Source organism: Roseicella frigidaeris (assembly GCF_003258945.1).
Lineage (GTDB): Bacteria > Pseudomonadota > Alphaproteobacteria > Acetobacterales > Acetobacteraceae > Paracraurococcus > Paracraurococcus frigidaeris.
Map to the genome: position 1 here is coordinate 1 of NZ_QLIX01000006.1, position 54,933 is coordinate 54,933.

Annotated in this window: 52 protein-coding genes and 2 tRNA genes (1 of these 54 only partly in view); 27 read left to right on the plus strand and 27 right to left on the minus strand. The window is 72.2% G+C overall.

What is annotated here, in order from left to right:
* Positions 1–98: 98 nt before the first annotated feature.
* From DOO78_RS10180 to DOO78_RS10215, 7 genes are all read right to left on the minus strand, one after another.
* A complete protein-coding gene (locus tag DOO78_RS10180) occupies positions 99–2,243 on the minus strand; it encodes a TonB-dependent siderophore receptor (protein WP_207802856.1) in 2,145 nt (714 codons plus the stop codon).
* 565 nt (positions 2,244–2,808) lie between these two features.
* Positions 2,809–2,884: transfer RNA gene (locus DOO78_RS10190), tRNA-Glu, on the minus strand.
* Positions 2,885–2,919: 35 nt separating this feature from the next.
* Positions 2,920–4,713 carry a single-stranded-DNA-specific exonuclease RecJ gene (gene recJ, locus DOO78_RS10195; protein WP_111469664.1) on the minus strand — a complete coding sequence of 598 codons (1,794 nt, stop codon included), beginning with the start codon at positions 4,711–4,713 and terminating at the stop codon, positions 2,920–2,922.
* Between the two features lie 25 nt (positions 4,714–4,738).
* Positions 4,739–5,731 carry a class II fructose-bisphosphatase gene (gene glpX / locus DOO78_RS10200; RefSeq protein ID WP_111469665.1) on the minus strand — a complete coding sequence of 331 codons (993 nt, stop codon included), beginning with the start codon at positions 5,729–5,731 and terminating at the stop codon, positions 4,739–4,741.
* A 73-nt stretch (positions 5,732–5,804) separates the two neighbouring features.
* On the minus strand, positions 5,805–7,097 hold the full coding sequence (locus DOO78_RS10205; protein ID WP_111469666.1) for a homoserine dehydrogenase: 1,293 nt from the start codon (positions 7,095–7,097) through the stop codon (positions 5,805–5,807).
* The gene (locus tag DOO78_RS10210; RefSeq protein WP_111469667.1) at positions 7,094–8,329 is read right to left on the minus strand and encodes an LL-diaminopimelate aminotransferase; all 1,236 of its coding nucleotides are present in this window, start codon (positions 8,327–8,329) and stop codon (positions 7,094–7,096) included. The genes DOO78_RS10205 and DOO78_RS10210 overlap by 4 nt, the downstream gene beginning before the upstream one ends.
* A 126-nt stretch (positions 8,330–8,455) precedes the next feature.
* On the minus strand, positions 8,456–8,998 hold the full coding sequence (locus DOO78_RS10215) for a hypothetical protein (protein ID WP_128080034.1): 543 nt from the start codon (positions 8,996–8,998) through the stop codon (positions 8,456–8,458).
* A 187-nt stretch (positions 8,999–9,185) separates the two neighbouring features.
* Between DOO78_RS10215 and DOO78_RS10220 the strand changes: the two genes are divergently transcribed.
* Complete coding sequence (locus tag DOO78_RS10220) at positions 9,186–10,988, plus strand: PHA/PHB synthase family protein (protein ID WP_111469669.1); 1,803 nt, start codon at positions 9,186–9,188, stop codon at positions 10,986–10,988.
* A 10-nt stretch (positions 10,989–10,998) separates the two neighbouring features.
* Here the strand turns inward: DOO78_RS10220 and DOO78_RS10225 are convergent, their stop codons facing one another.
* From DOO78_RS10225 to DOO78_RS10235, 3 genes are all read right to left on the minus strand, one after another.
* On the minus strand, positions 10,999–11,580 hold the full coding sequence (locus DOO78_RS10225) for a hypothetical protein (protein ID WP_128080035.1): 582 nt from the start codon (positions 11,578–11,580) through the stop codon (positions 10,999–11,001).
* A 226-nt stretch (positions 11,581–11,806) separates the two neighbouring features.
* Positions 11,807–12,784, minus strand: coding sequence for a 2-dehydropantoate 2-reductase (locus DOO78_RS10230; RefSeq protein ID WP_111469671.1), 978 nt, complete (start codon positions 12,782–12,784; stop codon positions 11,807–11,809).
* 70 nt (positions 12,785–12,854) lie between these two features.
* Positions 12,855–14,372 (minus strand): acyl--CoA ligase, encoded by a 1,518-nt coding sequence (locus tag DOO78_RS10235; RefSeq protein WP_111469672.1) that lies wholly within the window; start codon positions 14,370–14,372, stop codon positions 12,855–12,857.
* Between the two features lie 222 nt (positions 14,373–14,594).
* Between DOO78_RS10235 and DOO78_RS10240 the strand changes: the two genes are divergently transcribed.
* The 3 genes from DOO78_RS10240 to DOO78_RS10250 are packed head-to-tail and all read left to right on the plus strand — an operon-like array spanning position 14,595 to position 17,688.
* Entirely contained in the window at positions 14,595–15,596 is a 1,002-nt protein-coding gene (locus DOO78_RS10240; protein ID WP_111469673.1) for a Bug family tripartite tricarboxylate transporter substrate binding protein, read from the plus strand.
* A 12-nt stretch (positions 15,597–15,608) separates the two neighbouring features.
* Positions 15,609–16,139 carry a tripartite tricarboxylate transporter TctB family protein gene (locus DOO78_RS10245; protein ID WP_111469674.1) on the plus strand — a complete coding sequence of 177 codons (531 nt, stop codon included), beginning with the start codon at positions 15,609–15,611 and terminating at the stop codon, positions 16,137–16,139.
* A gap of 34 nt (positions 16,140–16,173) precedes the next feature.
* Positions 16,174–17,688, plus strand: coding sequence for a tripartite tricarboxylate transporter permease (locus tag DOO78_RS10250; RefSeq protein ID WP_111469675.1), 1,515 nt, complete (start codon positions 16,174–16,176; stop codon positions 17,686–17,688).
* A 51-nt stretch (positions 17,689–17,739) separates the two neighbouring features.
* Here DOO78_RS10250 and DOO78_RS10255 read toward each other — a convergent pair whose 3' ends face one another.
* The 4 genes from DOO78_RS10255 to rplM all read right to left on the minus strand — a co-directional run bounded on the left by DOO78_RS10255 (position 17,740) and on the right by rplM (position 20,393).
* Positions 17,740–18,303 carry a gamma carbonic anhydrase family protein gene (locus tag DOO78_RS10255; RefSeq protein ID WP_111469676.1) on the minus strand — a complete coding sequence of 188 codons (564 nt, stop codon included), beginning with the start codon at positions 18,301–18,303 and terminating at the stop codon, positions 17,740–17,742.
* Positions 18,304–18,308: 5 nt separating this feature from the next.
* The gene (gene argC / locus DOO78_RS10260) at positions 18,309–19,262 is read right to left on the minus strand and encodes an N-acetyl-gamma-glutamyl-phosphate reductase (RefSeq protein WP_111469677.1); all 954 of its coding nucleotides are present in this window, start codon (positions 19,260–19,262) and stop codon (positions 18,309–18,311) included.
* A 133-nt stretch (positions 19,263–19,395) separates the two neighbouring features.
* A complete protein-coding gene (gene rpsI, locus DOO78_RS10265; RefSeq protein ID WP_111469678.1) occupies positions 19,396–19,890 on the minus strand; it encodes a 30S ribosomal protein S9 in 495 nt (164 codons plus the stop codon).
* Positions 19,887–20,393: a 50S ribosomal protein L13 gene (rplM, locus tag DOO78_RS10270; protein WP_111469679.1), complete on the minus strand. Its 507-nt coding sequence runs from the start codon at positions 20,391–20,393 to the stop codon at positions 19,887–19,889. Before rplM ends, rpsI begins: the two co-directional genes overlap by 4 nt.
* Before the next feature lie 172 nt (positions 20,394–20,565).
* Between rplM and DOO78_RS10275 the strand changes: the two genes are divergently transcribed.
* From DOO78_RS10275 to DOO78_RS10285, 3 genes are all read left to right on the plus strand, one after another.
* The gene (locus tag DOO78_RS10275) at positions 20,566–20,856 is read left to right on the plus strand and encodes a VOC family protein (protein ID WP_243634495.1); all 291 of its coding nucleotides are present in this window, start codon (positions 20,566–20,568) and stop codon (positions 20,854–20,856) included.
* A 150-nt stretch (positions 20,857–21,006) separates the two neighbouring features.
* Positions 21,007–22,710 carry a dihydroxy-acid dehydratase gene (locus DOO78_RS10280; RefSeq protein WP_111469680.1) on the plus strand — a complete coding sequence of 568 codons (1,704 nt, stop codon included), beginning with the start codon at positions 21,007–21,009 and terminating at the stop codon, positions 22,708–22,710.
* An 89-nt stretch (positions 22,711–22,799) separates the two neighbouring features.
* A complete protein-coding gene (locus DOO78_RS10285) occupies positions 22,800–23,975 on the plus strand; it encodes a M20 aminoacylase family protein (protein ID WP_111469681.1) in 1,176 nt (391 codons plus the stop codon).
* Between the two features lie 178 nt (positions 23,976–24,153).
* Here the strand turns inward: DOO78_RS10285 and DOO78_RS10290 are convergent, their stop codons facing one another.
* The 3 genes from DOO78_RS10290 to DOO78_RS10300 all read right to left on the minus strand — a co-directional run bounded on the left by DOO78_RS10290 (position 24,154) and on the right by DOO78_RS10300 (position 27,680).
* Positions 24,154–25,464 carry an MFS transporter gene (locus DOO78_RS10290; RefSeq protein WP_111469682.1) on the minus strand — a complete coding sequence of 437 codons (1,311 nt, stop codon included), beginning with the start codon at positions 25,462–25,464 and terminating at the stop codon, positions 24,154–24,156.
* A gap of 256 nt (positions 25,465–25,720) precedes the next feature.
* Positions 25,721–26,830, minus strand: coding sequence for an MFS transporter (locus tag DOO78_RS10295; protein ID WP_111469683.1), 1,110 nt, complete (start codon positions 26,828–26,830; stop codon positions 25,721–25,723).
* A 37-nt stretch (positions 26,831–26,867) separates the two neighbouring features.
* On the minus strand, positions 26,868–27,680 hold the full coding sequence (locus DOO78_RS10300; RefSeq protein ID WP_111469684.1) for an aspartate dehydrogenase: 813 nt from the start codon (positions 27,678–27,680) through the stop codon (positions 26,868–26,870).
* Between the two features lie 172 nt (positions 27,681–27,852).
* Between DOO78_RS10300 and DOO78_RS10305 the strand changes: the two genes are divergently transcribed.
* Positions 27,853–28,206: a hypothetical protein gene (locus DOO78_RS10305; RefSeq protein ID WP_111469685.1), complete on the plus strand. Its 354-nt coding sequence runs from the start codon at positions 27,853–27,855 to the stop codon at positions 28,204–28,206.
* 51 nt (positions 28,207–28,257) lie between these two features.
* Here the strand turns inward: DOO78_RS10305 and DOO78_RS10310 are convergent, their stop codons facing one another.
* The 3 genes from DOO78_RS10310 to DOO78_RS10320 all read right to left on the minus strand — a co-directional run bounded on the left by DOO78_RS10310 (position 28,258) and on the right by DOO78_RS10320 (position 30,505).
* Positions 28,258–29,043, minus strand: coding sequence for an SDR family oxidoreductase (locus DOO78_RS10310; RefSeq protein WP_111469686.1), 786 nt, complete (start codon positions 29,041–29,043; stop codon positions 28,258–28,260).
* A 78-nt stretch (positions 29,044–29,121) separates the two neighbouring features.
* Positions 29,122–29,197 (minus strand) — tRNA-His (locus DOO78_RS10315).
* Positions 29,198–29,311: 114 nt separating this feature from the next.
* On the minus strand, positions 29,312–30,505 hold the full coding sequence (locus tag DOO78_RS10320; protein ID WP_111469687.1) for an aminotransferase: 1,194 nt from the start codon (positions 30,503–30,505) through the stop codon (positions 29,312–29,314).
* Positions 30,506–30,856: 351 nt separating this feature from the next.
* On the opposite strand from DOO78_RS10320, the gene DOO78_RS10325 reads away from it, so the two are divergent.
* The 5 genes from DOO78_RS10325 to DOO78_RS10345 all read left to right on the plus strand — a co-directional run bounded on the left by DOO78_RS10325 (position 30,857) and on the right by DOO78_RS10345 (position 33,929).
* Complete coding sequence (locus DOO78_RS10325) at positions 30,857–31,195, plus strand: P-II family nitrogen regulator (RefSeq protein ID WP_111469688.1); 339 nt, start codon at positions 30,857–30,859, stop codon at positions 31,193–31,195.
* A gap of 197 nt (positions 31,196–31,392) precedes the next feature.
* On the plus strand, positions 31,393–32,814 hold the full coding sequence (gene glnA, locus DOO78_RS10330) for a type I glutamate--ammonia ligase (RefSeq protein ID WP_111469689.1): 1,422 nt from the start codon (positions 31,393–31,395) through the stop codon (positions 32,812–32,814).
* 154 nt (positions 32,815–32,968) lie between these two features.
* Positions 32,969–33,250, plus strand: coding sequence for a YqaE/Pmp3 family membrane protein (locus DOO78_RS10335; RefSeq protein ID WP_111469690.1), 282 nt, complete (start codon positions 32,969–32,971; stop codon positions 33,248–33,250).
* Positions 33,251–33,364: 114 nt separating this feature from the next.
* Positions 33,365–33,565: a hypothetical protein gene (locus DOO78_RS10340; protein WP_111469691.1), complete on the plus strand. Its 201-nt coding sequence runs from the start codon at positions 33,365–33,367 to the stop codon at positions 33,563–33,565.
* Between the two features lie 85 nt (positions 33,566–33,650).
* Positions 33,651–33,929 carry a hypothetical protein gene (locus DOO78_RS10345; RefSeq protein ID WP_111469692.1) on the plus strand — a complete coding sequence of 93 codons (279 nt, stop codon included), beginning with the start codon at positions 33,651–33,653 and terminating at the stop codon, positions 33,927–33,929.
* 15 nt (positions 33,930–33,944) lie between these two features.
* Here the strand turns inward: DOO78_RS10345 and DOO78_RS10350 are convergent, their stop codons facing one another.
* Positions 33,945–34,763 (minus strand): metallophosphoesterase family protein, encoded by an 819-nt coding sequence (locus DOO78_RS10350; RefSeq protein WP_111469693.1) that lies wholly within the window; start codon positions 34,761–34,763, stop codon positions 33,945–33,947.
* 138 nt (positions 34,764–34,901) lie between these two features.
* Between DOO78_RS10350 and DOO78_RS10355 the strand changes: the two genes are divergently transcribed.
* The 5 genes from DOO78_RS10355 to DOO78_RS10375 all read left to right on the plus strand — a co-directional run bounded on the left by DOO78_RS10355 (position 34,902) and on the right by DOO78_RS10375 (position 41,423).
* Positions 34,902–35,813 carry a DMT family transporter gene (locus tag DOO78_RS10355; RefSeq protein ID WP_207802857.1) on the plus strand — a complete coding sequence of 304 codons (912 nt, stop codon included), beginning with the start codon at positions 34,902–34,904 and terminating at the stop codon, positions 35,811–35,813.
* Between the two features lie 65 nt (positions 35,814–35,878).
* Positions 35,879–36,652 (plus strand): SDR family NAD(P)-dependent oxidoreductase, encoded by a 774-nt coding sequence (locus tag DOO78_RS10360; RefSeq protein WP_111469694.1) that lies wholly within the window; start codon positions 35,879–35,881, stop codon positions 36,650–36,652.
* Positions 36,653–36,696: 44 nt separating this feature from the next.
* Positions 36,697–37,527 (plus strand): polysaccharide deacetylase family protein, encoded by an 831-nt coding sequence (locus tag DOO78_RS10365; protein WP_111469695.1) that lies wholly within the window; start codon positions 36,697–36,699, stop codon positions 37,525–37,527.
* 4 nt (positions 37,528–37,531) lie between these two features.
* Entirely contained in the window at positions 37,532–39,136 is a 1,605-nt protein-coding gene (locus DOO78_RS10370; protein WP_111469696.1) for an ABC transporter substrate-binding protein, read from the plus strand.
* A 91-nt stretch (positions 39,137–39,227) separates the two neighbouring features.
* On the plus strand, positions 39,228–41,423 hold the full coding sequence (locus DOO78_RS10375) for a T6SS phospholipase effector Tle1-like catalytic domain-containing protein (RefSeq protein ID WP_111469697.1): 2,196 nt from the start codon (positions 39,228–39,230) through the stop codon (positions 41,421–41,423).
* A gap of 61 nt (positions 41,424–41,484) precedes the next feature.
* Here DOO78_RS10375 and DOO78_RS10380 read toward each other — a convergent pair whose 3' ends face one another.
* Positions 41,485–42,375 carry a metal ABC transporter permease gene (locus DOO78_RS10380; RefSeq protein ID WP_243634496.1) on the minus strand — a complete coding sequence of 297 codons (891 nt, stop codon included), beginning with the start codon at positions 42,373–42,375 and terminating at the stop codon, positions 41,485–41,487.
* On the minus strand, positions 42,351–43,094 hold the full coding sequence (locus tag DOO78_RS10385) for a metal ABC transporter ATP-binding protein (protein WP_111469698.1): 744 nt from the start codon (positions 43,092–43,094) through the stop codon (positions 42,351–42,353). The genes DOO78_RS10380 and DOO78_RS10385 overlap by 25 nt, the downstream gene beginning before the upstream one ends.
* A 345-nt stretch (positions 43,095–43,439) precedes the next feature.
* Between DOO78_RS10385 and DOO78_RS10390 the strand changes: the two genes are divergently transcribed.
* Entirely contained in the window at positions 43,440–45,806 is a 2,367-nt protein-coding gene (locus DOO78_RS10390; protein WP_111469699.1) for an ATP-binding protein, read from the plus strand.
* A 16-nt stretch (positions 45,807–45,822) separates the two neighbouring features.
* On the opposite strand, the gene DOO78_RS10395 is transcribed toward DOO78_RS10390, so the two are convergent.
* Positions 45,823–46,734: a DMT family transporter gene (locus tag DOO78_RS10395; RefSeq protein ID WP_111469700.1), complete on the minus strand. Its 912-nt coding sequence runs from the start codon at positions 46,732–46,734 to the stop codon at positions 45,823–45,825.
* A gap of 108 nt (positions 46,735–46,842) precedes the next feature.
* On the opposite strand from DOO78_RS10395, the gene DOO78_RS10400 reads away from it, so the two are divergent.
* The 4 genes from DOO78_RS10400 to metC all read left to right on the plus strand — a co-directional run bounded on the left by DOO78_RS10400 (position 46,843) and on the right by metC (position 50,354).
* The gene (locus tag DOO78_RS10400; RefSeq protein WP_111469701.1) at positions 46,843–47,484 is read left to right on the plus strand and encodes an NUDIX domain-containing protein; all 642 of its coding nucleotides are present in this window, start codon (positions 46,843–46,845) and stop codon (positions 47,482–47,484) included.
* On the plus strand, positions 47,481–48,233 hold the full coding sequence (locus DOO78_RS10405) for an alanyl-tRNA editing protein (protein WP_111469702.1): 753 nt from the start codon (positions 47,481–47,483) through the stop codon (positions 48,231–48,233). Before DOO78_RS10400 ends, DOO78_RS10405 begins: the two co-directional genes overlap by 4 nt.
* 76 nt (positions 48,234–48,309) lie before the next feature.
* Positions 48,310–49,155 (plus strand): sulfurtransferase, encoded by an 846-nt coding sequence (locus DOO78_RS10410; protein ID WP_111469703.1) that lies wholly within the window; start codon positions 48,310–48,312, stop codon positions 49,153–49,155.
* Positions 49,155–50,354, plus strand: a complete 1,200-nt coding sequence (gene metC, locus DOO78_RS10415; protein ID WP_243634497.1) for a cystathionine beta-lyase — start codon at positions 49,155–49,157, stop codon at positions 50,352–50,354. Before DOO78_RS10410 ends, metC begins: the two co-directional genes overlap by 1 nt.
* Before the next feature lie 287 nt (positions 50,355–50,641).
* Here metC and DOO78_RS10420 read toward each other — a convergent pair whose 3' ends face one another.
* The 3 genes from DOO78_RS10420 to DOO78_RS10430 form a co-directional block, all read right to left on the minus strand.
* Positions 50,642–50,914, minus strand: a complete 273-nt coding sequence (locus DOO78_RS10420; protein WP_111469704.1) for a glycine zipper domain-containing protein — start codon at positions 50,912–50,914, stop codon at positions 50,642–50,644.
* Positions 50,915–50,924: 10 nt separating this feature from the next.
* Positions 50,925–51,338, minus strand: coding sequence for a Rap1a/Tai family immunity protein (locus tag DOO78_RS10425; RefSeq protein WP_111469705.1), 414 nt, complete (start codon positions 51,336–51,338; stop codon positions 50,925–50,927).
* Positions 51,339–51,454: 116 nt separating this feature from the next.
* Complete coding sequence (locus tag DOO78_RS10430; RefSeq protein ID WP_111469706.1) at positions 51,455–51,979, minus strand: Fur family transcriptional regulator; 525 nt, start codon at positions 51,977–51,979, stop codon at positions 51,455–51,457.
* Between the two features lie 34 nt (positions 51,980–52,013).
* On the opposite strand from DOO78_RS10430, the gene hisI reads away from it, so the two are divergent.
* The 4 genes in view from hisI to DOO78_RS10450 are tightly spaced (at most 47 nt apart) and all read left to right on the plus strand, a layout consistent with a single transcriptional unit that may run on beyond the window.
* Positions 52,014–52,442, plus strand: coding sequence for a phosphoribosyl-AMP cyclohydrolase (hisI, locus tag DOO78_RS10435; protein ID WP_111469707.1), 429 nt, complete (start codon positions 52,014–52,016; stop codon positions 52,440–52,442).
* Complete coding sequence (locus DOO78_RS10440; protein ID WP_111469708.1) at positions 52,439–53,572, plus strand: CobW family GTP-binding protein; 1,134 nt, start codon at positions 52,439–52,441, stop codon at positions 53,570–53,572. Before hisI ends, DOO78_RS10440 begins: the two co-directional genes overlap by 4 nt.
* A gap of 47 nt (positions 53,573–53,619) precedes the next feature.
* Entirely contained in the window at positions 53,620–54,219 is a 600-nt protein-coding gene (locus DOO78_RS10445) for a GNAT family N-acetyltransferase (RefSeq protein ID WP_111469709.1), read from the plus strand.
* On the plus strand, positions 54,216–54,933 hold the 5' portion of the coding sequence (locus DOO78_RS10450; RefSeq protein ID WP_111469710.1) for a carbon-nitrogen hydrolase family protein. The gene runs 164 nt beyond the window's last position; 718 of the gene's 882 nt are visible here — the first part of the coding sequence; it begins with the start codon at positions 54,216–54,218; its stop codon lies off the right edge, out of view. The genes DOO78_RS10445 and DOO78_RS10450 overlap by 4 nt, the downstream gene beginning before the upstream one ends.

The window sequence follows — 54,933 nt, forward strand, 5'->3', positions numbered from 1 at the left end:
ACGCCCATTCCTCCTCGCTCGTGTCGGTCGGATAGCAATATCGCCGCAGCTCAGTACACATCCCATATATTTGGGATCAACTCGGTCCGTAACACGCTCTAGAAGCGGAAGGCGAGGCTGCCGAGCACGGTTCTCGGCATGCCGGGCGACACCCAGACGCTGCTGTAGGAGCGGTCATAATAGTGCTTGTCGAACAGGTTGACGATGTTGAGGTTCAGCCGGACCCGCTGGTTCACTTGGTAATAGGCCAGGGCGTCCACCGTGGTGTAGCCCGGCAAGCGGAAGCCGGGATTGGCGTTGTCGCCGGCGCGCGAGCTGACATGCACGATGCCGCCGCCGAGGCCGAGCCCCTGCAACCTACCTTCCTGGAATTCGTAGACGTTCAGCAGGCTGAGGCTGTTACGCGGGATGTTCAGCAGCGGCGCGCCCGCCGCCAGGGTCGCGTCGCGCGTCACCTCCGCATCGACATAGGCATAGCCGCCGATGATGCGCCAGGAAGGCGTGATGGTGCCAGCCAGGGTCAGGTCGAAGCCCCGGCTGCGCGCGGCCCCGGCCGCGATGCTGAAGCCGGAATTGTTCGGATCGGCGGTCAGGACGTTCTTCTTGTCGATCTGGAACAGCGCCGCGGTCAGGCTGAGCTGGTCGCGCAGCAGGTCGAGCTTGAGGCCGACCTCCCAGGCCTCGCCCTCCTCCGGCGCGAAGGACCGGCCGGTCGCGTCCCCGCCGGAATTCGGCCGGAAGGAGCGCGCATAGCTGGCATAGGCCGCGACCGTCTCGGTGAGGTCGTAGATCAACCCGATCCGCGGCGAGGCGGCGGTCTGCGATTGCGGCGTGGCCAGGCTGGTGGCCCGCTGCACGAAATCCTGCTCGTATTGCTCGACGCGGACCCCTGCGACCGCCTTGAGGCGCGGGGTGAGTGCGATCTGGTCCTGCAGATAGGCCGCATAGACCTGGGTCTGCTCCAGCGTGTCGCTGCGCCGGGTGAGCGCCGGCGCGGCCTGGCCGTAGCCCGGCGCGAGGATGTCGATGGCATAGGGCGCCGCATTCGGAATGGAGCGCAGCAGCCGTTCGCGGTTCCGGTAATTCTCGTATTCGAGGCCGGCCAACAGCGTGTGCTGCACCGGACCGGTGGCGAAGCGCCCGGTCAGCGAGGCCTGCAGGTCGAAATCATCCCAGGCGTAGTCGCGGAAGCGCCGTTCGCGCAGCAGGGTGCGGCCGTCGGCGAGCAGGCGGCTGGCCTCGGTCGCGTAACCATTCATCGTGCCGCCGAGATACTGGCCGCCGAGGCTGAGGGTCCATTGCTGGTTCAGCCGATGCTCCATGCGGAGTTGCAGCGTCGCGTTCTCGTTGCGGATGCGGCCATCGCCCGGCTCGCCCAAAAAGCGGCTGCGGGGGATCACGCCGAGCCGGTTGCCGACGGCGACCACGCCGCGGTCGAAGGTCTGATCGTTGCGCAGGAACTCGCCGTTCAGCATCACCACCGTGTCGGGCGTCGGCTGCCAGGTGGTCGCCGGCGCCAGGAAGACGCGGTCGGTCTCGACGAAGTCGCGGAAGCTGGTCTGATGCTCGGCGCCGCCGTTGAGGCGGTAGCCGAAGCGCCCCTCCGCCCCGATGGGGCCCGACGCGTCGAAGGTGCCGCGGGCCTGGCCCGGGCTGCCGAACAGCCCGGTCAGGCCGAAGCCCGGCTCCGGCAGCGGCTGCTTGGTGACGATGTTGAAGGTGCCGCCCGGATCGCCGCGGCCGTAGAGCAGCGCCGCCGGACCACGCAGCACCTCCACCCGCTCGATCGTCGCGGCATCCGGCGTGCTCTGATAGCCGCGATTGACCGGAAAGCCGTTGCGGTAGAACTCGCCGGTCGCAAAGCCGCGGATGGCGTAGTTGAACAGCGTCTGGCCGCCGAAATTGTTCTGCCGCGTCACGCCGCCCGCATAGTCGAGCGCGCTCTCGACGCGCGTGGCGCCGAGATCCTGCAGGGCCTGTCGCGGGACGACGCTGACAGATTGCGGCACGTCGCGGATGGCCGTGTCGGTGCGCGTCGCCGAGCCGGTGCGGGTGGCGCGGTAGCCCTGGACCGGCCCATCCGCGCGCTCCCCCGCCGCCTCCACGGTCAGTTCCGGCAGTTCGGTGACGGGCAGGGGCGCAGCCGCGGCCGGCGCGGTGGCTTGCGACCAGGCGGACGCCACGGGGACGACGAGGCCGGCCACGCCCAGCAGGATATGGATGTGGCGCCAGACTGCCGGCACTGCTGTCCCCATCGGCGAGACCGCCTCGATGGCGGCCCTTGCATCACACCAAGATCCAGCTTTGTCATACCACGTCAAGGCTGGCGGCTTTCGATGCCGACATGTGGGCGAGGCTTGTACCGCCCGGGACAGCGCCTCCCGCGACTGCGCGACGCTGATGACCGACCTCTCGCCGCGGCTCGATGCGGCGGGGCCGGAGGCCGCGGGTGATTGGGCCGGGCAGGCGCTGGCGGGGGCCGACGAGGTGGGGAGGACGGAGCCGAGCAGCCGGCGGCGGCCAGCGAGCGTGACGATGCCGGGGAGCCGGGACGGCCGATGAGGCTAGAGCAGATCCCGATAAGGTGGACTCATCTGATCGGGTGAAGATGCTCTGAAAACAATAGCCCAGCGCGATTCCCATGAACCGGTGTTCAGGGAAAGCACCCTAGGTGGCTGACTGTCCCCCTCGCCGGCGCTACGGATCAGACCGTGTCTGGTCGTCCCGCGCCATGCCGGCAGTGATCGGTGGGCAGGATGGTGGGAAAACACCCGGACTTCGCAAAGCCCTGGACGCCATCGAGAACGCTGGCGTCCCCAACGGGATTCGAACCCGTGTTACCAACGTGAAAGGCTGGTGTCCTAGGCCTCTAGACGATGGGGACCGAGGGGTGCGGAGTAGTCGGCGCCGGCGTCGTGGTCAATAGCCGGGTGCCGCTGGCGCGGCATCGACGACATGCAGGCAGGCGCTGACCTCGTCGTTCCAACGCTCGGCGCGCAATTGGCCGCAGAGATGCAGCGGCGCGCCCGAGCGCGCCAGCAGCGCCTCGGCCAGAGGCCCGTCCTTGGCCCGGAAGCAGATTGCCTTCAGCCGCCCCCCCCCCTCGCCCTCGAGGAAGGCGCGGACCGTGTTGCCGTCCTTGCCGACGCGATCGGCCCGCACGACGCGGACCCTCGGCAGGGCGAAGATCGGCTCCTCGTTGCCGGCGCCGAACGGCGCGAGACGCTCCACCTGCTGCGCCAGCGCCGCCGTCGCGGCCGGCACGGCGACCGACGCCTCGACCATGAGATCGGCTGCGCCCGGCAGGCTGCCGGCGCGCGCCAGGCGCTCGTCGAGGAACGCATGGAGATCCGGCAACCGCTCCCGCCGCAAGGCGAAGCCGGCAGCCATGGCATGGCCGCCGCCCGAGTCGAGAAGGCCCGATTGACGTGCCGCGATCACGGCGGCCCCGAGATCGAGCCCCGGCACCGAGCGTCCGGACCCCTTGGCGATGCCGTCGCTCACCCCGGCGACGCAGGCCGGCCGGTTGAAGCGCTCCTTCACCCGCCCGGCAACGATGCCGACCACGCCGGGATGCCAGCCCTCGCCGCTGACCAGCAGCACCGGATGGCCGGCGGCATGCTGCGCCTCGGCCTCGGCGAAGGCGGCCCCGAGCACCTCGGCCTCCACCTCCTGCCGGCGCCGGTTCACCGCATCGAGCCGCTCCGCCATGGCCCGCGCCTCGACCGGATCGTCGCAGAGCAGCAAGCGCAGCCCCAGATCGGGCTCGTCGATCCGCCCCGCCGCGTTGATCCGCGGCCCCAGCACGAAGCCGAGGGAATGCGCGCTCGGCAGGTCGCGCACCTGGCCGATCTCGAGTAGCGCCGCCACGCCGGCATGGCGCCGCTTGGCCATCACCTTCAGGCCCTGCGCGACGAGCGCGCGGTTCACCCCGGTCAGCGGCATGACGTCGCAGACGGTCGCCAGGGCGACGAGATCGAGCAGATCGAGCAGCGGCGGCTCCGGCCGGCGCTGGAACAGGCCCTCCCGCCGCAGCGCGCGGTGCAGGGCGACGCAGGCGAGGAAGGCGACCGCCGCGGCGCAGAGATGCCGCAGGCCGGAAGCGCAATCGAGCCGGTTCGGATTCACCACCGCGGCGACCTGCGGCACCGGTCCCTCGGATTTGTGGTGATCGAGCACCACGACATCGGCCAGGCCGCGGGCCGCCTCCAGCGCCTCATGCGCGGCGATGCCGCAATCGACGCAGACGATGAGCGTCGCCCCGCGGTCGCAGAGCGCGCGGATCGCCGCGGCGTTCGGCCCGTAGCCCTCGTTCAGCCGGTGCGGCACGTAGTGGCTCACCGTGCAGCCGAGCTGCCGCAACGCGCGCCCCATCAGCGCCCCGGCGCAGGCGCCGTCCACGTCGTAATCGCCGAAGACGGCGACCGTCTCCGCCTCGCGCACCGCGCTCGCCATGCGGGCGGCGGCAGCGTCCATGTCGCGCAGGACGGAGGGATCGGGCAGCAGGACGCGCAGGGTCGGCTCGAGGAAATCCTGCACCGCCTCCAGCCCGATGCCGCGCGCCGCGAGCAGCCGGCCGACGAGCTCCGGCAGCTCGGCCCGCTGCGCGACCGCGAGGCCGAGCCGAGCATCGGCCTCCCGCCAGACCCAGCGGCGCCCGGTGACGCTGCGGGCGATGCCGAGCACGGCCTCCGGCTGGAGGAGCGCGTCCATCAGCCCCGCCCCGGGCGCAACCGCCTCAACTGACGAAGGCAGCGGGCTTGAGAGCGAAATTGTGGTGCGCCTCGACATAGCGCACCGTGCCGGACTTGCTGCGCATGACGATGGAATGCGTCGTCGCGCTGGTCGCGCTGCGGCGGACCCCGTGCAGCATCGGCCCGCCGGTCACGCCGGTCGCGGCGAACATGACGTTGCCGCGCGCCATCTCATAGATGCCGTAGATGCGTTTCGGGTCGGTCACGCCCATCTCGCGCGCCCGGCTGACCTGCTCATCATTCTCGAAGAGCAGCCGGCCCTGCATCTGGCCGCCGATGCAGCGCAGCGCCGCGGCCGCCAGCACGCCCTCCGGCGCGCCGCCCGAGCCCATGTAGATGTCGACGCCCGTGTCGGGCTGGGAGACGGCGATCACGCCGGCCACGTCGCCATCGCCGAGCAGCATGATGCGCGCCCCGGCCTTCCGGCAGGCCGCGATCATGTCCTTGTGCCGGTCGCGGTCGAGCGTGCAGACCATGAGGTCGCCGATCGAGCATTTCTTGGCCCGCGCCAGCTCGCGCAGGTTCTCCTCCGGCTTGGCGTCGAGATGCACCACGCCCTCCGGCAGGCCGGGCCCGACCGCGATCTTGTCCATGTAGATGTCGGGCGCGTGCAGGAAGCCGCCGCGCTCGGCCAGCGCCACCGTGGCGATGGCGTTCGGGCCGCCCTTGGCGGTGATGGAGGTGCCTTCGAGCGGATCGACGGCGATATCCACCTCGGGGCCGCCGAGGCCGATCTTCTCGCCGATGTAGAGCATCGGCGCCTCGTCCATCTCGCCCTCGCCGATCACCACCGTGCCGCTGATGGCGACGGTGTCGAAGGCCTTGCGCATGGCATCGACCGCTGCCCCGTCGGCGGCGTTCTTGTCGCCGCGGCCGATCCAGCGGGACGCGGCGAGCGCCGCCGCCTCCGTGACACGGACCAGTTCAAGCGCAAGGTTGCGGTCAACCAGCAGGGTCGCCGCATCGAACTCCGCCATGTGAGCCTCCGTCTGCTGGGGCCAGACTACACGCAGCCGGGGCCCGCCGGAAGCGGCAGGGCAACCCGGCCGTTCAGAGAGGCTCGATGCGGATCAGCGCCGGCTTCTCCAGCACCGCGTCGAGGGCGGCGATGCGGGCGAGCGCCCGGCGCATCTGCGCCTCCTCGCAATCATGCGTCGTCAGCACCACCGGCACCGCCTCGCCGGGGGCGCGGCCGCGCTGCAGCATGGCCTCGAGGCTGATCGCCTGGTCGCGCAGGATGCCGGTGACATCGGCGATCACGCCCGGCCGGTCGAGCACCATCAGCCGCAGGTAGTAGGCGCCGACATGCCGATCCATCGGCACCGAGGGCACCGAGGCCAGGGCGCCGGGCGCGGCACCCCAGACCGGCGTCACCCGGCCGCGCGCCAAGTCGATCAGGTCGGCCACGACGGCGCTCGCCGTCGGGCCGGCCCCGGCCCCGCGTCCCTCCAGCATCACCCGCCCGACATGGTCGCCCTCCGCCACCACGGCGTTGAACACCCCGTCGACGCGGGCGATCGGCGCCGCCACCGGCACCATGCAGGGATGCACCCGGGCGGAGATGCCGGATGCGGTCCGCGCCGCGAGGCCGAGCAGCTTGATGCGGTAGCCGAGCTCCTCGGCGAGGGCGATGTCGAGGGCGCTGACCTCGCGGATGCCCTCGACATGCACGGCGGCGAAGTCGACCGGGCGGCCGAAGGCGAGCGCGGCCAGGATCGCCAGCTTGTGCGCCGCGTCCACGCCGTCGATGTCGAAGGACGGGTCGGCCTCGGCATAGCCGAGCTTCTGCGCCTCGGCGAGCACTTCGCCGAATTCCCGCTTCTGCTCGCGCATCACGGTCAGGATGTAGTTGCAGGTGCCGTTCAGGATGCCGGCGACGCGGCGGATCCGGTTCGCCGCGAGCCCTTCCCGCAGGGCCTTGATGGCCGGGATGCCGCCGGCGACGGCCGCCTCGAAGGCGAGCGGCACGCCCTGCGCTTCCGCCCGCTCGGCGATCGCCGCGCCATGCACCGCCAGCAGCGCCTTGTTGGCGGTGACGACCGGCTTGCCGGCGGCCAGCGCCGCCTCGACCAGCGCCCGCGCCGGCCCCTCGCTGCCGCCGATCAGCTCCACCACCACATCCGTGGCGGGATCGGCGGCGAGTGCCACCGGGTCGTCGTACCAGCGGAGCGTCGAGACCGGCACGCCGCGGTCGCGCAGGCGGTCGCGCGCCGAGACCGCCTTGACCACGACGGGCCGCCCGGCCCGCGCGGCGACGATCTCGGCATTCTCCGAAAGCAGCCTGAGGACGCCGGCGCCGACCGTGCCCAGGCCGGCGACGGCGATGGAGAGCGGCCGGCTCATGCCTGGACCGGTTCCTTCAGCGCGGGCTCCTCGCCCAACAGTGGCGGCGCGAGGTTGTCGCCCTGGAGGAAGCCGCGGATGCCACGCAGGGCCTGGCGGATGCGGTGGCTGTTCTCGACCAGGGCGATGCGGACATGGCCGTCGCCATGCTCGCCGAAGCCGAGGCCAGGGGCAACCGCCACCTTGGCGCGGGCCAGCAGCAGCTTCGAGAACTCGACGCTGCCGAGATGGCGGAAGCGCTCGGGGATCGGCGCCCAGAGGAACATCGAGCCCTCCGGCGAGGGCACGTCCCATCCCGCGGCCTTGAGGCCCTTCACCAGAAGATCCCGCCGCTCGCGGTACAGCACCCGCATCTCGGCCACCGTGTCCTGCGGCCCGTTCAGCGCCGCCGCCGCGGCCACCTGGATCGGGGTGAAGGCGCCGTAGTCGAGATAGCTCTTCACCCGCGCCAGCGCCGCGATCAGCCGCGGGTTGCCGGCGGCGAAGCCCATGCGCCAGCCCGGCATGTTGTAGGTCTTCGACATCGAGGTGAACTCGACGGTGATGTCCTTCGCGCCCTCGACCTCGAGCACCGAGGGCGGCGGCACGCTGCCGAAGTAGAGCTCGGCATAGGCGAGGTCGGAGAGGATGAACAATTCGTGGCGGCGGCAGAGCGCCACCAACTCCCGATAGAACTCGATGGACGCCAGATTGGCGGTCGGATTGGAGGGGAAATTGACGATCACTGCCGTCGGCTTCGGCACGGAATGCCGGACCGCACGGTCGATCGCCGCCAGCATCTCGTCATCCGGGGTGCAGGGCAGGCTGCGGGCGGTGGCGCCGGCGATGATGAAGCCGAATTGGTGGATCGGGTAGCTCGGATTCGGCACCAGGATGGTGTCGCCCGGCGAGGAGATGGCCTGGGCGAGGTTGGCCAGCCCCTCCTTCGAGCCGAGGGTCGCCACCACCTCCGTCTCCGGGTCGAGCTTCACGCCGAACCGGCGGGCATAGTAGCCGGCCAGCGCCTTGCGTAGACCGGGGATGCCCTTCGACATGGAGTAGCGGTGGGTCCGCGGGTCCTGCACCGCCTCGACCAGCTTGGCGACGATATGCGGTGGCGTCGGGCTGTCGGGGTTGCCCATGCCGAGATCCACGATGTCCTCTGCCGCTGCGCGCGCCTTGGCCTTCGCCGCGTTGACCTCGGCGAAGACATAGGGGGGCAGGCGGCGGATGCGGTGGAATTCCTCGGTCATCGACTTGGATCCGTGTGCTTGACCCGCGCCTCGGCTCGGCGCGGCCCGCCGGTATAGAGCCGATTGCACGGGGATGTCAGCGTTTCGCCACGCCGGGGAGCAAAAACCCCGATGCGAAGCGGGGGATCAGCGCGGGCGCGGTGGCGGGCCGAGCAGATCCGGCGGCGGCGCGGCCGGCGCCTCGTCCGGCACCTCCGGCAGGCGCGGGGCGGCCGGGGCGGAGGGGCGCAGTGCGCCGGCCGGCGCGCGCGGCGTGGCCGGGCCCTCGGCCCAGGGGACCGGCGGCGCCGCGGCCAGCGAGGCGCGCGGCGGCGGGGCGGCCGGCACGGGGGGGCTGCCAGGCGAAGGACCGGCCGCGGGGGGCGCCGGTGTCCCCCGCAGCACCAGGGGATCGCGGGACTGCGTCCGGTCCCTTGCCAGGGAATCCGTCACCGCCTGGCGGAACTCCGGCGAAGGCCGCTCCGGCCGCGGCGGGATGCTGGCGAGGTTCGGCGTCGGCCCGTCCATGCCGGGCGGCGGCAGGCGCGCGGCATCATCGGCGCCGGAGACGCGGTTGTAGATCGCCACCGGGTTGACTTCCGGCGGCACGGCGCAGGCTGCCAGCAGCCCGACCGTCGCCAGCATGGCCAGCCTTGCCCCGCCGGCCCCGACACCGCCTTGCCGCGCCACCTGCCCGCCCTCCCGCTCAGCGATACCCTGCCGCCGGCAGGGTTAGAGGAAATTCGCCCGGCGCGATATCCATCCCAGCCCGGTGGGCATCGCCGCATCGCACAACGCCCCAGACTGGCCGCCGTGGCAAGAATTCGTCACGCGGCCAGGCGTTCACGGCCGTCGCGCTTCTGCACTAGACTGCGGCATGGACCAGGAAAAGCCGCAGGACCACCCGCAATTCCGGCTGCCGGACCCGGCGCTGGTGACGCGCACCATGTCGGAGGTGGCCGAGCGCGGGCAGCGGATCGTCACCGATTTCCTGCGCCGCCAGGCGGATGCCGAGGCGGTGCCGGACCCGCTGAACATCGGCGGCGCCTTCCTCGACATGACGGCGCGGCTGATGGCCAACCCGGCGCGGCTGATGCAGGCACAGCTCGGCTTCTGGCAGGACTACCTGACCCTCTGGCAGAACACGGCTCGGCGGATCATGGGCGAGACCCCGGCGCCGGTGATCGCCGAGGACCCCCGCGACCGCCGCTTCAAGGACGATGCCTGGCGGGAGAACGAGGTTTTCGACTTCATCAAGCAGAGCTATCTGCTCTCGGCGCGCTACTTCCAGACCGTCGTCGGCAGCGTCGAGGGACTCGAGCCCAAGGCGGCGCAGAAGGTGGATTTCTACACGCGGCAATTCGTCGATGCCATGAGCCCGTCGAATTTCCTGCTGACCAATCCCGAGGTGCTGCGCCGCACCGCCGAGACGGGCGGCGAGAACCTGCTGAAGGGGCTGTCGCACCTCCTCGCCGATCTCGAGCGCGGCAAGGGCCGGCTGCGCATCCGCATGACGGATGACAGCAAGTTCAAGGTCGGCCAGAACATCGCGGTGACGCCGGGCAAGGTCGTCTACCAGAACGACCTGATGCAGCTCATCCAGTACGCCCCGTCCACCGGGACCGTGCTGAAGCGACCGTTGCTGATCCTGCCGCCCTGGATCAACAAATTCTACATCCTCGACCTCAGGCCGCGGAACAGCTTCATCCGCTGGGCGGTCGAGCAGGGGCACACCGTCTTCGTCGTCTCCTGGGTCAACCCGGACGAGCACCTCGCCCGCAAGGGGTTCGACGACTACATGCAGGAGGGCATCTACGACGCGCTGACCGCGATCGAGCAGGCGACCGGCGAGACGGAGGTGAACGCCATCGGCTACTGCCTCGGCGGCACGCTGCTGGCAACCACGCTGGCGCATATGGCGGCGCGGGGCGATACCCGCATCGCCACCGCAACCTTCTTCGTCACCATGACGGATTTCGAGGAAGCGGGCGAGCTCGGCGTCTTCATCGACGAGGAGCAACTGCACTGCCTCGAGGAGCAGATGCAGAAGCGCGGCTATCTCGAGGGTCGCGAGATGGCGACGACCTTCAACATGCTGCGCGCCAACGACCTGATCTGGTCCTTCGTCGTCAACAACTACCTGCTGGGGCAGGAGCCCTTCCCTTTCGACCTGCTCTACTGGAACGACGACAGCACCCGCATGCCGGCGCGGATGCACAGCTTCTACCTCCGCCGCATGTACCAGCAGAACGACCTGGTGAAGCCCGGCGCCATCGAGCTGCTGGGGGAGAGGATCGACCTGCGGAAGATCCGCATCCCCTGCTACCTGATCTCGACGCGCGAGGATCACATCGCCCCCTGGAAGAGCACCTATCGCGCGACGCAGATCTATGGCGGCCCGGTGCGCTTCGTGCTCGCCGCCTCCGGCCATATCGCCGGCGTGGTGAACCCACCCGATTCAGGCAAGTACAGCCATTGGGTGAACGAGCAGCTGCCGCCCGATCCGGAGGCGTGGTTCCAGGGCGCGACGGAGCTCTCCGGCTCCTGGTGGCCCGACTGGCAACGCTGGGTGACGGCGCAGGGGCGCGACCAGGTGCCGGCCCGCATCCCCGGCGACGGCAAGCTGGTGCCGATCGAGGACGCGCCCGGCCGCTATGTCCAGGTGATGACGACGGATTGAGCGCCGAGGCTCAGTAGCCCACGCTGGTATCGGCGCCGAAGCCGAAGCTCGAGCCGAGGCTGGCATTGGTCTCGCTCGGCCGGCCGCCGGGCCAGCCGCCGGTCGCATCCAGCCGCGCCACCACCTGCGCCAGGTTGGCGCTGGCGATGGCGCATTGCGGCAGGGGACCGAGCTCGCCGAGCCGCTGCACGCTGCGCTCCCCGCCCGGCCGGAACATGGGGGCCGGCAACACCGCCGCCGCCCGCGCCGCATCGCCCCGGCGCAACGCCTGCGCCGCACTCACCAGGGCACGCACCACCGGCTCCGGCGCCGCGCCCTCCGCGACGCCGAGCGCATCGCGCAGCTCCGTGCGTGCGAGCAGGAAATCCCGCCGGACGCTCTCCGGCACGGCCGCGTAGCGCGGATCGCGCGGGATGGCCGCGGTGACGAATTCGAGTTGCGCGGCGGCCTGCGCCGCCTCCGCCGGGCGGCTGGCGAGGGCCCGGCCCTGGTCGGCGAAGGCGGGCGTCATGGCCTGCATGGCGCCGCGAATCGGATCGGCGGTATCGGGCGTGAGGGCCGCGATGGGCAGCCGGGGCGGTGCCGTGCGCATCTCCGCGCAGGCGGCGAGGCCAAGGGCGAGCAGCAGGGCGCGCCGGGGCGACGGAAGGCGCGCAACGGCAGAGAGCGATACGACCACGGCCCGCGATGGCTCCTTCCCCGAAGGGCCGGAAGCCTAGAGCAGATCCCGCTCCGGTGGAATCACCGGAGCGGGTGGAGATGCTCTGAAAACAAAAGGCTAGAGCATTGGCTGTGAACGCGGGTGAACGGACGATGCCCTAGTAGCAGCCCGCGAGGCGCGCCCGGGTTCGCAGCAGCGCCAGGATCATCCGGCTGGTCGGCGCCGGCACCCCGGTCATCTCCGCCAGCTCGACGACGCTGCCGAGCAGCGCATCCACCTCCATCGGCCGGCCCTTCTCCAGGTCCTGCAGCATGGAGGTCTTGTGCGCCCCGACCTCGGCGCCGCCGGCGATGCGCTTGTCGACATCGATGGCGAAGCGCACGCCGAGCGCCTCGGCCACCGCCTGCCCCTCGAGCATCATGGCCCGGACGATGCTGCGCAGCTCGGCATCGCCGGTGATGACGTCGAGGGTTGCTGTGGTCAGCGCCGAGAGCGGGTTGAAGGCCATGTTGCCCCAGAGCTTCACCCAGATCTCGTCGCGGATCTTCGGCCGCACCGGCGCCTTGAAGCCGGCGCCGACCAGCGCGGCGGCCAATGCACCGGCCCGCTCGCTGCGGCTGCCATCCGGCTCGCCGAGGCTGAAGCGGTCGCCATAGGTGTGCAGGATGACGCCGGGCTCCACCACCTCGGCCGCCGGGTAGATGATGCAGCCGAGCACCCGCTCGGGCGGCAGCAAGCGGCCGATCTCGCCATCGGGGTCGACGCTCGTCACCCGCCGCCCCTCATAGGGGCCGGCGAGCTTGTGGAAATACCACCAGGGGATGCCGTTCACCGCCGAGACGATGGTGGTGCCCGCGCCGATCAGCGGCTGCATCTGCACCGCCGCGCCCGCCAGGGCCGGGGCCTTCAGGGTGATGAGGACATAGTCCTGCGGCCCCGCCTCCACCGCGCTGGCGACGCAGCGCGGATGCACCACGCGCTCCTCGCCCCCGCTGATGAGCTTCAGCCCCCTGGCCTGCATGGCCGCGAGATGCGGCCCGCGGGCGATGACGGTGACGTCCACATCGCCCTTGGCGGCCAGCTTCGCGGCCATGAGCCCGCCGATCGCGCCGGCGCCGAAGATGCAGAGTTTCATGGCGGTCAATCCCGGTCAGGCGGCGCGCCCGGGACCGCCAGGCCCGCGGGCGCGCGATGGAGGCAGAGGGTCAGGCCGTGATGCCAAGCTTCTGCGCCAGCCCGATGCGCATCAACTTGCCGGTGGCGCCCTTCGGGATCTCCGGCAGGAAGACGACCTTCCGCGGTACCTTGAAATCCGCCAGGTGCTTCGCGGCGAAGTCGCGCAGCTCGCGCTCGGTGCAGTCCATGCCCTCGCGCAGCACGATCGCCGCGCCCACCTCCTCGCCGAGCATCGGGTGCGGGATGCCGAAGGTGAGCGCCTGCGCGACGGCCGGATGCTCGGAGAGGATGCCGTCCACCTCGAGCGGGCTCACCTGCTCGCCGCCGCGCTTGATCAGCTCCTTCAGCCGGCCGGTCAGCATCAGGTAGCCATCGGCATCGAACATGCCCTGGTCGCCGGTGCGGAACCAGCCATCGGTGAAGGCCTTGGCATTGGCCTCGGGATTGGCCTCATAGCCCTTGGTGACGTTGGGGCCGCGGATCACCACCTCGCCGATCTCGCCCTGCGGCAGGATGCGGCCGTCCTCGGCCATGATCGCCACCTCCGGCCCCGCCGGCAGGCCGACCAGGCCCGGCTTCTGCGGCCGCGGCGGCAGCGGGTTGCTGCACATCTGGTGGCTGGCCTCGGTCATGCCATAGGCCTCGATCACCGGGGCGTCGAAGGCGGCGCTGAGATCCTTCATCGCCTGCGCCGGCAGGCTGGCCGAGGAGCTGCGCAGGAAGCGCAGCGGCGCCCGGGCGATGATCTCGCGGTTGCGCTCGGCGCGTTGCAGGATCGCCTGGTGCATGGTCGGCACCGCCGTGTACCAGCTCGGCCGCTCGGCATCGAGCCAGCCGAAGAATTTCAGGGCGTTGAAGCCCGGTGTGCAGATCACCGCGCCGCCGGCCGCGAGCGAGGCGAGCGTCGCCGCGATCAGCCCGTGGATGTGGAACAGCGGCATGACGTTGAGGCAGGCATCCTCGGGCGTCAGTTCCAGGGTGCGGGCGATGCTGGCCGCCGAGGCGGTGACATTGGCTTGGGTCAGCGGCACGATCTTCGGCCGCGCCGTGGTGCCGGAGGTGTGCAGCACCAGGGCCACATCCTCCGCCTCCGCCATGCCCGGCCGCGCCGCCTGCCCCGGCTGGCCGCCCGCGAGGCTGAACGCGCCCGCCGCCTCGCCCGGGACCAGTTCGACCACCGGCACGCCGAGCCGGGCCGCGACGGCGCGCGCCGGGCTCTCCATGCCCTGCTGGATGACGAGGGCCTTGGCCTTCAGGTCGGTCAGGTAGAACTCGAACTCCTCCTCCTTGTAGGCGGGGTTCAAGGGGGCCGTGGTGGCGCCGCAGGCGATGGCGACGAAGGCCGCCGCCATCTCGGGCCCGTTCGGCAGCACGATGGCCACCCGGTCGCCACGGCCGATGCCGATGGAATTGAGCGCCGCCACCGTCCGCTCCGCCAGCGCCCGCAGCCCGTCATAGGTCAGGGAAGGCCGCTCCGGCGCCCGAATGGCGGGCCGCCCGGCCTCCCCGGCGGCGAGCAGTGCGGCAATGGTGCTGGCAGCGGTCATGACTCGTCATCCCCTCGCGGGCCTCGGCGAGGCCTGCTGTGCAACAGCCCTTCCGGGACGGCAAGTCGCTCCCTGCCGGAGGCGGAAGAAATTTGTGGCACGTTTTACACGCTTTTCGTTGCTTTACCTGACTTTCGGCCCGAAGCCCGAGGCAAGGCCGGGACATGACAGGTGTTTCGGCAGCAGCAGCTTGCGCCCCTGGCGCATCCGGGAAGAGAGGGTATGACGGTAGCGACATCTCGCCGCTCGGTTCTTCTGGGCCTCGCCGCCGCCGCCGTCGCGGGCGGCGCGCAGGCCCGCGGCTGGGAGCCCAGCCGCCCCGTGCAGTTCGTGGTGCCGGCCGGGACCGGCGGCGGCGCCGACCAGATGGCGCGGGTCATCCAGGGCATCGTTTCCAAGCACGCGCTCATGCGCCAGCCCATGGTGGTGGTGAACAAGGCGGGGGGCGCGGGCGCCGAGGGCTTCCTTGAGGCCAAGGGCGCGCGGGGCAACCCGCACATGCTGGTCATCACCCTCTCCAACCTGTTCACGACCCCGCTCGCAACGGGGGTGCCCTTCAGCTGGAAGGACCTCACCCCGGTCACCATGATGGCGCTGGACGAGTTCGTGTTCTGGGTGAATGCGAATTCATCCTGGCGGTCGGTGCAGGACCTCATCGCCGCGGCGAAGCAGCAGCGCCTCAAGATCGGTGGCACCGGCTCCAAGCAGGAGGACCAGATCATCGCCGCCGCCATCACCAAGGCGAGCGGCGCGCAGTTCACCTACGTGCCCTTCCGCGGCGGCGGCGAGGTCGCGGTGCAGCTCGTCGGCGGCCATATCGACGCCACGGTGAACAACCCGATCGAAGCGGTGACTCACTGGCGCTCCGGCGCGCTGCGGCCGCTCTGCGTCTTCGACACGAAGCGCCTGGCCGATACCGGGAAGATGACCGAGACGCAGGCCTGGTCCGACATCCCGACCTGCCGGGAGCAGGGCCTCGATGTCGACTACCTGATGCTGCGCGGCATCTTCATGCCGGCCGGCGTGAAGCCGGAGCAGGTCGCCTTCTACGAGGGGCTGATGGCGAAGGTGCGCGAGACGCCGGAGTGGAAGGATCTCATGCAGCAGGGCGCCTTCAACACCACCAGCCTGACCGGCGAGGCCTTCGGCGCTTGGCTGGCGCGGGAGGACGAGCGGCACCGGTCGCTGATGCAGGATGCCGGTTTCCTGGCAAATCCGGCCTGAGGGATACAGAGCATGAGCACGACCACTCTCGATCTGGCCCCTGCCGCGGGCCGCAGCAGCCAGGGCGTCCGGCGGAGCGCGATGGAGGTGGCCACCTCCCTTGCCCTCGCCCTGATCGGCGCGGCGGCGATCTGGGACAGCAGCCGGCTCGGCGCCGGCTGGGGCGCGGAAGGGCCGCAATCCGGCTACTTCCCCTTCTGGATCGGCCTCATCCTGGCCGGCACGAGCCTGGCCAACCTGGTCCCTGTCCTGCGCGCCAGGGGCGCGGCGGCCGAGGCGATGTTCGTCACCTGGCCGCAGCTCCGCCTGGTGATGTCGGTGCTGATCCCGACGGTCTTCTACGTCGCCGCCATCCCGCTGAGCGGCATCTACCTCGCCTCCGCGGCGCTGGTCGCCTACTTCATGATGCGCCTCGGCGAGTTCACCTGGCGCAGCGCGCTGCCGGCAGCCGTCGCGACGGCGCTGGTGGCCTTCGTCACCTTCGAGGTCTGGTTCCTGGTCGGCTTGCCCAAGGGCCCGATCGAAGAGCTGCTCGGCTTCTGACCGTCCGACGCCCCGCCCGGATACCCCCTCTCCCATGGAAGAAATCGGCCTCCTGATGCAGGGCTTCGCCGTGGCCCTGCAGCCCGGGAACATGCTGCTCATGCTGGTCGGCGTCGTGCTCGGCGTGCTGATCGGCGTGCTGCCCGGCCTCGGCGGCGCCAACGGCATCGCCATCCTGCTGCCGCTGACCTTCGCCATGCCGCCGGTCTCGGCGGTGATCATGCTCTCCTGCATCTACTGGGGCGCGTTGTTCGGCGGCGCCATCACCTCCATCCTGTTCAACATCCCGGGCGAGCCCTGGTCCGTCGCCACCACCTTCGACGGCTACCCGATGGCGCAGCAGGGCCGGGCCGGCGAGGCGCTGACGGCGGCCTTCACCTCCTCTTTCTTCGGCGCCTTCGTCGCGGTGGTGATGATCACCTTCGTCGCGCCGATCATCGCCGGCTTCGCCCTGCGCTTCGGGCCGCCGGAATTCTTCGCGGTGATGTTCCTCTCCTTCGCCTGCTTCGTGGGCATGGCGAAGGGCTCGCCGCTGAAGACCCTCGCCGCGATGATGCTGGGCTTCCTGCTGGCCGCGGTTGGCATGGACACCGTGACCGGCCAGCTCCGCATGACCTTCGGCTCGGAGGAGATGATCCGCGGCTTCGACTTCCTGGTCGCGGTCATCGGCCTCTTCGGCATCAGCGAGATCCTCTGCTCGATCGAGGAGGGGCTGCACTTCCGGGGGCAGAAGGCGAAGATCGACCTGAAGGTGGTGCTGCGCACCTGGGCGGAGCTGCCGCGGCATTGGTTCCTGGCGATCCGCTCGGCCCTCATCGGCTGCTGGATGGGCATCACGCCGGCGGGCGCCACCCCGGCCTCCTTCATGTCCTACGGCGTCGCCCGACGGATGTCGAAGGACCCGGCCGGCTTCGGGCAGGGCAGGATCGAGGGCGTGGTCGCGCCCGAGACCGCGGCGCATGCCGCCGGCACCTCGGCCCTGCTGCCGATGCTGACCCTCGGCGTGCCGGGCTCGCCCACCGCGGCGGTGCTGCTCGGCGGCCTGATCATGTGGGGGCTGCAGCCGGGGCCGATGCTCTTCGTCGAGCAGAAGGAGTTCGTCTGGGGCCTCGTCGCCTCCATGTATCTCGGCAACGTCGCCGGGCTGCTGGTGGTGTTGGTGGCGGTGCCCTGGTTCGCCGCGATCCTGCGGGTGCCCTTCCCGATCATCGCCGCGCTGATCCTGACGGTCTGCGCCATCGGCGCCTACACGGTCAGCAACGCCGAGTTCGACATCGTGCTAATGCTGATCTTCGGCATCGTCGGCTATGTGATGAAGAAGCTGGACTACCCGCTGGCGCCGCTGGTGCTGGCGCTGGTTCTCGGCGATCGGACGGAAGAAGCCTTCCGGCAGTCGCTGCTGGTCAGCAATGGAGATCTCGGCATCTTCTTCCACAACTGGCTGAGCGGCGGGATCATGGCGGCCGGTATCGCCCTGCTCCTCTGGCCGGCCCTCGCCTGGGCCCGCGCCGCGCTGGCCAGCGGCCTCGGACGCGCCCGGGCGGCATAGTGGGCACTGGCGGAGGGGGGAATGCCGTTCCCTTCCCCGCCAGCGCGTGCCTCAGCGCCGCAGCGAGGCGCGGTGCCGCCCGGAGAGCTCGACGTAATGCGGCGCAGTGCGGTCGAAGCCGGCGCGCTGCTCCGGCGTCAGCACCCGCAGCAGCTTCGCCGGGTTGCCCATCCAGAGCTCGAGGCGGCCGATGCGCTTGCCCGGCGGCAGCACGCTGCCGGCGGCGAGCACGCCCCCCTCCTCGATCACCGCGCCGTCCAGCACCGTCGCCCCCATGCCGACGAAGGCGCGGTCCTCGAGCTGGCAGGCATGGATGATGGCGGCATGGCCAACGGTGACATCGGCGCCGACGATGGTGGCGAAGTTGTCCGAGGTGGCGCGCCCGGAATTCACATGGACGATCGTGCCGTCCTGGATGTTCGAGCGCGGGCCGATGCGGATGATGTTGGTGTCGCCGCGCAGCACGCAGTGATACCAGATATTCGCCCCCTCGGCGATTTCGACATCGCCGATCACCGCCGCGGTCGGCGCCACCCAGGCGCCGGCATGCACCACCGGCACCTTGCCTTCGAAGGGATAGAGCGGCGGCAGCACCGTCGCGACCTGCTGGTCCATGCGCCCTACTCCGCCGCCGCCGCCAGCCGCGTCTCGACCGGCACGCCGAGCATGAGGCCGAGATTCTGCACCGCCGCGCCCGAGGCGCCCTTGCCGAGATTGTCGTAGCGCGCCGTCAGCACCGCCTGCTGCCGAGCCGCATTGCCGTGCACCCTTAGCTCCAGCAGGTTGGTGTTGTTCAGCGCCTCCGGCTCCAGCTTCGCCCCGGCCGGGACGACGCGGATATACTCGCTGCCGGCATAGCGCTTCGCCAGCACCGCCTCGATTGCCTCCGGCTTCGGCCGGCCGGGCAGCAGGTCGAGATGCAGCGGGATGCTGTCGATCATGCCCTGGCGGAAGTCGCCGACCGAGGGGACGAAGATCGGCCGCCGGGCGAGCCCTGAATAGAGCTGCAGCTCGGCGACGTGCTTGTGCTCCAGCCCGAGGCCGTAGAGCTCGAAATCCGGCGCCGTGCGGGCCTCATAGGCGGCGATCATGGCATTGCCGCCGCCGGAATAGCCGGAGACGGCGTTGACCGAGATCGGCATATCGGCCGGCAGCAGCCCTGCCTCGATCAACGGCCGCAGCAGCAGGATGGCGCCGGTGGGATAGCAACCTGGGTTGGAGACGCGCGGCGCCGCGGCGATCCTCGCCGGCTGCTCCGGCGAGAGCTCCGGCAGGCCATAGGCCCAGTCCGGATCCACCCGGTGCGCCGTGCTGGCATCGAGCACCTTGGGCGCCTCGGCGCCGAGCGAGGCGGCCAGCGCCGCGCTCTCCTTCGCCGCCTCGTCGGGCAGGCAGAGGATGACCAGGTCGACCTCGGCCATCAGCGCCCGCCGGGCCTCGGGGTCCTTGCGGCGGGCCGGGTCGATGCTGCGCAGCGCGACATGCGGCAGCAGGTCCAGACGCTCGCGGATCTGCAGGCCGGTGGTGCCGGCCTCGCCATCGATGAACACCGTCGGGATGCTGCCCTTGGCCATGGCCTGCTCTCCTCTGCCGCCCATTTGCCGCGCAAAGCGGCCGAAAAAGCAAGAGGGGCGGACCCGCTGCGGATCCACCCCTCCCGTATGACAATCCGAAGCCGGACCGGCGCCTGACGCCGCTCCGCAGGCGTCAGCGCTTGCTGAACTGGAAGGAACGTCGCGCCTTCGCCTTGCCGTACTTCTTCCGCTCGACGACGCGCGGGTCGCGGGTCAGGAAGCCGGCCTTCTTCAGGATGGAGCGCAGCTCCGGCTCGTAGTTGGTCAGGGCGCGGCTGATGCCGTGCCGCACCGCGCCGGCCTGGCCGGAGAGGCCGCCGCCGGTCACCGTCGCCATGACGTCGAACTGCTGGTAGCGGTCGGCGACGAGGAAGGGCTGGGTGATCAGCATCCGCAGCACCGGCCGGGCGAAATACTGCACCACCGGCTTGCCGTTGACCTCGATCTGCCCCTTGCCGGGCTTCACCCAGACGCGGGCGACCGCATCCTTGCGGCGGCCCGTGGCATAGGCGCGGCCCCACTGGTCGCGCTTCGGCTCGCGCGGCGCCGACGGGGACTCGCCGGCGGCGGGCGTGCCCTGCACCAGCGTCTTCAGGTCGGCGAGCGTGCCGGTCATTTGCTCGCTCATGCGGAGACAACCTTCTGTGCCGCGCCGCCACCGGCGACGTTCTTGCGGTTCATGCCGGCGACGTCGAGCGGCGCGGGCTGCTGGCCGGCATGCGGATGCTCCGGACCGGCATAGACGTGCAGGCTCTTCATCTGGAGCCGGCCGAGCGGGCCGCGGGTGATCATCCGCTCCACCGCCTTCTCGATCACGCGCTCGGGGTGCTTGCCCTCGAGCCGCTCGCGCACCGTGCGCTGCTTGATGCCGCCGGGATAGCCGGTGTGCCAGTAGAAGATGGACTGCTCGGCCTTCTGGCCGGTCACCTTCACCTTGCGGGCATTCACCACGACGACGTGGTCCCCGCAATCGACATGCGGGGTGAACTGGGGCTTGTGCTTGCCGCGGAGGCGGTTGGCGATGATGGTGGCGAGGCGGCCGAGCACGAGGCCCTCCGCATCCACCACCACCCAGGCCTTCTGCACCTCCGCTGGCTTCAGCGAGCGGGTCTGCGTCTGCAGCTGCGGCATCGTCCGAGCGGGTCCGGTCTGAAAGAGAGCGGGCTTATGCCGGGCGACGGCTCGCAGGTCAAGGCAGGACAAGGCTTTTTTGGCAGCGGTATTATGATACCGCATGGCTGGCCCGGCCGTGCCAAGGCCGCCCGGCCATGCCATGCTGCCGCCAGCAGCCGCAGGTCGCCGCATGTTCAGCCATGTCACCCTCGGGGTCGGGGATATCGACCGCGCCATGGCCTTCTACGACGCCGTGCTGGCGCCGCTCGGGCTCGCGCGGCAGGTCTCGGACCGGGCCGCGGGGCAGGCCGGCTATGCCGCGGCGCCGGCGGGCCGGGCGGGGTTCTGGCTTCTCCGGCCGCGCGACGGCCGCCCGGCCAGCGTCGGCAACGGCACCACCATCGCCTTCGAGGCCGCCGACCGCGCCACGGTCGATGCGGTGCATGCCGCGGCGCTGGCCGCGGGCGGGCGGGCGGGATGAGGGTGGACCCGGTCTCCGGCCGCACTACCATGCCGCCTATTACGGGGCCTATATGCGCGATCCGGACGGCAACAAGCTCTGCTGCGTCTGCCACCGCCCGCTGGCCGGGCCGGGGCGCGCCGACCGCGGCGGGGCCGGAGGAGCGGCGACATGACCACCAAACCACCCCATGGCCTCGGCCGCGACGTCGCCAATTACGGCGACCGGGAGTTCTCCCACTACCTCCGCCGCAGCTTCGCCAGCTCGATGGGCTATTCCCGCGCCATGCTGGAGAAGCCGATCATCGGCATCGCCGACACCGCCAGCGACTACAACAACTGCCACCGCGGCGTGCCCGAGCTGAAGGAGGCGGTGAAGCGCGGGGTGCTGGCCGCCGGCGCCCTCCCCTTCGCCTTCCCCACCGTCAGCCTCTGCGAGCCCTCGCTGACGCCCACCTCCATGCACTACCGCAACCTCATGGCGCTCGACACCGAGGCGATGCTCTCGGCCCAGCCCATGGACGCCGCGGTGCTGATCGGCGGCTGCGACAAGACGGTGCCGGCCCAGCTCATGGCCGCGGCCAGTGCCGATGTCCCGAGCGCCCTGCTGGTCACCGGCCCGATGCTGGCGCAGCGCTTCGAGGGCGAGCGCCTGGCCGCCTGCACCGATTGCCGCCGCTACTGGGCGCGCTACCGCGCCGGCGACGTCTCGGCCGAGCGGATCGGCGAGATCGAGGGCAAGCTGGCCACCACCTCGGGCACCTGCGGCGTCATGGGCACCGCCTCGACCATGGCCTGCCTCGCCGCGGCGCTCGGCTTCATGCCGCTGATGGCCGCCTCCGCCCCGGCGGTGCATGCTGACCGGCTGCGCTTCGCCGAGGAGGCCGGGACGCTGGCGGTGCAGCTCATCCGGCATCCCATCCGCCCCTCGCAGCTCATCACCCCGAAGAGCGTCGAGAATGCGCTGCGTGTGCTGCTCTCCCTCGGCGGCTCGACCAATGCGCTGATCCACCTGACGGCCATCGCCGGCCGGGCGGGGGTGACGATCGACCTCCGGCGGCTCGACGCGCTCTCCGAGGAGACGCCGGTGCTGGTCGACCTGAAGCCGACCGGCGAGGGCTACATGGAGGATTTCCATGCCGCCGGCGGCATGGTCGCCCTGCTGCGGGAGCTGCGCGACCTGCTGCACCTCGACACCATCGACGTCTATGGCCGGACGCTGGCCGAGCAGATCGATGCCGGCCCCGCCTTCGTCGACCGCACCTATATCCGGGCGCGGGAGACGCCGGTCAGCCCGGTCGGCGGGCTGGTCGCGCTCTTTGGCAGCCTCGCCCCGGACGGCGCCATCCTCAAGCGCAGCGCCGCCACCCCGGCGCTGTTCGAGACCGAGGCGCGCTGCCTGGTCTTCGACGGGCTGGAGGACCTCGCCAGTCGCATCGACGATGACGCGCTGGAAGTGACGCCGCAGGACATCCTCATCCTCAAGAATGCCGGCCCCCTCACCCCGGCCGGCATGCCGGAGGCGGGCTACCTGCCCATCCCGCGCAAGCTGGCCCGGGCCGGGGTGAAGGACATGGTGCGGATGAGCGATTGCCGGATGTCCGGCACCGCCTTCGGCACCATCGTCCTGCACATCGCCCCCGAGGCGGCGGCCGGCGGGCCGCTGGCGCTGGTCGAGACCGGCGACCGGGTGCGCCTCTCGGTGCGGGAGCGGCGGCTCGACCTGCTGGTGGAGGAGGCCGAGCTCGGCCGCCGCCGCGCCGCCTGGCGGCCGCCGGCCCGGCCGAAGCGCGGCTGGGACCGGCTGGTCCACGACCAGGTGCTGCAGGCCCCGGACGGCGTCGATCTCGGCTTCCTCCGCCCCGAGGGTCATTGACGCCGGCGCCGGGAGGCCCGCCGCGCCGGACTTGCATCCCCGGGCACGGCATCTGATAGCTTGCGGCGAACAAGTCCGGGCCGAAACCAATGCCGATCCTGAACCGTATTGCGGAATTCCACCCCGAGCTCACGGCCTGGCGTCAGGACCTGCACGCCCATCCCGAGATCGCCTTCGAGGAGGTCCGGACCAGCGGCATCGTGGCCGAGCGGCTGCGGCAGTTCGGCTGCGACGCGGTGCATACCGGCATCGCCGGCACCGGCGTGGTCGGCGTCATCCGCGGCCAGGGCGATGGCGACAGGGCGATCGGGCTGCGCGCCGACATGGATGCGCTGCCGATCGAGGAGGCGACGGGCCTGCCCTATGCCTCCACCGTGCCGGGAAAGATGCATGCCTGCGGCCATGACGGCCACACCACCATGCTGCTCGGCGCCGCCCGCTACCTGGCCGAGACCCGCAATTTCAGCGGCACGGTCTACCTGATCTTCCAGCCCGCCGAGGAAGCCGGCGGCGGCGGCAACGTCATGGTGCAGGAAGGGCTGTTCGAGCGCTTCCCGATGGAGCGGGTCTTCGGCATGCACAACTGGCCCGGCGCGCCGGCGGGCAGCTTCCTCTGGCGCGATGGGCCGGTGATGGCCGCGACGGCCAACCTGCGCGCCACCATCACCGGCAAGGGCGCGCATGGCGCCATGCCGCACCAGGGCAACGACCCGATCGTCATCGCCTCGCAGATCGTCACCGCGCTGCAGAGCGTCGTCGCCCGCAATGTCGAGCCGGTCGAGGCCGGGGTGATCACCATCGGCCACATCCAGGGCGGCGATACCTGGAACGTCATCCCGCAGAGCGTCACCCTCCGCGGCACCGCCCGCTGGTTCAAGCCGGAGGTCGGCGACCTGCTGGAGGAGAAGTTCACCAGCCTCGTCACCGGCATCGCCACTGCCTTCGGCGCCGCGGCGGAGGCGGTCTTCGAGCGTGGCTATCCCGCCGTCGTCAACGACCCCGAGAGCACCCTGCTGGCCCGCCAGGCCGCGCTCGCCGTGGCCGGAGAGGCGCGGGTGGTGGAGATGCCCCGCCCCACCATGGGGGGCGAGGACTTCTCCTACATGCTGAACGCCAAGACCGGGAATTACATCATGCTCGGCGCCGGCCGCGGCCCGGCCGACCCGCAGGTCCACCACCCGCGCTACGACTTCAACGACGCGGTGCTGCCGATCGGGGCGAGCTACTGGGCGATGCTGGTCGAACAGCAACTGCCCCGCGGCTAGGCCGGCCGGCGCATCGCAGCGGAGAAGCCGCACAGCCCCTCCCCCACGCTCAAGCACGCGTCAAAATGGTCGCTGCCCGTTGCCCTGCCGCGGCTTCGCCGCGGCAGGCTGTGGCGCATCAAGCCTCAGGAGCGAATCCCGGCTTCCCCGCGATGGCGCGTGGCGGCGTCGTGGGGAGCTATTCTGCCGGCGCCGCCTCCCGCTGCTCGAGGGCCGGGTCATGGCCCATGGCCAGCACCAGGATGCCGGCCGCGAGCGGCAGGACGGCGAGGGCCAGCAGCGCCATGGCGAAGCTGCCGCTGCTCTCCTTCACCCAGCCCACCGCATAGGGGCCGACGAAGCCCGCAAGATTCCCGATCGAGTTGATCAGCGCGATGCCGCCCGCCGCGGCGCTGCCCGAGAGCAGCGCGGTCGGCAGCGTCCAGAAGGGCGGCAGGCAGCCGAAGATGCCGAGCGCGCCGATGCTGAGCACCAGCATCACCATCACCGGGCTGCCCAGCACGGCGCAGGCGGCGAGGCCGGCGGCCGCCAGCAGCGCCGCCCCGGCGGTGTGCCAGACCCGCTCGCCGGTGCGGTCCGAGCTGCGGCCCCAGAGCACCATGGCGACGGCGCCGAAGGCATAGGGGATGGCGGTGACGAAGCCGGTGGCGAGGTTGCTCAGCCCGAAGCCCTTGACGATCTGCGGCAGCCAGAAGGACAGGCCGTAATTCGAGGCGACCACGCCGAAATAGACCAGGCCGAGGCCGATCACCCGCGGATGGCGCAGCGCCTCGCCGAGGGTGAAATGCACCACCGCCTCCTTGCTCCGCCGCTCCTCCTCCAGCCGGTTCGCCAGCCATTGCCGCTGCGCTGGCTCCAGCCACTGCGCATCGGCGGGCTTGTCGGTGAGGTAGAACAGCACGGCGACCGAGAGCAGCACCGCCGGCACCGCCTCGATGATGAAGAGCCATTGCCAGCCATCGAGACCCATCACCCCGTGCAGGCCGAGCAGCATGCCGGAGATCGGCGCGCCGATGACCGTCGAGATCGGGATGGCGACCATGAAGGCACCGACGATGCCGGCCCGGTAGGTCGCCGGGAACCAGTAGGTCAGGTAGAGGATGATGCCCGGGAAGAAACCCGCCTCGGCGATGCCGAGCAGGAAGCGGACCAGATAGAGGCTCCATTCGCCCTGCACCAGCGCCATGCAGCCCGAGAGGATGCCCCAGGTGACCATGATGCGGGCGATCCAGCGCCGCGCGCCCACCTTCTCGAGGATGACGTTGCTCGGCACCTCGAAGAGGAAATAGGCGAGGAAGAAGATGCCGGCGCCCCAGGCATAGGCGGTGGGGCTGAGGCCGAGCGCCTTGTTCATCTCGAGCGCGGCGAAGCCGACATTCACCCGGTCGAGATAGGCGATGAAGTAGCATAGCATCAGGAACGGAACGAGGCGGCGCGACACGCGCGCCATCGTCTCCCGCTCCAGCGCCGAGGTGGTGCTGGCGGACATGCGTCTCTCTCCCTGCGCGCCGGCACCACCGCGGCCCCGGCGCACGCCGGCCGGATCAGGCGGCCGTGCGGCCGCCCCGATACACGCCCGGGATCATCCGATCCAGCGTCCCGCGGCATTCGTTGCGGCCGGGATCGGCCCTGGCGGCGGCGGTGGATTACCGGCGGTTCAGGAAGCCGGTTCGCGGACCGGGCCCGGCGCCTCGTTTGGTCGCGTGGAGCACGCCTTCGGTGAGTCCGTCTCGGGCGATCACGCGTTAGGCGGCGATGCGCCGGACCAGCCAGAGCAGCAGCAGGGCCAGCCCCGCCAGCAGCACGGGCACCAGGGCGACCGGGGCCAGGCCGAGCAGGGCCGGCAGCAATCCGGCGCCGAGCGTCGCGGCCGCCACCTGGAAGCCCACGGCATGCACCGCCAGCGCCCCGCCGAGCCGTGCGGGCGTACGGGCCATGAGCGTCGGGTAGAGCGGCGCCAGCGCGACCGCGAGGAGGCCGACCGAGACGAGGTCCAACCCCGGCGGCGCGAAGGCGAATCCGGCCGAGGCAACCGCAGCGACGAGCACCGCGATGCGCAGCATCCGGTCCGGCCCGATCCGGTCGACGAGGAAGCCGAGCCCGACCCGGCCGGCCGCCAGCGCGCCCCAGAAGAGCGCCGTCGCGGCCCCGGCCAGCGCCGGGTCGGCCCCCCGCGCCGCGACCAGGATGGTGGCCAGCCACTGGCCCGTCCCGGCCTCGACGCCGCAATAGACGAAGAAGGCCAGCACCTGCCGCCGCGCCATGGCGCTGCGCAGCGCCGCGCCCATGGAGGCGGGGGGCCCGCGATCCTCGACCGGCCCGCCCCAGCACTGCCGCGTCGCCGCGAAGGCGAGCGCCAGCGCCCCCAGCAGCAGCCCGATCACCAGGTAGACATGCCGCCAGGAGGCGCCGCCGGCCAGCAGCAGGGTGGCGATGGCGGGGCTGAGCGTGGCGCCGATGCCCCAGCAGGCATGCATCCAGTTCAGGTGCCGGGGCGCGAAGCGGGCGGCGGCGAAGAGGTTCATCGCCGCATCCACTGCCCCGGCGCCGAGGCCGCTCAGCAGCGCCAGGGCCACCAGCAGCCCCCAGGGCGGCGCCGTGGCGGCGGCCAGCGCCGCGATCGCCGTCAGGCCGAGGCTGCCCGCCAGCACGCCGCCGATGCCGAGGCGGGCGATGGCGCGGCCCGCCAGCAGGCTGGCGGCCATGGTGCCGCCGGAGACGGCGAGCAGCAGCAGGCCGAGCGCCGCCTCCGGCCGGCCGTAATCCAACCGCAGCACCGGCCAGAGCGTGCCGGGCAGCGGGTCCGGCAGGCCGAGGCCGATGAAGGCGATATAGGCGAGGGCCAGCAGCGGCATGAGGAGCGCGGCGCCGGGACCGGGGATGCCCGATGCCCTAGCTGCCGACCTTCAGCGTGCTGGTCAGGCCCCGCAGGCAGGCGAGGATGGAGAGCGGCGTGATCTTGCCGGTGCGGGGATTCTCCTCGCTCGGCACGTTCTCGATCGTCATGGTCAGCCGCGCCGCCTCGGCCTCGACCCGGATGGTGTGGGTGTTGCGGGTGACGGTCGGGTCGGCCCAGATCTCGACCATGGTGCGCTCCGGCCCGATGCCGGCCAGCGCCAGGGCGGCGGCGACGTTCACATTGGCCGGGAAGCCGCGCGCCGCGTCGAAGGCATTGCCGCGGAAGACCACGGTCGGCGCGGCGATGCCGCCGAGATCGACGCCCCGCTCCACCAGATAGGGCGCGCCCTCGAGCCCGCGCGGCGGCTTGCGCGTCTCGATCGTCACGCTCGCCACCGTCCCCTCCGCCGCCGCCCGCACCGCATCGAGGCCGAGCAGCGCGCCGGTCGGCACGATGATGCGCGCGCCCGTCTCCCGCGCCCGCGCGACGAGGTGCATCCGCGGCAGCAGCGCGCCGACGGAGGAGGGGACGAAGATGCGGCCCCGCGCGATCGCCGGCTCGGCGATCTGCTCGAAGACCGCGGCCGGCGCCGCCTCGACCACGATCTCGGCCGCCTCGGCGAGTTCGGGCAGGGCGACGAGGCGCGGCGGCGCGCGGAAGCCGACGAGGCTGCGGCGCGCCTTCTCCTGATCGCGCGCGCTGACGGCGACGAGGCGCAGGCCCTCGACCCCGGCATCGAGGACACGGGCGAGATGCGCGCCGATCGCACCCAGGCCGCCGATCGCTACCGTCCTGTCGCCCGCCATGCCGCGCCCTCCCCATCCGTCCCGCCGCCGCGCGCCCGGTTGGGCGCCCGGCAAGGCGGTTAGCAGAGGCAGCGGCCGGGCACGAGGGGGCGGAACCGTGCCGGGCGCGGGGCGCTATGCGCAACGACCGGCCCAGACGCAGGTCCGCAACAGATCCAGGAGGACCGCCACCATGGCATCGCATCCGCTGCTGCACGGCATCGCCGCCGCAGCCCTGCTCACCAGCCTCGCCGCCTGCAGCAACTCGCGCGACGGCAGCCCCGGCAACCCGCCCAGCACCTCGCTGCAGCGGGCCTATGACCGGGCGACTGGCAGCCCGCGCACCAGCGCCGACGGCACCGGCAACAACCCGAGCGGCACCGCCGCCGAGCGGGCGCTCGACCGCGCCGCCGGCACCGATGTCTCCGGCGCCTATCCGCGGCAGGCGGACGGCAAGCCGGGCAACCCGCCCGGCACGGCGGCCGAGCGCGCCTATGACCGGGCGACGGGCTCGAACACCTCGGGCGCCTATCCGGCCAACCGCTGAGCCGCGCCGGGGAGGCGGCCCGCGCCCCTCCCCGGCTCCCCTCGCCGCCGGTCAGACCACCGGGCTGCGGCCGCCATCGACATTGATCGCGGTGCCGGCGATGTAGCCGCCCGCCTCGCTGCAGAGGAACAGCGCGGTCGCGGCGAACTCCTCCGGCCGGCCGTAGCGGCCCATGGGCAGCGCGGCGCCGAGCTTGCCGAGCCACTCCTCGTAGCTCTCGTTGGTCTTGCTCGCGGCGTGCCGGCGGCGGTGCTGATCGCTATCGATCAGGCCGACCAGCAGGGCGTTCACCAGGATGTTGTGCTTCGCGCCCTCATTGGCCTGCACCTTGGTCAGCGCCATGCCGGCGGCGCGGCTGACCGCGGTCGGCGCCCCCTCGGCCGGCGGCGCCTTGGCGCCGGTGTTGAGCACGTTGATGATGCGCCCCCAGCGCCGCGCCTGCATGCCCGGCCAGGCCAGCCGGCCGAGCCGGATGGCGGCGAAGAGCTTGAGGTCGAGATCGTTCTGCCAGAGCGCGTCGGAGATCTCGAGGAAGGGCCCGCGCTGGCTGGTGCCGGCGTTGTTCACCAGGATGTCGAGCTTGCCGAAGGCCTTCTCGGCCGCGGCGAAGGCCGCCTCGCAACCCTCGGCGGTGCTGATATCGGCGGCGACCGGGGCGATGGCGGCGCCCGGCGCGGCGCGTTCGATCTCGGCCTTGGCCTGCGCGAGTTGCTCGGCGCCGCGCGCGACGATCGCCACCTGCGCCCCGGCGGCGGCGAAGGCCCGCGCGATGGCGAGGCCGAGCCCCTTCGAGCCGCCGGTGATCAGCGCCGCCCGGCCATCCAATCGCAATTCCATGGAGCGTTCCCCCATCCCTCTCTGGCGGCATCCTGCCGGGCCGGCGGCCAAGGGGAAAGAGAGGGGGGGGGGGGAAGATGGGGCGACCAACGGGACTCGAACCCGTGACATCCAGGACCACAACCTGGCGCTCTACCAACTGAGCTATGGCCGCCACCGAGCCCGGGCGCCGTGGCACCCGGGCGGCGCGTGATAGGGCTCCGGCGAAGTGCGGTCAAGATTGGCCGCACGCCGCCCCGGGCGATTGGTCAGGGGGCGGAGTCCCGCTCTAGCCGGCGGCCGCCGTCAACTGCCGGCCACGCCCGGCCGCCCAGGCCCGCAGCCGCTCCAGCGCCTCGTCCAGCACCGCCTCGCCCTTGCAGAAGGCGAAGCGGGCATAGTGGCTCGGCGCCTCGGCCGAGGCGTAGAAGGCGGTGACCGGGATGGCGGTCACCTTCGCCTCCTCGGTGATGGTCCGGCAGAAGGCGACGTCGTCGCCGTTGAAGCCGAGCGGCCGGACATCGGTGGTGATGAAGTAGGAGCCCTGGGTCGGCAGCACGCCGAAGCCGATCGCCGCCAGGCCACGCGCCAGGCGGTCGCGCTTGGCCTGGAGCTGCGCCGAGAGGCCGGCGAAATAGGCATCCTCCTTCATCAGCCCGACCGCGACGCCGCGCTGCAGGTTCGGCGCCGTGGTGAAGGTGAGGTTCTGGTGCGCCTTGGCGACATTGCCGGCGAGGCTGCGGTCGCAGGTGATGTAGCCGACCTTCCAGCCGGTGAGGCTGAAGGTCTTGCCGGCGCTGCCGATGCGCATGCAGCGCTCGCGCATGCCGGGCAGCGTCATCAGCGGGATGTGCCGCCAGCCGTCGAAGGTGAGGTGCTCGTAGACCTCGTCGCAGATGGCGTAGCAATCGTGCCGGCGGATCAGCTCGGCGAGGAAGGCGAGCTCGGCGGTGGTGAAGACCTTGCCGGTCGGGTTCATCGGCGTGTTGAGCAGGATCGCCTTGGTCCTCGGCCCGAAGGCGGCGGCCAGCTCGGCCCGCGGCAGCGCCCAGTCGGGCGGCGAGAGCCGCACCAGCTTCGGCACCGCGCCGAGCAGCTTCACCACCGGCAGGTAGGTGTCATACAGCGGCTCGATCAGCACGCATTCGTCGCCGGGATTGAGCACGGCCATGAGGCAGGCGGTGATCGCCTCGGTGGCGCCGGAGGTGACGACCACCTCGCTCGCCGGATCGGCCTCGATGCCGTAGAAGCGGCGGTTGTGCGCGGCGACGGCCTGGCGAAGTTCGGGCACGCCGGTCAGCGGCGGGTACTGGTTGCGGCCATCCCGGAGCGCCGCCGCGGCCGCCTCGATCACGTCCTCCGGCCCGTCATAGTCGGGGAAGCCCTGGCCGAGATTGATCGCGCCGTGCTCCAGCGCCAGCGCGCTCATGACGGTGAAGATGGTCGTGCCGGTGGCCGATAGCAGGCTGTTCTGGGGCTGCATTCCGCCCTTGCCCTTCCCGATGGATCATCAAAGCAATCGGGCATGCCCGGCGCCGCGGTTGGCCGGCGCCGGGCATGCCCTGGATGTGCCGGCCATAATGGGTATCGGCCGCTCGCGCCGCAAGCCGCGGAGGCGGCGGGATCTGCCGAAACTAAGGGCATATTGCCGCCACAACAGGCACAAACCGCGCCGCGCACCGCGGATTTCGCGCCGAGGGCCGATTGAACCGGTGGCACGGGGCGTGCAAAACAGCGTCGGCCGGCACCGCCGGAGGGCGGAGAGGTCAGGAGGAAGCGTCATGCCGGGACCGCTTCGGAACGAAGACCATCCCCGGAACGCAAAGCGGAGCCGATGAAGAAGATCGAGGCCATCATCAAGCCCTTCAAGCTCGACGAGGTGAAGGACGCCCTGCACGAGATAGGCCTGCAGGGCCTCACCGTGGTCGAGGCCAAGGGCTTCGGGCGCCAGAAGGGCCATACGGAACTCTACCGCGGGGCCGAATACGTCGTGGACTTCCTGCCGAAGGTGAAGATCGAGGTCGTCTGCACCGACGACCTCATCGAGCGTGCGGTCGAGGCGATCCAGCAGGCCGCGCGCACCGGTCGCATCGGCGACGGCAAGATCTTCATCTCGGACATCCAGGATGTCATCCGCATCCGCACCGGCGAACGGGGCGAGGACGCGGTCTGATCGCAGCGGCGGCCCGGCAGGACGGGCCGCCGCAGACACGCTGCGGCCGGGACAAGCCCACGGCCCGCGGCGGCGAGCCCGGGTTCCGCGTCGCCGAGGCGGCGCGGGCGCGGGTTGCGGCGTGCGCCGCGCCTAGGGGGCGAAGGGGAGACCCCGCAAGGGTCTCCGGGACCAGTCAGAGTAACAGGACGCACGACATGGCAGATAACACAGCCGCCGTCTCCAAGGTCATGGACATGATCAAGGAGCACAGCGTCGAGTACGTGGACTTCCGCTTCACCGACCCGCGCGGCAAGTGGCAGCATACCGCCCAGCACGTCTCCACCGTGAGCGAAGACACCTTCGTCGACGGCATCATGTTCGACGGCTCCTCGATCGCCGGCTGGAAGGCGATCAACGAGTCCGACATGATCCTGATGCCGGATGCCGAGACGGCCTGCATGGATCCGTTCTCCGCCAAGCCGCAGCTGATCCTGATCTGCGACATCATCGAGCCCTCGACCGGCCAGTTCTACGCCCGCGACCCGCGCGCCACGGCCAAGCTGGCCTCGGCCTATGTGCAGTCGAGCGGCGTCGGCGACACGGTGCTGGTGGGCGCCGAGGCCGAGTTCTTCGTCTTCGACAGCGTGCGCTTCGGCACGGGCGGCAATTTCGGCAGCTACTTCCTCGAGAGCATCGAGGGCCCGGGCGCCAACATGAAGGAGTACCCGGAAGGCAATATGGGCCACCGGCCCGGCGTGAAGGGCGGCTACTTCCCGGTCCCGCCGGTCGATAGCGAGCAGGACCTGCGCGCCGAGATGCTCTCGACCATGGGCGAGATGGGCCTGCCGATCGAGAAGCACCACCACGAGGTGGCGCAGTCTCAGCACGAGCTCGGCACCCGCTTCGGCAAGCTGGTCACGATGGCCGACCAGATGCAGATCTACAAGTACTGCGTGCACAACGTGGCGCACAGCTACGGCAAGACCGCGACCTTCATGCCGAAGCCGATCTACGGCGACAACGGCTCGGGCATGCACACCCATCTTTCCATCTGGAAGGAGGGCAAGCCGATGTTCGCCGGGACCGGCTATGCCGACCTGAGCGAGATGTGCCTCTACGCCATCGGCGGCATCATCAAGCACGCCAAGGCGGTGAACGCCTTCACCAACCCCTCCACCAACTCCTACAAGCGGCTGATCCCGGGCTTCGAGGCGCCGGTGCTGCTGGCCTATTCGGCCCGCAACCGCTCCGCCTCCTGCCGCATCCCCTACACCACCAGCCCGAAGGCGAAGCGCGTCGAGGTGCGGTTCCCCGACCCGTCGGCGAACCCCTACCTCGCCTATGCCGCGCTCACCATGGCGGCGATGGACGGGATCAAGAACAAGATCCATCCGGGCGACCCGATGGACAAGGACCTCTACGACCTGCCGCCGGAGGAGCTGAAGGGCATCCCGACGGTCTGCGGCTCGCTGCGCGAGGCGCTCGGCGCGCTGGAGGCGGATCACGAGTTCCTGCTCGAGGGCGGCGTCTTCTCCGAGGACCAGATCGCCAGCTACATCGAGCTCAAGTGGAACGAGGTGTACCGCTTCGAGCACACGCCGCACCCGGTCGAGTTCGAGATGTACTACTCGGTCTGAGGGTCCGGGGCCGGCGCCGTCCCGCGCGGACGGCGCCGGCCGCCCATTCTGCCACGCCGCCGGGCGCCCGCGCCCGGCGGCGTCTTGCGTCCTGCCACCCGCGCCGGCGGCGGGATCGGAAACCGATGCCGCTTCGATGCTTTGTTGAGGCGTGATGTACCTTCTCGCCCTGCTCGTCCCGCCCCTCGCCATCCTGCTCGCCGGCCGTCCCTTCCAGGCGGTGTTCAACGGCCTGCTCTGGCTGGCCGGGCTGCTGCTCCTGATCCTTCCCTTCGTGCCGGGGCTGCTGACCTGGGCTCTCGCCGTGCTATGGGCCGTCCTCGTCGTGCGCGGCCGGAAGCAGGAGGCGCGCGACCGGCGACTGATCGAGACGGCGCTCGAGCGCGACCGCGCTAGACCACGATCCGCTCACTCCGGTTCGCGGAGCATGGTCTAGCGCGTTGTTTGGTCGCGTGATTCACGCCTTCGGTGTTTCCACCTCAGGCGATCACGCTCCAGCCGGGTCGGCTGATCCCGCGGCCATTGCGGCCCGGGCAGGGGGAGGATGCGGATGGCGCGATCGCTCTGGTCGCTCGGGGCGTTGCTCGTGCTGCTCGGGCTCGCCGCCCATGTCTTCGGCTGGGACAGCCTGCTGGAAATCCCGGAAGCGGCCATCGCCGCGATCAGGGCGGCGCCCGCCACCTATGGGGTCGTCGCCCTCGGTGTGCTGCTGATGCTGGTCGCGCGCATGATGGGGCGCCGGCGCGGCTGAGGGCATCTGCGGCAGGCAACCCATCGCCGGTCTCCGCGTAGACTCACCCGATAGCGTCCCCCTCCACAGCCACAGGGAATGCGCCATGGAACCCTGGAAGCCGATCACGTCGGCGCCGCGGGATGGCAGCACGGTCCTCGCCTATCTGCCGGCGCAGCTCGATCCGGACCGGCGGCAGGATGTCGTGGCGATCTTCTGGGACGCCGCCTGCGGCTGGTCGACCGCCTATAGCGGCGCGCGCCTCGACAGCGAGCCGACCTATTGGATGCCGTTGCCGCCGCCGCCGGGCCAGGCTGCGGCGCCAGCCGCGCCGCGCGGCCGCCGCCGGTCCCCCTCCCCCCGGCCGAATCACCTGCATCCCTGACCCCCGCGACCAGCCTCAACCGGTCGTCGTCTCGGCCCGGATCTCGGCCAGCCAGGGACAGTCAAGCCCCTCGGGGGCGACCAGCGCCGTCTCGACGGCCTCCGCGCCGAGCCGGTGCAGCAGCGCGCCGGTGCGCCGCTCCCCCGGGATGCCGCGCTGCATCTCGGGCTCGCAGACGAAGGAGAGCGGCGGCGCCCAGGCATAGCGCACCGGCCCGAGCTGGAAGCCGTGATGCAGGTGCAGATGGCCTGAGGCGACGAGGCGCAGCGCCGGATGGTCGAGCAGCGGCCGCAGGGCCGGCCGTGCCTCGGGCGCGACGGACCAGTAGTCGAAGCCCGGATCCTCGAGCCGGGTCGTGAAGACGGGGGTGTGCAGGAAGACCGCCAGGCGGCGGTCGCCGAGGCCGGCCGTGGCGTCCCGGATGAAGCCCGCCTGCACCCCCTCCTCCGCCAGCCCGGTGCCCATGACCTCGCTGTTGAGGCCGATGATCCGCCAGCCCGGCAGGTCGCGCCGCCAGGCATCCGGGCCGGCGATGCGGCGGAAGCGCGCCAGCCTTGCGGTCTCCACCGGCTGCGTCGGGCTGGTGCGCGGGTCGCTGCCGACATCGTGGTTGCCGGGCAGCATCAGCACCGGGGCCGGCAGGTCGCGCAGCAGCCCGGCGGCGAATTCCAGATCGGCATCGCCGCCCGCGCCGTCCAGCGACAGGTCGCCCGTCGCCACGACCAGCCCCGGCCGCGCCGCCGCCGCCCAGTCCCGGATCAGGGCGAGGTTGCGCCGGAACAAGGTGTTGCGGGGCGAGAGGTGCAGGTCGGTGATCTGCAGGATGCTGGTCATGCGGCGCCCTCTCGTGACCCGCCAGGATAGTCGCCATCCGGCGCTGAAAGTGAAGGGCAGGAGCGGGACGGCCGGTGCCCAAGGCCCTATCCTGGGTGGAACCCCACCGCATGGCCACCGGCCGGCAAGGACCCTGCCTTGAGCGCGACCACCACCGACGCGGCCCCCGAGCGGGTCCTGCGCGGCGTCCTCCTGATCATCGCCTCGGTCATCCTCTTCTCCGTCTCGGACGCGATGTCGAAGCTGCTGCGGCTGCAGGGCATGCCCGTGGTCGAGATCGCCTGGATCCGCTACATCGTCTTCCTCCTCTTCGCGCTCGGCATCGCCTGGCACGGCCGCGCGATGCGCCTGCGGCCGAAGCGGCTCCGCCTGCAGCTGCTGCGCGGGATCACCCTGGTCGGCTCGGCGGTGCTCTTCGTCGCCGGGCTCGGGCATCTGCAGATCGCCGAGGCGACGGCGATCACCTATGTCTCCCCCGGCTTCGTCACCGCGCTGTCCATCCTCTTCCTCGGCGAGAAGGTCGGCATCCGGCGCTGGGCGGCGGTGCTGGTCGGGTTCATCGGGGTGATGATCGTCATCCGGCCGGGCAGCGGCGCGATCCAGATGGCGGCCCTCTTCCCCCTCGCCTCCGCCTTCTGCTGGGCGGCGACCATCGTCATCACCCGCCGCATGGGCGCCGGCGACCTGACCGAGACAACGGTGCTCTGGTCGGCCGGCACCGGCCTCCTGCTCCTCACCCTCCTCGTGCCCTTCGTCTTCCAGACCCCCAACCTCGCCCAGCTCGGCATCGGGCTGCTGCACGGCGCCTGCGCCTCGGTCGGGCAGTATCTCGTCATCCTCGCCTACCGGCAGGCCGCGGCCTCGGTGCTCGCGCCCTTCTCCTATGTGCAGCTGCTGTTCTCGACCACGCTCGGCTGGCTCATCTTCGCCTCGGTGCCGGATGGCGGCACGCTGCTCGGCGCCGCGGTCATCATCGCCAGCGGCCTCTACACCGTGCACCGCGAGCGGGTGCGGGCGCGGGAGCGCCGGATGCAGGCACGGCATGGCTGAGGGGCGGGGTTGCCGGAGCGCCAGGATCGCCGCACCATGCCGCAGTGCAACAGGCGGGGTGCACGATGCAGCAGGGCGGACAGGCCGGCCGCTTCGCCGGGCGGGTCGCCGTCGTCACCGGCGCCGCGCGTGGCATCGGCGCGGCGACCGCGGCGCGGCTGGCGGCCGAGGGCGCGCGGCTCCTGCTCGCCGACCGGCTGCCGGCGGTGGCCGGGACGGCCGCGGCGATCGGCGCCGAATCCCTCACCCTCGACCTCGCTTCGCGCGAGGCCGGGGAGGCGCTGGCCGCCGCCGCCCTCGGCGCCTTCGGCCGCATCGACATCCTGGTCAACAATGCCGGCATCGGCGGCTCCAGGCCCCTCGCCGACTCGGACGACGCGCTGCTCGAGCGCTTCATCGACACCAACCTGACCGCGGTGCTGCGCGTGACCCGGGCGGTGCTGCCGCATCTGCCGCGGCCGGGCGGGCGCATCGTCTCGGTCTCCTCCGTCTTCGGCCTCGCCGGGGTGCCGGGCACGACGGCCTATGCGGTCGCCAAGGCCGGCATCGCGCAGATGACGCGCCAGCTCGCCGCCGAGCTTGGCCCCGCCGGCATCCTGGTGAATGCCGTGGCGCCCGGCGTCATCGAGACGGCGATGACCGAGGGCCATCTGGCGAATGCCTATTACCACCGCGCGGTGCTTGCCCCGACGCCGCTGCGCCGCGCCGCGAAGCCGGAGGAGGTCGCCGCGGTGATCGCCTTCCTCGCCTCGGAGGACGCCTCCTACGTCACCGGCCAGGTGATCGGCGTCGATGGCGGCTGGCTCGCGGCCCGGCACCTGCCGCGCGAGGAGGATTGACCCGGCGGCCCCTTCGCCGCCCGCCCGGACGAGAGGACAGTGCGATGATCGACATGCGCGTGCGATGGCCGAACGGCGCCCGGGTGGCGGTCGCCCTCACCTTCGACTTCGATGCCGAGACGCTCTGGATGGCGCGCGACCCGGACAACATCCGCCGCCCCGGCATCCTCAGCCAGGGCCGCTACGGCGCCAGGGTGGGCGTGCCGAAGATCCTCGAGACGCTGCGGGATGCCGGCGTCCCGGCCACCTTCTTCATCCCCGGCTGGACGGTCGAGAACCACACCGACCGCTGCGAGATGGTGCTGCGCGAGGGCCATGAGATCGGCCATCACAGCTATTCCCATGCCTGGATCGACCCGGCCTTCCCCGACCAGGAGGTCGAGGAGATGGAGCGCGGGCTCGACAGCCTGAAGCGGGTGCTCGGCGTCACGCCGAAGGGCTACCGCTCGCCCGCCGGCGAGACCAGCGACAACCTGATCCGCCTGCTCGACAAGCACGGCTTCCTCTACGATTCCTCGCTGCTCGACGACATCAACCCCTATCGCCACGCCATGCCGGACGGCCGCCCGGGGCCGGTGGAGCTGCCCTGGCACTGGAGCCTCGACGACGCGCCCTATGCGCTGTTCTCCATCAAGGGGCCGCGGCCGATCTTCACCAACAGCCATATCAGGGAGATCTTCCAGGCCGAGTTCCAGGAGATCCATCGCTGGGGCGGGCTGTACAACCTGGTCATGCACCCGCAGGTGAGCGGGCGGCCGAGCCGCATCGCCCTGCTGCGCGAGATGATCGCCTGGATCCGGGAGTTCCCCGGCGTCTGGTTCGCCACCTGCACCGAGATCGCCGAGGCCTGGGCGACGCATCATGAAGCCCGCTGAGCCGATGCCGCGCCGCGCGGGGCTGCGCCGGCTCGCCGCCGTCCTCGCCCTCGGCGCCCTGCTGGCGCCGGCGGTCGCCCGGGCGCAGCCGCAGGACCGGCCGCTCCGCCTGGTGCTGAATGTCGGGCTGCAGACGCTCGACCCGATCTCCAGCCCGAGCTTCGTCACCCGCAACTTCGCCTACATGGTCTTCGACACCCTGGTCGCCATGGACGGCAAGGGCGGCTACCGGCCGCAGATGCTGGACTCCTGGGAGGCCAGCCCGGACCGCCTGCTCTGGACCTTCCGCCTGCGCCCGGGGCTCGCCTTCCATGACGGCACGGCGGTGACCGCCGCGGATGCGGTCGCCTCCCTCCGCCGCTGGGGCCAGCGCGACGCCATCGGCCGGCGGCTGATGGCGGCGACGCAGGCGATGGAGGTGGTCGATCCGGCGACCTTCACGCTCCGGCTCCAGCAGCCCTTCGGCCATGTGATCGAGGCGCTCGGCAAGCCGAGCGTGCACGTCCCCTTCATCATGCCCGCCCGCATCGCCGATGCGACGCCGCCGACCCAGGCGGCGAAGGAGATCATGGGCAGCGGGCCCTTCCTCTTCGCCAGGGAGGAATGGGTCCCGGGCGAGCGGGCCGCCTTCCGCCGCAACCCCGCCTACCAGCCGCGCGAGGAGCCGGCGGATGGGCTCGCCGGCGGCAAGCGGCCGCTCGCCGCGCGGGTCGAGTTCCTCACCATGACGGATGTCTCGCTGCGCGCCGCCGCCATCACGCAGGGCGAGGTCGACTACCTGGAATACGCGCCCTTCGACTACCTGCCGCGCTTCCGACGCGACAGGAACCTGGTGATCTCGCAGGCGGGCGGCATCAGCCAGATCATGGGCGGCGTCTCGATCAACCACCACCTGCCGCCCTTCGACCGGAACCTGGCGCTGCGCCGCGCCGTGCAGGCCGCGCTCGACCGCAGCGAGATCGTCGCCGCGCATGGGCTGCCGGCGGACATGACCTCGCCCGACTGCGTCTCCCTCTATCTCTGCGGCACACCTTATGCGAGCAAGGCCGGCGGCGAGGCCATCCGCCAGCCGAGCCTCGAACGGGCGCGCGCCCTGCTCCAGGAGGCCGGCTACCGGAACGAGCCGATCGTCCTTCTGCAACCGGCCGATTCGGCGCTGATCAACCCGATGGCGCTGGTGGTGATCGACCGGCTGAAGCGCGCCGGCTTCAACCTCGACGTCCAGACCGCCGACTGGTCCTCGATCGCCGGCCGCTGGGTGGGACGCGAGCCGGTCGAGCGCGGCGGCTGGAACCTGGTGCCGGTGGTCTATACCGGCTTCGACCTCGCCGACCCGCTGTCCAATGTCGGCATCGGCTACAACTGCTCGGGCAACCAGCCCTGGGGCTATTGCGTCGAGGCGATGAAGCCCGTCCTCGACGCCTATGTGGCGGAGGGCGATCCGGCGAAGCGCAAGGCGCTGGCCGCCGAGCTGCAGAGGCTGGCGATCGAGAACGTCACCTTCCCGACCAGCGGCCAGTTCCGCAGCCCGGCGGTCTGGCGCGCCGAGCTGAAAGGCGTGATCGATTTCGGCTTCCCGGTGCTCTGGAACATCGAGCGGGCGAAATAGCGCATCCTTCCGCCGGCCTGCGGCGTGCGGCGGCGCACTTGTCCATCGCCATCGGCCCCGGCACCGTCGCGGGCCCTGGGGAGGGGGCGGCATGGGACGCAGGCTCGTCGTCTTCGCCGACGGCACGGGCAATGCCTATGCCGTCCGCGAGTCCAATGTCTGGCGCCTCTACCAGGCGCTGGACCGCAAGGATTGCGACCAGCTCGCGCGCTACATCAAGGGCGTCGGCACCAGCGGCTTCCGCCCCCTGGCGCTGCTCGACGGCGCGACCGGCTTCGGCGTGCCGGGCAACATCCGCGAGCTCTACCGCTTCCTCAGCTACAACTGGCGCCCCGGCGACGAGATCTGGGCCTTCGGCTTCAGCCGCGGCGCCTTCACCATCCGCAGCCTGATCGGCCTCATCGACAGCCAGGGGCTGATGCCGGCCGAGATCGATGGCCGGCCGGTGACGCGGGCCGAGATGAAGCGGAACGCCATGGCGGCCTGGCGCGCCTACCGGGCCAGCGGCCGGTCCTGGCAGCGCCGCTGGCCGACCATCGCGGCGACCCGCCTGCTGCGCGACGCGATCCTCGGCATCTGGCACCGCCTGCTCCGCCACCGCCCCTACCGCCAGGTGCTCGCGGCACGCCATCCCGATGCCGCCACGCCGAGGCTTCGCTTCCTCGGCCTCTTCGACACGGTCGAGGCCTATGGCGTGCCGATCGGCCTGCTGCGGACGGCGATCGACCAGGCGATCTGGCCGCTCTCCTTCCGCAACCGCCACCTCTCCCCCCGGGTCGAGGCGGCGCGCCACGCGCTCTCGCTCGATGACGAGCGGCTCACCTTCCATCCGGTGCTGTTCCAGCGTCGCGATGCTGCCGATGCCGCGCGCATCCGGGAGCTCTGGTTCGCCGGGGCGCACAGCGATGTCGGCGGCGGATACCCCGACGACAGCCTGGCCGGCGTGCCGCTCGGCTGGATGGCGGAGGAGGCATCCCGGGCGGGGCTGCGCTTCCGCGAGGAGACGCTGGCCGCGGGCCGCACCACCGCCTCGGCCCTCGGCGATGCGCATGAATCCCGGGCCGGGCTCGGCATCTTCTATCGCTACGCGCCGCGCCGGGTCCGCATCGACGGGCCCCGGGGGCCGGAGCCCGCGGACATCCACCCGGCCGTCCTTGCCAGGATCGCCGACGGCACCGATGCCTATGCCCCGGTCGCCCTGCCGCAGGCCGCGCTGCTGCGGCGGGACGGAGCGCCCGCGGCCAGCCTGGCCGGCCTCCTGCCGCAGACCGATGCGCGCGGCAAGGCGGCCGGCGCCGGCAAGCGGGCGCTGATCTGGTGGCGCCGCGCCGCCCATGCGCTGATGGCGCCGGCGAGCCTCGGCGCCCTGTTCGCGCCCTTCCTGGTCGGTCCCCCCGGTGGCGACGGGGCCTATGCCAGGCTCGACGGCGCCGCCTCGGCGCTGCTGGCGCCGCCGATCCTGGCACTGGGGTCCCTCCTGCCGGCGCCGCTGGAGGGCTGGCTGCAACGCCTCGCGGCGCATCCGCTGCCCTCGCTGCTGCTGCTCCTGATCGTCCTCGGCCTCATCGGCTGGAGCGGCGCGTTGCGCGACCGCATCGCGGCGCTGGCGCGCTACGGCTGGCGCCGGGCGCCGATGGAGCAGCCGCCGCCACCGGTCTCCCGCCTGGCCATCGCCATCGCCGAGCGGCTTTGCCGGCTTGGCCAGGCCGCCTGGACGCAGCGTCTGGCCGGGGAGGTCGTGCTGCCGGCTGGGCTGCTGGGGGGGCTCCTGCTGGGAGGGCTCGTCCTGCTGCATCCGGTCGGCCTGGCGCTGCGCACCGAGCTGGGCAGCCTCTGCCCCGCCTCGGCGAGGGTCACGCCCCTCGCGGCCGGCGAGAGCCTCGCGCGGGAGGGCTTCACGGCGGGCGACCCCTGCTGGGCGAGCGGCATCGGGCTGGCGGCCGGGGCGCGGTATCACATCGAGATCGCGCCGGGGATCCCGCGCCCCGAGGCGGAGACGGGCCGCTTTCTGCCCTGGCGGCGCTGGTGGAGCGCCGGCTGGGGGCAGCCCATCGGCCGGGTCGGGCGGGGCAGCCGCGCGGAATGGGTGCTGCAGCCGCTGCCGGATGCGGCGTCGTCCGATGCGACGCCCGTCGCGCCGGGGGTCTTCGTCGCGCGCTTCACCGCGCCGCAGGCGGGCGAGTTCCACCTCTTTCTGAACGGCATGCTGCCCTTCGGCTTCGACCTCGGGCCCGGCCGTGCCGGGAGCGGCGCCACGGCGCGGGTGACGCTGCGGCGCCTGCCCTGACGCCGCGGCCGGTGCCCCCTGCGCGGGCCTGTCGTACGTCCAGGCCCGCCCGCGCCCTGCCCTACCCGGCCAGATGCGGCCGGCGCCAGAACCGGGGCAGCAGCCCGTCCACCGGCCCGAGCAGCACCGAGACCAGCCAGGCCAGCCCGGCCGCCAGCACCACCGCCGGCCCGCTCGGCACATCGGCATGGAAGGAGAGGAGCAGCCCGGCATAGGCGCTCAGCGCGGCGATGGCGACCGCGGCATAGACGATGCCGCCGACCCGTGTCGCCCAGTGCCGCGCGGCGATCGCCGGCAGCATCATCAGCCCGACCGACATCAGCGTGCCGAGCGCCTGGAAGGCGGCGATCAGGTTCAGCACCACCAGCGCCAGGAAGGCCATGTGCCACCAGGCGCCACGCGCCCCGACGGCGCGGGCGAAGCTCGGGTCGAGGCATTCCAGCACCAGCGGCCGCCAGGCCAGCGCCAGCACCGGCAGGGTGAGGGTCGCCGCCCCGGCCATCAGCAGCAGCGCCGCGTCGTCGACTCCGAGGACGCTGCCGAAGAGCAGGTTGGTCAGTTCCACCGCGCCGCCGCGCCAGGAGACCAGGGCGACGCCGAGGGCGAGCGCCACGAGGTAGAGCGCGGCGAGCGAGGCATCCTCCCGCCCCCCGGTCGCCCGCGACAGCGCCCCCGCGCCGACGGCCACCACCAGCCCCGCCAGGGCGCCGCCGAGCGCCATCGCCGGCAGGGAGAGCCCGGCGAGGAGGAAGCCGGCGGCGACGCCGGGCAGGATGCCGTGGCCCAGCACATCGGCGGTCAGGCTCATCCGCCGCAGCATCAGGAAGACGCCGAGCGGCGGCGCGGCCAGGGCGAGCGCCAGGCAGCCGACCAGGGCCCGGCGCAGGAAGCCGAATTCCTGGAACGGGCCGAAGAGCAGGTCGTGGATCAGGCGGCGTCCCGCCGCTGGCACAGCTCGGGCCCGGCCATCCAGGCCTCGGCCATCCGGCGGGCCTGCAGCCGGTTGGCGGCGCTGAGCGCCGCTTCGGTCGGGCCCCAGCCGAGGCAGTCGCGGGCCAGCAGCAGCGCCTCGGGGAATTCGCGCTGGACCAGCTCGAGATCGTGCAGCACCGCGATGACGGTGCGGCCCTCGCCGTGCCAGCGATGCACCATGGCGAGCAGGTCGGCCGCGGTGCGGGCATCGAGCGCGTTGAAGGGCTCGTCCAGCAGGATCACCGGCGCGTCCTGCAGCAGCAGCCGGGCGAAGAGCAGGCGCTGGAACTGGCCGGTCGAGAGGCTGCCGACCGGCCGCGCCTCGAAGCCGCCGAGCCCGACCGCCGCCAGCGCCGCCCGCGCCCGCTCCCGCCCGGCGCGGGTGACCGCCCGGAAGGCGCCGCTCTCGCCCCAGAGGCCGAAGAGCACGAGGTCGAGGCAGGCGATCGGGAAGGCGCGATCCAGCGCCACGGCCTGCGGCAGCAGCGCCACCTGGCCCGCGGCGCCCTCGACCCGGCCCGATTCCGGCTGCTGCAGCCCGGCCAGGGTGCGCAGCAGGGTGGACTTGCCGGCGCCGTTCGGCCCGACCACGGCCGTGAGGCTGCCGGGGGCGAAGCGGCCGGAGAGATGGTGCACCGCCGGCCGCCGGCCATAGGAAACGGTGAGGTCGGTCAGGCGGATCTCGGCCGGCCGCATCATGGCTGAAGCGCCCAGGCCACGCCGACCCAGAGGACCGCCACCGCCGCCGCCGCCAGCAGGAGGCGGGAACCGGCGCCCGAGGACAGGGCAAGCGGGTCGGGGATGCTCAGGGCCATGACGTTATCACATAACATCCTCGGCCGGCGTGGCAAGCCGGCATCGCCCCATCGGAGGCTGTCGTCGGAGGGATGACAACCGGCATGCGATCCGTTAGCGATACCTCTCGGCGCCGTGAAGCAAATTTAGCCTTTTTGTGAGAATGGTGGCCGAGGCAATCAACCTGGAACCGTCGTCTGGGACATGCGTCAGGCGTTCACCGCCCCCCGCGAGCACCGGGTTGCCGGGATGTCACGCAGCGCGATCGCCTCGCCGCGGCTTCGCCCGGCGAGCATGCGGCTGGCCACGCGGCTGGTCCTCATCATCACCACCTCGCTGCTGCCGGTCTTCGCCATGCAGGTGGCCATCGCCTGGGGCCAATGGTCGGAGCGGAAGGCCCAGCTCGGCGATCTGACGATCCAGCAGGCGCAGCTCCTGGCCGGCAACCTCGAAGGCATCGCCCAGGGGGCCCGCATCCTGCTCGGCGCCGCGACCGAGAGCGAGGCGGTCCGCCAGCTCGCCCCCGGCTGCGACCGGCAGCTCGCCCGGCTGCGCCGGCACGCGCCGGGCTACGCCTTCATCGCCCTGGTCGATCCTGCCGGCAACATCGCCTGCGCCTCGGACGGCAAGCTGGCGCGCCTCGACGCCAAGGCCGATTGGATCGCCGCGGCGCGCGCCGCGCAGGGGTTCGAGGCCGGCCGCTACACCCGCACCGCCGGCTCCCCGGACGGGGTGCTGCCCTTCTACCTGCCGGTCGAGACCGCGCAGTCGAGCGGCGGCACGCTGGTGGCAGGGCTGGAGCTCGGCTGGCTGGAGCAGGCCTTGCAGCGCATGAAGCGCGACGGCTCGCCCTTCGTCGGCGCCAGCGTGCTCACCCTCACCGATGCCGAGGGCACCATCATCGCGCGCGACCAGCGGCATGCCGACTTCGTCGGGCACAGCCTGCCCCCGGGCGCGCTGCCGGTGCTGCAGGGCGAGGCTCCCGGGACCATCCGCGTGCCGGGGGTCGATGGGGTCGAGCGGCTGATCGGCTACGTGCCGCCCACCCGGACGAGCTACGGCGTCGCCGCGCTGGTCGGCTTCGAGGAGCCGGAGCTGCTGCACGACATCCGCCGGGCCATGCTGCGCGGCCTGCTCATCACCCTCGGCGGCAGCCTGCTCGCCCTCGGGCTGACGCTGCTGGTCGCGCGGCGCTTCATCGCCCGGCCGACCGAGGCGCTGCTGGCGGCCGCCCGCCGCTGGCGCGCGGGCGACCTGATGGCGCGTGCCCCCGGGGCCGACAACCGCTCGGAATTCGGCCAGCTCGCCGGCGCCTTCAATGCCATGGCGGCGGCGCTGCAGCAGCGCGAGGACGAGCTGCGCCAGCATGCGCAGCTGCTCGAGCGCCATGTCACCGAGCGCACCCAGGCGCTGCAGGATTCACATGCCCGGCTCGAGGCCGAGATCCAGGAGCGCCGCAACACCGAGGCGGCGCTGCTGCAGGCGCAGAAGCTGCAGGCCGTCGGCCAGCTCGCCGGCGGCATCGCGCACGACTTCAACAACGTGCTGCAGGCCGTCCTCGGCGGCGTCGCCCTGATCGGCCGCCGCGCCGGCGACCCGCAGGCGGTGGCCCGGCTCACCGGCATGGTGGAGGAGGCGGCCAAGCGCGGCCAGTCGATCACCCGCCGCCTGCTCGCCTTCTCCCGCCGCGAGGAGCTGCGGGCCGACCGCCTCGATGTCGGCACGCTGCTGGCCGGGCTGCGCGAGGTGCTGGCGGCGACCCTCGGGGCCCGGATCCGGGTGGAGATCGAGGCGCCGGCGGCGCTCCCGGCGGTCTTCGCCGATCGCGGCCAGCTCGAGACGGTGCTGGTCAACCTCGCCACGAACGCCCGCGACGCCATGGAGGAGGGAGGGCGGCTGACGCTCTCGGCCAGCCTCCTCGCCGTGCCCCCGGATGGCGGGCCCGGGCTCGCCCCTGGCCCCTATGTCCGCCTGACCGTCGCCGATACCGGCGCCGGCATGAGCCAGGCGACGCTCGCCCGGGCCGGCGAGCCCTTCTTCACCACCAAGCCGGTCGGCAAGGGCACCGGCCTCGGCCTCGCCATGGCCCGCAGCTTCGCCGAGGGGTCCGGCGGCCGGATGACGATCGAGAGCCGGCCGGGCCGCGGCACCCGGATCTCGCTCTGGCTGCCGGCGATCCGCGATGACGAGGCGCCGCCGGCGCCGGCGCCGCGGGCGCCGGCGCCGTGGGAGGGGGGCTGCGGCCGGGTTCTTCTCGTGGATGACGAACCGGTGGTGCGCGAGGTCCTGGCCGGCCAGCTCGTCGATGCCGGCTACGAGGTCGTCGATGCCGCGGACGGCGCGACGGCGCTGGCCCAGCTGGCGCACGGGCCGGGCTTCGACCTCCTGGTCTCCGACCTGGCGATGGATGGGATCGACGGCGTCACCCTGATCCGCGAGGCGCGCAAGCTGCGGCCGGGCCTGCCGGCCATCCTGGTCACCGGCTATGCCGGCGATGCCGCGGCGCTCGCCATCGGCCAGGAAGTGGATGGCGGCTTCGCCCTGCTGCGCAAGCCGGTGACGGGGAGCCAGCTCATCGACCAGGTCGCCGCGCTGCTCGCCGCCGAAGGCCGGTAGGGCGCCGCGCCGGCGGTCACCGGCGCAGCCCGAGCGTGACCTCCCGGTGCCAGATGAAGAGGCCGCTGGCCACCAGCACCGCCATGCCGAGCAGGTCCCAGCCATCCGGCAGCTCGCTCCAGACCAGCGCGCCGAGGCCCGTGGTCCAGAGGATCGCCGAATACTCGAAGGGCGCCAGCAGGGTCGCCTCGCCGCGGCGATAGGCCTCGGTCATCATCACCTGCGCCAGGGCTGAGATCAGGCCGACGCCGATCAGCAGCCCCCACTGCCCGGGCTGCGGCGGCACCCAGCCGGGCAGCGCGACCAGGCCCGAGACCAGCATCGCGCCGAGCGCGAACCAGAGCACGATGGCGACGTTCGCCTCCCCGGCATCGCCCATCCGCCGGATGGTGATCATGGCGAGCGCCCAGCCGACGGCGCCGAGCAGCACCGCGGCGAGGCCGAGCCAGTGGGCCCCCGCCGCGCCGCCCGGCAGCGTCATCAGCAGCACGCCGCCGAAGCCGGCCAGCACCGCCCCGCCGCGGCGCGGCCCGACCCGCTCGCCGAGCAGCGGGATGGAGAGCAGCGTCAGGAAGAGCGGCATGGTGAAGCCGAGCGCCGTGACCGTCGCCAGCGGCAGCACCGCATAGCCGTAGAAGGCGCCCACCATCCCGAGCAGCCCGCCGGCCAGCCGCACCGCATGCAGGCCGGGATGGCGCGTGCGCAGCGCCGCCAGGCCGCCCGCGCGCCAGAGCAGCGGCAGCAGCGCCGGGAGGGCGAAGAGGTTGCGGCACAGCACCACCTGCGCCAGCGGCACGCTGCCATCGAGCGCCTTCACCAGGGCGCCGGCGAGCGAGAACAGCCCGGCGGCGCCGAGGATCATCAGGATGGCGTGGCGACGGGCGGCGGCGGCCGTCGCGGCAGGCAGGGTGATGGGCGTTCCCGGCATTCCTCGGTTCCTGGGCCGCGGCCCGCGACAGGGACAGCGACCCTCGATGGCCATCCTCCCCCGGGGGCGTTTCCGGCCGGCGGCAATCTGCTCTAGGGTCGCCGCCGCATGAAGGCCAGACCCGCAAAGGCGCCGCCCATCCCGGCGCATCCCGGCGTGACGGTGCTCGAGGACGAGGTCGTCTGGGACGGCCGTTTCCCGCTGCAGCGCGTGCGCTTCACCTATACCCGATTCGACGGCCGCCCCTCCGGCGAGCTGGTCTGGGAGCTGTGGCGCCGGCATGGCGGCGTCGCCATCCTCCCCTACGACCCTTCGGCGGATGCCGTCGCGCTGATCGAGCAATTCCGCCTGCCCGCCCTCGCCGCCGGGCTCGAGCCGGTGATGGTCGAATGCCCGGCCGGGCTGCGCGAGCCGGGCGAGACGCCGGAGGCGGTGGCGCGGCGCGAGACGCTGGAGGAGACCGGGCTGCGCCCCGACCGCTTCGAGCCGATCTGCCGCACCATGCTGCTGCAGGGCGGCTGCGACGAGACCATGCATCTCTTCGCCGCCCGCATCGCCCTGCCGCCGCCGGGCAGCGCCGGGACGCATGGCCTGGCCGAGGAGCAGGAGGATACCCGCCTGCTGGTCGTGCCGGCGGCCGAGGCCTTCGCCATGCTCGACGCCAACCGCATCATGAACGCGACGACCATGCTGTGCCTCTGGTGGCTGCGACACCACCGCGCGCGGCTGCGACAGGACTGGGCCCGATGACGACCGAGCTGCTCTTCCGCACGGATGCCTATTGCGCCGAGGCCGGCGCGACGGTGCTCGCCGCCGGGCCGGAGGGGATCCTGCTGGACCGCACCCCCTTCTACGCCCAGGGCGGCGGCCAGCCGGGCGATGCCGGCACGCTGCGCTGGCCTGGGGGCGAGACGCCGATCCTGCGGGCGGTGAAGGGGCCGGAGGAGACGGTGCTGCACCTGCCCGCCGACGGCGCCCCCCTGCCCGCCGTGGGCACCCCGGTCACCGCCCGCCTCGACTGGGCGCCGCGCCATCGGCACATGCGCATGCACACCGCCCTGCACCTGCTCTGCAGCCTGCTGCCCGGGGCCGGCGTCACCGGCGGGCAGATCGGCACCGAGCGGTCGCGCCTCGATTTCGACCTGGCCGAGCCGCCGGGCCGGGACTGGCTGACCGAGGCGTTGAACCGCCTGGTCGGCGAGGACCATCCGGTGGGCGAGCGCTGGATCACCGAGGCCGAGCTCGACGCCAATCCCGGCCTCGTCCGCACCCTCTCGGTGCAGCCGCCGCGCGGCGCCGGCCGCATCCGCCTGGTGCGCATCGGCCCCGAGGCGGCGCCGGTGGACCTGCAGCCCTGCGGCGGCACGCATGTCCGCCGCACCGGGGAGATCGGCCGCGTCGAGGTGGCGAAGCTCGAGAACAAGGGCAAGCAGAACCGCCGCGTCTACCTCGTCCTGCCGGACCCGGCGGCCGAAGGGGCGGCCGGAGGAGCGGCATGAGGCGCGGCGCGGCGACGGCAGGCCCAGGACAGGGCACCGGACAGGGCGCCAAACAGGGCGCAGGAGAGTGAGCGGCATGGACAACCTGGTCTCGACCGAGTGGCTGGCGGCGGAGCTCGGCAAGCCCGACCTGCTGGTCTTCGACTGCTCGACCTACCTGCCCGGCGAGCCCGGCAGCAAGCAGGAGGGGTTCCGCGCCGCGCATATCCCGGGCGCGCAGCTCTTCGACATCGACCAGATCGCCGATCCGGAGACCGACTTGCCGCATATGGTGCCGACGCCGGCGCGCTTCGCCCGGCTGGCCGGCGAGCTCGGCATCTCGAACGCCGCGCGGCTCGTCTTCTACGACCAGCACGGCCTGCGGTCCTCGGCCCGCGGCTGGTGGATGCTGCGCCTCTTCGGCCATGACGCGGTGGCGGTGCTGGATGGCGGGCTGCCGAAATGGCAGCGCGAGGGACGGCCGGTCGAGACCGGCGAGGGCGCGGCGCGGCCGGCGGCGCGCTTCGTCGCCGATTTCCGGGCGGAGCGGCTGCGCGGCATCGGCGACGTCAAGCGCATCGTGCGCCAGGGCGGCGGCGAGGCGCTGATCCTCGATGCCAGGGCCCGCGGCCGCTTCGACGGCAGCGCCCCCGAGCCGCGCAAGGAGCTGCCCTCGGGCCACATGCCGGGCGCCGCCAACCTCCCCTCCTCCGAGCTGCTGAACCCCGACCTCACCCTGAAGGACCCGGCGACCCTGCACCGGATGTTCGAGGCGGCCGGCGTGACCGCGGAGCGGCCGGTCGTCACCTCCTGCGGCTCGGGCGTCACCGCCTGCGCCCTCGCCCTCGGCCTGGTCCGCGCCGGCTTCCCGGAGCCCGCGGTCTATGACGGCTCCTGGAGCGAATGGGCGGCCCGCCCCGAGACCCCGAAGGTGACCGGCTGATGCCCGACGACATGACCCCGCAGCGCCGCCAGGGCTTCGCCACGCGGATGAGCCATGCCGGGCGCGCCGGCACGCATGTGCATGGCTTCGTGAACCCGGCCGTGCATCGCGGCTCGACCGTCCTGTTCCCGGATTGCGCGGCGCGGCGCGAGGGCGCGAAGCACCGCTTCGAGCAGTACATGACCTACGGCACCCAGGGCGGGCCGACCCACTATGCCCTGGAGGACGTGGTCGCCGAGATCGAGGGCGGCAGCCGCGCCCTCATCCTCGGCACCGGCCTCGCCGCGGTGACCGTGCCGCTGCAGGCCTGGCTGAAATCCGGCGACCACTGCCTGATGCCGGACAGCGTCTATGGCCCGGCGCGCAATTTCTGCGACGGCCTGCTGCGCGGCTGGGGCGTCGAGACCACCTACTACGATCCCTGCGTGGACGAGGCCGGCATGGCCGCGCTGATCCGGCCGAACACGAAGGTCGTCTACACCGAGAGCCCCGGCAGCCACAGCTTCGAGATCCAGGACATCCCGGCCATCGCCCGGGCCGCGCATGCCCGTGGCGCCAAGGTGATGATGGACAACACCTGGGGCATCCACCACTTCCGCCCCTTCGAGAAGGGCGTCGACGTCTCGATCCAGGCGCTGACCAAATATGTCGGCGGCCATTCCGACATCCTGCTCGGCAGCGTCACCGTCAACAGCGAGGAGGATTGGCGGGTGCTGCGCGCCGCCGCCTCGCAGCTCGGCCAGTATGCCTCGCCGGATGATTGCTGGCTGGCGCTGCGCGGCGTGCGCACCATGGCGGTGCGGCTGCAGCGGCAGGCGGCGAGCGGGCTCGAGGTGGCGCGCTGGCTGAGCGCCCGGCCGGAGGTGCTGCGGGTGATGCACCCCGCCTTGCCCAAGCACCCGCAGCATGCGCTCTGGCAGCGCGACTTCTCCGGCACCTGCAGCCTGTTCGGGGTGGTCTTCCAGCCGCGCTACACGCTCGACGACCTCTGCCGCTTCATCGACGGCCTCGCCCTCTTCGGCATCGGCGCGAGCTGGGGCGGCTATGAGAGCCTCTGCATCGCCACCACCGGCAACATCACCCGCACCGCCGGCACCGGCGAATTCGGCGGGCCGATGTGCCGCATCCATGTCGGGCTGGAGGAGCCGGCCGACCTGATCGCCGATCTCGAGCAGGGCCTCGCCCGGCTCGGCGGCTGAACCCGCCCGCGTGGCCGGCCAACGGCTTCGCGGGACCGTCGCTCAGGGGTCCGGGCCAACTGTCGAAGGCGTCGCCGCCCGTTGTCCTGCCGCGGCTTTGCCGCGGCAGGCTGGGACCTATCCAGGGCCCGAGGCGACTGACCGGGGCCCCCGCGACGGCGCGCAGCGACGTCGTGGGGAGCACCTAGAGCAGATCCCGATCAGGTGGATCTCGCCTGATCGGGTGAAGATGCTCTGAAAACAAAAGCCTAGGGCACTTCTCCTGAACCGGTGTCAGGGGAAGTGCCCTAGCGCCGCGAGGCGCGGCCCTGGTAGTAGCCCTGCTGGTAGGCGCGCTGCTGCGACTGCTGGCTCTGGTCGAAGAGGTAGCCGCCGCCGGCGCCGAGGCCGCCGCCGATCAGCGCGCCGAGGCCGGCATCGCCGGCGATCGCGCCGATCAGCGCGCCGCCCGCGGCCCCCGCCGCGCCGCCGGTCAGGGTGCGCTGCTGGGTCGGGTTCAGGTCGCCGCAGCCGGCGAGGCCGAGCGCGAGGAGGGCGGGCAGGAGAACGGTCTTGCGCATGGCGGGGCCCTCAGCGGCGCGTCCGCGGCGCCTGGGCGCGCGGGCAGGGATAGGTGTCGGCGGCGAAGCGGGAGAGGCCGTCCACCGCCCGCTCCTCGGCATATTGCGGATGGCTGCCGGCCCAGGCGACGAAGGCCTGGCGCGCCTGTTCCAGCGTCGGCTCCGGCGTCGGCAGGCAGAACAGCGACCGGCCGCCCGCCCCGGCCGCGGCGACGGATTGGTGGTACTGCCCGGCCCCGACCAGGAAGCCATGGCACCAGGCGACGGCCACGGAATGCAGCGGGTCCTGCGTGCCGGCGCCGCAGAGGGCGGCGAGGTCGCCGGTGCGGCCGCCGCGGAAATTCTGCCGCGTGACCTCGGCCGTGGCGGGCATCGCCGCCAGGGCCAGGCCGAGGGCGAGAACGAGGGATGTGCGTGTCGGCATTCCATGTCTCCCTGCGGGCCTTCCGGCCGCGCTGGCCCAGCAGACACCGGCCGGCCGGAGTCCTGCAACCGGCGCCGGCGAGCCGGGACGACCGGGAGCGTCCCGGCCGGGCGGGCTCAGGCGGCCCCGGGGGCAGGCTCCGGGCCGGCGGCGCAGCGGGCGCAGAGGCCCTCGACCTCGACCGTCGCCCGCCGCGGCGCGAAGCCCACCTGCCGCGCCGCCCGCGCCAGCGCCGCGGCCACACCGGCATCGCTGATCTCGGCCGTCGCGCCGCAGCGGCCGCAGATCAGGAATTGATGCGGATGGTCATGCGCCGCGTCGCAGCCGCAATCCGCCGGGTGGTCGAGCGCGTCGGTGCAGCCGATGAAGGCGTTCAGCCGCTCCACCTTGTGGATCAGCCCCTGCTCGACCAGGAAGTCGAGGGCGCGGTAGACCGTGGGCGGCGCCGCGCGGTCGCGGCTCGCCTTCAGCCGATCGAGCAGGGCATAGGCCCCGACCGGCGATTCGGCCTCCAGCACCAGCCGCAGCACCTGCCGCCGCAGCGGGGTGAGCTGCGCCCCGCGCCGGGCGCAGAGCGCGGCGGCGTGGTCGAGGCTCGTCTCCGTCGGCGCGACCTGCGTCATGCCCGTCTTCCCCTCCATTCTCGCCGGGGTCATCCCTCCCCTATATAGGGGCATGACAACCGCCGCCGCGAAACCCGCCACCGCCGATGCCGCCAGCCGCGCCCGGCTGCTCGAGGCCATCCGCTTCGATGCCCGCGGCCTCGTCCCCTGCATCGCCCAGCAGCACGATACCGGGGAGGTGCTGATGCTCGCCTGGATGACCCGCGAGGCGGTGGAGGAGACGCTGGCGACCGGCCGGGTCTGCTACTTCTCCCGCAGCCGCGGCGGGCTCTGGCGCAAGGGCGAGACCTCCGGCCAGCAGCAGCGTCTGGTCGATCTGCGGCTCGATTGCGATGGCGACACGCTGCTCGCCCTGGTCGAGCAGACCGGCGTCGCCTGCCATACCGGCCGGCGCTCCTGCTTCTACCGGGCGCTGCGCGACGGGGCGCTGGCCGAGATCGCCGCGCCCGAGATCGCGCCGGAGGCGCTCTACGGCCGATGAGCGCCGCCGCGCCCCCGCCCGCCCCGCGGCCGGAACCGGTGCCGGTCACCGTGCTCACCGGCTTCCTCGGCAGCGGCAAGACCACGCTGCTGAACCGGCTGCTGCGGCACCCGGCGCTCCGCGACACGGCGGTACTGATCAACGAGTTCGGCGAGGTCGGGCTCGACCACCTGCTGGTCGAGCGGCTGGACGGCGACACGGTGCTGCTGAATGCCGGCTGCCTCTGCTGCACGGTGCGGGGCGACCTGGTGCGGGCGCTGCGCGACCTGGCGCTGCGGATCGAGCAGGGGCACGCCATCCGCCGCGTGGTGGTGGAGACGACCGGCCTCGCCGATCCGGCGCCGATCCTGCAGACGCTGATGAGCGACCCGCTGGTGCTCTACCGCTACCGGCTCGACGGGGTGGTGACGCTGGTCGACGCCGCGACCGGCATGGCGACGCTCGACGCCCAGCCGGAGGCGGTGAAGCAGGCCGCGGTCGCCGACCGGCTGGTGCTGACCAAGACCGACCTGGCGACGCCGGCGGCGGTCTCGGCGCTCCGGGCGCGGCTGCGCGACCTCAATCCCGGCGCGCCGCTGCTGACCGCGCTGCAGGGCGAGATCGAGCCCGAGGCGCTGCTCGATTGCGGCCTCTACGACGCCACGCGCAAGCACCCGGATGTCCGCCGCTGGCTGGATGCCGAGGCCTGGCAGGCGGCGGAGGCGCCCGGCGACGGGCACGACCACAGGCACGACCACGGCCACGCGCATCCCGGCGCGCATCACCACCACCACGATCCCAGCCGCCACGACGCCCGCATCCACAGCTTCTGCGTCAGCTTCGAGGAGCCGCTGCCCTGGGACGGCCTCGCCACCTGGCTCGAGGTGCTGACCATGACCCGCGGCGAGAGCGTGCTGCGGATCAAGGGCATCCTGAACCTGCTCGGCGAGACGCGGCCGGTCGCCATCCATGGCGTGCAGCATCTCTTCCACCCGCCGGTGAAGCTGGAGCGCTGGCCCGAGGGCGACGACCGCCGCTCGCGCCTGGTCTTCATCCTGCGCGACCTCGACCGGGCGACGGTCGAGAAGGGGCTGCGCGCCTTCGCCGAGAGCGCGCGGCAGCAGGCGGCGACCGGGGCGGTCGGCCCCTGAGCGCGGTGGCGTTTGCGCCCGGCGGCCGACCTGCCTATCTCGGCCGCATGAGCCCCTCCCCCCTCCGGCTGGAGACCCTCTCGGGCGCGGCGCTGCAGGCGGCGCTGCCCGCCCTGTCGCGGCTGCGCATCGCGGTCTTCGCCGAATATCCCTATCTCTACGATGGCGACCCGGCGCATGAGGCGCGCTACATCGCCGCCTATGCCGCCGACCCCGCGGCCGCGGTGGTGGTCGCCTTCGACGGCGAGGCGCCGGTCGGCATGGCCACCTGCCAGCCCATGACCGCGTCGCACGAGGCGGTCCCGGCCGCCTTCCGGGCCCGCGGGCTCGACCCGGCGCGCTACTGCTATTTCGGCGAGAGCGTGCTGCTGCCGGCCTATCGCGGCCGCGGCGCCGGGGTCGGCTTCTTCGCGGCGCGGGAGGCGCATGCCCGCGCCCTCGGCCTGCCGGCGGCGGCCTTCTGCGCCGTGGTGCGCAACCCGAACGATCCGCGCCGGCCGGAAGGCTATGCGCCGCTCGACGGGTTCTGGCGGCATCGCGGCTATGTCCACCGGCCCGACCTGTCCTGCCTGCTCTCCTGGAAGGAGCATGGCGACGACCGGGAGACGCCGCACACCCTCGCCTTCTGGCTGAAGGAGCCGCTGTGACCGCGCTCCGTCTCGGCGCCCTGGCCTGGCCGGTGGGACGGCCGGCGGATATCGGCGACTTCGCCGCCCGGCTGGACCACTGGCTCGGGCAGGCGGCCGGCCGGATCGACCTCGCCCTGCTGCCGGAATATGCCTGCGTCGAGCTCGGCGCGGCGCTCGCCGGCCGGGTGGTGGCCGACGAGGCGGCCGAGCTGCGGGCCATGGTCGGTGCGGCGCCCGCGATCCTGGAGGCGATGCGGGCGGCGGCGCGGCGGCACGGGATCTGGCTGCAACCCGGCACCCTGCCCATGGCGCTGGACGGCCGGGTGGTGAACCGGGCGCCGCTGATCACGCCGGAGGGCCGCATCGCCTTCCAGGACAAGCGCCTGATGACCCGCTTCGAGGCGGAGCGCTGGGGCGTCTCGCCCGGCCGCGCGCCGGGGGTCTTCGAGACGCCCTGGGGGAGGATCGGCCTCTCGGTCTGCTACGATTCCGAGTTCCCCTCCCACGTCCGCGCCCAGGTGGAGGCCGGCGCCTGGCTGCTGCTGGTGCCGACCTGCACCGACACGCGGCACGGCTTCAACCGGGTGCGCTTCGCCGCCCAGGCGCGGGCGCTGGAGAACCAGTGCTTCGTCGCGGTGGCGCCGACCGTCGGCACCGCCCCCTGGTCGGCGGCGCTCGACGAGAATCGCGGCCAGGCGGCCATCTTCGGCCCGGTCGATCGCGGCTTCCCGG

Bases quoted from the DNA above. Each gene is read 5' to 3' on its own strand.
- recJ (WP_111469664.1), bottom strand. From the start codon at position 4,713: ATGGACGCGCTCCTCCAGCCGGAGGCCGTGCTCGGCATCGCCCGCAGC.
- glpX (WP_111469665.1), bottom strand. From the start codon at position 5,731: ATGGCGGAGTTCGATGCGGCGACCCTGCTGGTTGACCGCAACCTTGCG.
- DOO78_RS10205 (WP_111469666.1), bottom strand. From the start codon at position 7,097: ATGAGCCGGCCGCTCTCCATCGCCGTCGCCGGCCTGGGCACGGTCGGC.
- DOO78_RS10210 (WP_111469667.1), bottom strand. From the start codon at position 8,329: ATGACCGAGGAATTCCACCGCATCCGCCGCCTGCCCCCCTATGTCTTC.
- DOO78_RS10220 (WP_111469669.1), top strand. From the start codon at position 9,186: ATGGACCAGGAAAAGCCGCAGGACCACCCGCAATTCCGGCTGCCGGAC.
- DOO78_RS10225 (WP_128080035.1), bottom strand. From the start codon at position 11,580: ATGCGCACGGCACCGCCCCGGCTGCCCATCGCGGCCCTCACGCCCGAT.
- DOO78_RS10230 (WP_111469671.1), bottom strand. From the start codon at position 12,784: ATGAAACTCTGCATCTTCGGCGCCGGCGCGATCGGCGGGCTCATGGCC.
- DOO78_RS10235 (WP_111469672.1), bottom strand. From the start codon at position 14,372: ATGACCGCTGCCAGCACCATTGCCGCACTGCTCGCCGCCGGGGAGGCC.
- DOO78_RS10240 (WP_111469673.1), top strand. From the start codon at position 14,595: ATGACGGTAGCGACATCTCGCCGCTCGGTTCTTCTGGGCCTCGCCGCC.
- DOO78_RS10245 (WP_111469674.1), top strand. From the start codon at position 15,609: ATGAGCACGACCACTCTCGATCTGGCCCCTGCCGCGGGCCGCAGCAGC.
- DOO78_RS10250 (WP_111469675.1), top strand. From the start codon at position 16,174: ATGGAAGAAATCGGCCTCCTGATGCAGGGCTTCGCCGTGGCCCTGCAG.
- DOO78_RS10255 (WP_111469676.1), bottom strand. From the start codon at position 18,303: ATGGACCAGCAGGTCGCGACGGTGCTGCCGCCGCTCTATCCCTTCGAA.
- argC (WP_111469677.1), bottom strand. From the start codon at position 19,262: ATGGCCAAGGGCAGCATCCCGACGGTGTTCATCGATGGCGAGGCCGGC.
- rpsI (WP_111469678.1), bottom strand. From the start codon at position 19,890: ATGAGCGAGCAAATGACCGGCACGCTCGCCGACCTGAAGACGCTGGTG.
- rplM (WP_111469679.1), bottom strand. From the start codon at position 20,393: ATGCCGCAGCTGCAGACGCAGACCCGCTCGCTGAAGCCAGCGGAGGTG.
- DOO78_RS10275 (WP_243634495.1), top strand. From the start codon at position 20,566: ATGTTCAGCCATGTCACCCTCGGGGTCGGGGATATCGACCGCGCCATG.
- DOO78_RS10280 (WP_111469680.1), top strand. From the start codon at position 21,007: ATGACCACCAAACCACCCCATGGCCTCGGCCGCGACGTCGCCAATTAC.
- DOO78_RS10285 (WP_111469681.1), top strand. From the start codon at position 22,800: ATGCCGATCCTGAACCGTATTGCGGAATTCCACCCCGAGCTCACGGCC.
- DOO78_RS10290 (WP_111469682.1), bottom strand. From the start codon at position 25,464: ATGTCCGCCAGCACCACCTCGGCGCTGGAGCGGGAGACGATGGCGCGC.
- DOO78_RS10295 (WP_111469683.1), bottom strand. From the start codon at position 26,830: ATGCCGCTGCTGGCCCTCGCCTATATCGCCTTCATCGGCCTCGGCCTG.
- DOO78_RS10300 (WP_111469684.1), bottom strand. From the start codon at position 27,680: ATGGCGGGCGACAGGACGGTAGCGATCGGCGGCCTGGGTGCGATCGGC.
- DOO78_RS10305 (WP_111469685.1), top strand. From the start codon at position 27,853: ATGGCATCGCATCCGCTGCTGCACGGCATCGCCGCCGCAGCCCTGCTC.
- DOO78_RS10310 (WP_111469686.1), bottom strand. From the start codon at position 29,043: ATGGAATTGCGATTGGATGGCCGGGCGGCGCTGATCACCGGCGGCTCG.
- DOO78_RS10320 (WP_111469687.1), bottom strand. From the start codon at position 30,505: ATGCAGCCCCAGAACAGCCTGCTATCGGCCACCGGCACGACCATCTTC.
- DOO78_RS10325 (WP_111469688.1), top strand. From the start codon at position 30,857: ATGAAGAAGATCGAGGCCATCATCAAGCCCTTCAAGCTCGACGAGGTG.
- glnA (WP_111469689.1), top strand. From the start codon at position 31,393: ATGGCAGATAACACAGCCGCCGTCTCCAAGGTCATGGACATGATCAAG.
- DOO78_RS10335 (WP_111469690.1), top strand. From the start codon at position 32,969: ATGTACCTTCTCGCCCTGCTCGTCCCGCCCCTCGCCATCCTGCTCGCC.
- DOO78_RS10340 (WP_111469691.1), top strand. From the start codon at position 33,365: ATGGCGCGATCGCTCTGGTCGCTCGGGGCGTTGCTCGTGCTGCTCGGG.
- DOO78_RS10345 (WP_111469692.1), top strand. From the start codon at position 33,651: ATGGAACCCTGGAAGCCGATCACGTCGGCGCCGCGGGATGGCAGCACG.
- DOO78_RS10350 (WP_111469693.1), bottom strand. From the start codon at position 34,763: ATGACCAGCATCCTGCAGATCACCGACCTGCACCTCTCGCCCCGCAAC.
- DOO78_RS10360 (WP_111469694.1), top strand. From the start codon at position 35,879: ATGCAGCAGGGCGGACAGGCCGGCCGCTTCGCCGGGCGGGTCGCCGTC.
- DOO78_RS10365 (WP_111469695.1), top strand. From the start codon at position 36,697: ATGATCGACATGCGCGTGCGATGGCCGAACGGCGCCCGGGTGGCGGTC.
- DOO78_RS10370 (WP_111469696.1), top strand. From the start codon at position 37,532: ATGCCGCGCCGCGCGGGGCTGCGCCGGCTCGCCGCCGTCCTCGCCCTC.
- DOO78_RS10375 (WP_111469697.1), top strand. From the start codon at position 39,228: ATGGGACGCAGGCTCGTCGTCTTCGCCGACGGCACGGGCAATGCCTAT.
- DOO78_RS10385 (WP_111469698.1), bottom strand. From the start codon at position 43,094: ATGATGCGGCCGGCCGAGATCCGCCTGACCGACCTCACCGTTTCCTAT.
- DOO78_RS10390 (WP_111469699.1), top strand. From the start codon at position 43,440: ATGTCACGCAGCGCGATCGCCTCGCCGCGGCTTCGCCCGGCGAGCATG.
- DOO78_RS10395 (WP_111469700.1), bottom strand. From the start codon at position 46,734: ATGCCGGGAACGCCCATCACCCTGCCTGCCGCGACGGCCGCCGCCGCC.
- DOO78_RS10400 (WP_111469701.1), top strand. From the start codon at position 46,843: ATGAAGGCCAGACCCGCAAAGGCGCCGCCCATCCCGGCGCATCCCGGC.
- DOO78_RS10405 (WP_111469702.1), top strand. From the start codon at position 47,481: ATGACGACCGAGCTGCTCTTCCGCACGGATGCCTATTGCGCCGAGGCC.
- DOO78_RS10410 (WP_111469703.1), top strand. From the start codon at position 48,310: ATGGACAACCTGGTCTCGACCGAGTGGCTGGCGGCGGAGCTCGGCAAG.
- metC (WP_243634497.1), top strand. From the start codon at position 49,155: ATGCCCGACGACATGACCCCGCAGCGCCGCCAGGGCTTCGCCACGCGG.
- DOO78_RS10420 (WP_111469704.1), bottom strand. From the start codon at position 50,914: ATGCGCAAGACCGTTCTCCTGCCCGCCCTCCTCGCGCTCGGCCTCGCC.
- DOO78_RS10425 (WP_111469705.1), bottom strand. From the start codon at position 51,338: ATGCCGACACGCACATCCCTCGTTCTCGCCCTCGGCCTGGCCCTGGCG.
- DOO78_RS10430 (WP_111469706.1), bottom strand. From the start codon at position 51,979: ATGGAGGGGAAGACGGGCATGACGCAGGTCGCGCCGACGGAGACGAGC.
- hisI (WP_111469707.1), top strand. From the start codon at position 52,014: ATGACAACCGCCGCCGCGAAACCCGCCACCGCCGATGCCGCCAGCCGC.
- DOO78_RS10440 (WP_111469708.1), top strand. From the start codon at position 52,439: ATGAGCGCCGCCGCGCCCCCGCCCGCCCCGCGGCCGGAACCGGTGCCG.
- DOO78_RS10445 (WP_111469709.1), top strand. From the start codon at position 53,620: ATGAGCCCCTCCCCCCTCCGGCTGGAGACCCTCTCGGGCGCGGCGCTG.